Annotated in this window: 45 protein-coding genes and 1 tRNA gene; 22 read left to right on the top strand and 24 right to left on the bottom strand. The window is 59.7% G+C overall.

Annotated elements, in window-relative coordinates; genetic code table 11:
- The first annotated feature begins 225 nt into the window (after positions 1-225).
- Positions 226-1,569, top strand: coding sequence for a magnesium transporter (mgtE, locus tag BSP75_RS15855; RefSeq protein WP_058053728.1), 1,344 nt, complete (start codon positions 226-228; stop codon positions 1,567-1,569).
- A gap of 60 nt (positions 1,570-1,629) precedes the next feature.
- Here mgtE and ppx read toward each other — a convergent pair whose 3' ends face one another.
- The 3 genes from ppx to BSP75_RS15840 form a co-directional block, all read right to left on the bottom strand.
- Positions 1,630-3,120 (bottom strand): exopolyphosphatase, encoded by a 1,491-nt coding sequence (ppx, locus tag BSP75_RS15850; protein WP_075113832.1) that lies wholly within the window; start codon positions 3,118-3,120, stop codon positions 1,630-1,632.
- Positions 3,110-5,179 (bottom strand): polyphosphate kinase 1, encoded by a 2,070-nt coding sequence (gene ppk1 / locus BSP75_RS15845; RefSeq protein ID WP_075113831.1) that lies wholly within the window; start codon positions 5,177-5,179, stop codon positions 3,110-3,112. Before ppk1 ends, ppx begins: the two co-directional genes overlap by 11 nt.
- Before the next feature lie 74 nt (positions 5,180-5,253).
- Positions 5,254-5,769 carry an ACT domain-containing protein gene (locus tag BSP75_RS15840; RefSeq protein ID WP_033138700.1) on the bottom strand — a complete coding sequence of 172 codons (516 nt, stop codon included), beginning with the start codon at positions 5,767-5,769 and terminating at the stop codon, positions 5,254-5,256.
- Positions 5,770-5,966: 197 nt separating this feature from the next.
- On the opposite strand from BSP75_RS15840, the gene BSP75_RS15835 reads away from it, so the two are divergent.
- From BSP75_RS15835 to BSP75_RS15815, 5 genes are all read left to right on the top strand, one after another.
- Complete coding sequence (locus BSP75_RS15835; protein WP_075113830.1) at positions 5,967-6,845, top strand: DUF2726 domain-containing protein; 879 nt, start codon at positions 5,967-5,969, stop codon at positions 6,843-6,845.
- A gap of 267 nt (positions 6,846-7,112) precedes the next feature.
- Entirely contained in the window at positions 7,113-8,534 is a 1,422-nt protein-coding gene (locus tag BSP75_RS15830; RefSeq protein ID WP_042057396.1) for a sigma-54 dependent transcriptional regulator, read from the top strand.
- 106 nt (positions 8,535-8,640) lie between these two features.
- Positions 8,641-9,675, top strand: coding sequence for an ATP-binding protein (locus BSP75_RS15825; protein WP_075113829.1), 1,035 nt, complete (start codon positions 8,641-8,643; stop codon positions 9,673-9,675).
- Positions 9,672-11,015 carry a sigma-54 dependent transcriptional regulator gene (locus BSP75_RS15820; protein WP_058053733.1) on the top strand — a complete coding sequence of 448 codons (1,344 nt, stop codon included), beginning with the start codon at positions 9,672-9,674 and terminating at the stop codon, positions 11,013-11,015. The genes BSP75_RS15825 and BSP75_RS15820 overlap by 4 nt, the downstream gene beginning before the upstream one ends.
- 141 nt (positions 11,016-11,156) lie before the next feature.
- Positions 11,157-11,918, top strand: a complete 762-nt coding sequence (locus tag BSP75_RS15815; protein WP_075113828.1) for a Nif3-like dinuclear metal center hexameric protein — start codon at positions 11,157-11,159, stop codon at positions 11,916-11,918.
- Positions 11,919-12,033: 115 nt separating this feature from the next.
- Here the strand turns inward: BSP75_RS15815 and purN are convergent, their stop codons facing one another.
- A complete protein-coding gene (gene purN / locus BSP75_RS15810) occupies positions 12,034-12,672 on the bottom strand; it encodes a phosphoribosylglycinamide formyltransferase (RefSeq protein WP_058053735.1) in 639 nt (212 codons plus the stop codon).
- On the bottom strand, positions 12,669-13,706 hold the full coding sequence (gene purM / locus BSP75_RS15805) for a phosphoribosylformylglycinamidine cyclo-ligase (RefSeq protein WP_042057390.1): 1,038 nt from the start codon (positions 13,704-13,706) through the stop codon (positions 12,669-12,671). The genes purN and purM overlap by 4 nt, the downstream gene beginning before the upstream one ends.
- Before the next feature lie 176 nt (positions 13,707-13,882).
- Between purM and upp the strand changes: the two genes are divergently transcribed.
- The 3 genes from upp (at position 13,883) to hda (ending at position 16,483) form a co-directional block, all read left to right on the top strand.
- Positions 13,883-14,509 carry a uracil phosphoribosyltransferase gene (upp, locus tag BSP75_RS15800; RefSeq protein WP_005320172.1) on the top strand — a complete coding sequence of 209 codons (627 nt, stop codon included), beginning with the start codon at positions 13,883-13,885 and terminating at the stop codon, positions 14,507-14,509.
- Positions 14,510-14,659: 150 nt separating this feature from the next.
- Positions 14,660-15,679 (top strand): DUF2066 domain-containing protein, encoded by a 1,020-nt coding sequence (locus BSP75_RS15795; RefSeq protein WP_075113827.1) that lies wholly within the window; start codon positions 14,660-14,662, stop codon positions 15,677-15,679.
- A gap of 102 nt (positions 15,680-15,781) precedes the next feature.
- Positions 15,782-16,483 (top strand): DnaA inactivator Hda, encoded by a 702-nt coding sequence (hda, locus tag BSP75_RS15790; protein WP_021231044.1) that lies wholly within the window; start codon positions 15,782-15,784, stop codon positions 16,481-16,483.
- A gap of 262 nt (positions 16,484-16,745) precedes the next feature.
- Here hda and aceA read toward each other — a convergent pair whose 3' ends face one another.
- The 4 genes from aceA to BSP75_RS15775 all read right to left on the bottom strand — a co-directional run bounded on the left by aceA (position 16,746) and on the right by BSP75_RS15775 (position 20,871).
- Entirely contained in the window at positions 16,746-18,059 is a 1,314-nt protein-coding gene (gene aceA / locus BSP75_RS15785) for an isocitrate lyase (RefSeq protein ID WP_019446693.1), read from the bottom strand.
- A 75-nt stretch (positions 18,060-18,134) separates the two neighbouring features.
- Positions 18,135-19,742 (bottom strand): malate synthase A, encoded by a 1,608-nt coding sequence (aceB, locus tag BSP75_RS15780; RefSeq protein WP_075113826.1) that lies wholly within the window; start codon positions 19,740-19,742, stop codon positions 18,135-18,137.
- A 688-nt stretch (positions 19,743-20,430) separates the two neighbouring features.
- Positions 20,431-20,571 carry a hypothetical protein gene (locus BSP75_RS21835; RefSeq protein WP_162851501.1) on the bottom strand — a complete coding sequence of 47 codons (141 nt, stop codon included), beginning with the start codon at positions 20,569-20,571 and terminating at the stop codon, positions 20,431-20,433.
- Between the two features lie 223 nt (positions 20,572-20,794).
- Positions 20,795-20,871 (bottom strand) — tRNA-Pro (locus BSP75_RS15775).
- A 256-nt stretch (positions 20,872-21,127) separates the two neighbouring features.
- Here BSP75_RS15775 and tadA point away from each other — a divergent pair.
- From tadA to BSP75_RS15725, 9 genes are all read left to right on the top strand, one after another.
- Positions 21,128-21,679, top strand: coding sequence for a tRNA adenosine(34) deaminase TadA (gene tadA / locus BSP75_RS15765; protein WP_075113834.1), 552 nt, complete (start codon positions 21,128-21,130; stop codon positions 21,677-21,679).
- A gap of 204 nt (positions 21,680-21,883) precedes the next feature.
- Positions 21,884-24,121: an ABC transporter permease subunit gene (locus BSP75_RS15760; protein WP_075113824.1), complete on the top strand. Its 2,238-nt coding sequence runs from the start codon at positions 21,884-21,886 to the stop codon at positions 24,119-24,121.
- 32 nt (positions 24,122-24,153) lie between these two features.
- Positions 24,154-25,803, top strand: a complete 1,650-nt coding sequence (pstA, locus tag BSP75_RS15755) for a phosphate ABC transporter permease PstA (protein ID WP_075113823.1) — start codon at positions 24,154-24,156, stop codon at positions 25,801-25,803.
- A gap of 127 nt (positions 25,804-25,930) precedes the next feature.
- Positions 25,931-26,749, top strand: coding sequence for a phosphate ABC transporter ATP-binding protein PstB (gene pstB / locus BSP75_RS15750; protein WP_033138278.1), 819 nt, complete (start codon positions 25,931-25,933; stop codon positions 26,747-26,749).
- 84 nt (positions 26,750-26,833) lie between these two features.
- Positions 26,834-27,544, top strand: coding sequence for a phosphate signaling complex protein PhoU (phoU, locus tag BSP75_RS15745; protein WP_042060395.1), 711 nt, complete (start codon positions 26,834-26,836; stop codon positions 27,542-27,544).
- Between the two features lie 190 nt (positions 27,545-27,734).
- Positions 27,735-29,054 carry a hemolysin family protein gene (locus BSP75_RS15740; RefSeq protein WP_042060394.1) on the top strand — a complete coding sequence of 440 codons (1,320 nt, stop codon included), beginning with the start codon at positions 27,735-27,737 and terminating at the stop codon, positions 29,052-29,054.
- Between the two features lie 18 nt (positions 29,055-29,072).
- Positions 29,073-29,615 (top strand): hypothetical protein, encoded by a 543-nt coding sequence (locus BSP75_RS15735; protein WP_075113822.1) that lies wholly within the window; start codon positions 29,073-29,075, stop codon positions 29,613-29,615.
- Positions 29,616-29,908: 293 nt separating this feature from the next.
- Positions 29,909-30,811 carry a homocysteine S-methyltransferase family protein gene (locus tag BSP75_RS15730; RefSeq protein WP_075113821.1) on the top strand — a complete coding sequence of 301 codons (903 nt, stop codon included), beginning with the start codon at positions 29,909-29,911 and terminating at the stop codon, positions 30,809-30,811.
- Between the two features lie 9 nt (positions 30,812-30,820).
- Positions 30,821-32,236 (top strand): basic amino acid/polyamine antiporter, encoded by a 1,416-nt coding sequence (locus BSP75_RS15725; RefSeq protein WP_075113820.1) that lies wholly within the window; start codon positions 30,821-30,823, stop codon positions 32,234-32,236.
- A gap of 111 nt (positions 32,237-32,347) precedes the next feature.
- On the opposite strand, the gene BSP75_RS15720 is transcribed toward BSP75_RS15725, so the two are convergent.
- Positions 32,348-33,187 (bottom strand): sterol desaturase family protein, encoded by an 840-nt coding sequence (locus BSP75_RS15720; protein ID WP_075113819.1) that lies wholly within the window; start codon positions 33,185-33,187, stop codon positions 32,348-32,350.
- 169 nt (positions 33,188-33,356) lie between these two features.
- Between BSP75_RS15720 and BSP75_RS15715 the strand changes: the two genes are divergently transcribed.
- The gene (locus BSP75_RS15715; RefSeq protein WP_075113818.1) at positions 33,357-34,148 is read left to right on the top strand and encodes an ABC transporter substrate-binding protein; all 792 of its coding nucleotides are present in this window, start codon (positions 33,357-33,359) and stop codon (positions 34,146-34,148) included.
- A gap of 120 nt (positions 34,149-34,268) precedes the next feature.
- Here BSP75_RS15715 and BSP75_RS15710 read toward each other — a convergent pair whose 3' ends face one another.
- From BSP75_RS15710 to BSP75_RS15700, 3 genes are all read right to left on the bottom strand, one after another.
- Positions 34,269-35,012, bottom strand: a complete 744-nt coding sequence (locus BSP75_RS15710) for an amino acid ABC transporter ATP-binding protein (RefSeq protein ID WP_075113817.1) — start codon at positions 35,010-35,012, stop codon at positions 34,269-34,271.
- A gap of 83 nt (positions 35,013-35,095) precedes the next feature.
- Positions 35,096-36,055, bottom strand: coding sequence for an amino acid ABC transporter permease (locus tag BSP75_RS15705; protein WP_075113816.1), 960 nt, complete (start codon positions 36,053-36,055; stop codon positions 35,096-35,098).
- A 99-nt stretch (positions 36,056-36,154) separates the two neighbouring features.
- Positions 36,155-36,955 (bottom strand): transporter substrate-binding domain-containing protein, encoded by an 801-nt coding sequence (locus BSP75_RS15700; RefSeq protein ID WP_075113815.1) that lies wholly within the window; start codon positions 36,953-36,955, stop codon positions 36,155-36,157.
- Positions 36,956-37,467: 512 nt separating this feature from the next.
- Between BSP75_RS15700 and BSP75_RS15695 the strand changes: the two genes are divergently transcribed.
- The gene (locus BSP75_RS15695) at positions 37,468-38,601 is read left to right on the top strand and encodes a GGDEF domain-containing protein (RefSeq protein ID WP_075113814.1); all 1,134 of its coding nucleotides are present in this window, start codon (positions 37,468-37,470) and stop codon (positions 38,599-38,601) included.
- 92 nt (positions 38,602-38,693) lie between these two features.
- Here BSP75_RS15695 and BSP75_RS15690 read toward each other — a convergent pair whose 3' ends face one another.
- The 8 genes from BSP75_RS15690 to BSP75_RS15655 all read right to left on the bottom strand — a co-directional run bounded on the left by BSP75_RS15690 (position 38,694) and on the right by BSP75_RS15655 (position 47,344).
- Complete coding sequence (locus BSP75_RS15690) at positions 38,694-40,028, bottom strand: MFS transporter (protein WP_075113813.1); 1,335 nt, start codon at positions 40,026-40,028, stop codon at positions 38,694-38,696.
- Positions 40,029-40,049: 21 nt separating this feature from the next.
- A complete protein-coding gene (gene uhpB / locus BSP75_RS15685) occupies positions 40,050-41,570 on the bottom strand; it encodes a signal transduction histidine-protein kinase/phosphatase UhpB (RefSeq protein ID WP_075113812.1) in 1,521 nt (506 codons plus the stop codon).
- Complete coding sequence (gene uhpA, locus BSP75_RS15680) at positions 41,567-42,157, bottom strand: transcriptional regulator UhpA (protein WP_005334071.1); 591 nt, start codon at positions 42,155-42,157, stop codon at positions 41,567-41,569. Before uhpA ends, uhpB begins: the two co-directional genes overlap by 4 nt.
- Positions 42,158-42,325: 168 nt before the next feature.
- Positions 42,326-42,721, bottom strand: coding sequence for a nucleoside diphosphate kinase regulator (gene rnk, locus BSP75_RS15675; protein ID WP_075113811.1), 396 nt, complete (start codon positions 42,719-42,721; stop codon positions 42,326-42,328).
- Positions 42,722-42,964: 243 nt separating this feature from the next.
- Positions 42,965-43,702: a transporter substrate-binding domain-containing protein gene (locus BSP75_RS15670; RefSeq protein WP_075113810.1), complete on the bottom strand. Its 738-nt coding sequence runs from the start codon at positions 43,700-43,702 to the stop codon at positions 42,965-42,967.
- An 82-nt stretch (positions 43,703-43,784) separates the two neighbouring features.
- On the bottom strand, positions 43,785-44,471 hold the full coding sequence (locus tag BSP75_RS15665) for a hypothetical protein (protein ID WP_075113833.1): 687 nt from the start codon (positions 44,469-44,471) through the stop codon (positions 43,785-43,787).
- A 72-nt stretch (positions 44,472-44,543) separates the two neighbouring features.
- Positions 44,544-45,935: an alkaline phosphatase gene (locus BSP75_RS15660; protein ID WP_075113809.1), complete on the bottom strand. Its 1,392-nt coding sequence runs from the start codon at positions 45,933-45,935 to the stop codon at positions 44,544-44,546.
- 11 nt (positions 45,936-45,946) lie between these two features.
- Positions 45,947-47,344 carry an alkaline phosphatase gene (locus BSP75_RS15655; protein ID WP_075113808.1) on the bottom strand — a complete coding sequence of 466 codons (1,398 nt, stop codon included), beginning with the start codon at positions 47,342-47,344 and terminating at the stop codon, positions 45,947-45,949.
- A gap of 323 nt (positions 47,345-47,667) precedes the next feature.
- On the opposite strand from BSP75_RS15655, the gene ylqF reads away from it, so the two are divergent.
- Positions 47,668-48,618 (top strand): ribosome biogenesis GTPase YlqF, encoded by a 951-nt coding sequence (gene ylqF, locus BSP75_RS15650; protein ID WP_075113807.1) that lies wholly within the window; start codon positions 47,668-47,670, stop codon positions 48,616-48,618.
- Positions 48,619-48,775: 157 nt separating this feature from the next.
- Here the strand turns inward: ylqF and BSP75_RS15645 are convergent, their stop codons facing one another.
- The 3 genes from BSP75_RS15645 to dinG all read right to left on the bottom strand — a co-directional run bounded on the left by BSP75_RS15645 (position 48,776) and on the right by dinG (position 52,638).
- Complete coding sequence (locus tag BSP75_RS15645; RefSeq protein ID WP_075113806.1) at positions 48,776-49,672, bottom strand: histone deacetylase; 897 nt, start codon at positions 49,670-49,672, stop codon at positions 48,776-48,778.
- Positions 49,673-49,763: 91 nt separating this feature from the next.
- Positions 49,764-50,423, bottom strand: a complete 660-nt coding sequence (locus BSP75_RS15640) for a DUF2057 domain-containing protein (protein WP_075113805.1) — start codon at positions 50,421-50,423, stop codon at positions 49,764-49,766.
- Positions 50,424-50,565: 142 nt separating this feature from the next.
- Complete coding sequence (gene dinG / locus BSP75_RS15635; protein ID WP_075113804.1) at positions 50,566-52,638, bottom strand: ATP-dependent DNA helicase DinG; 2,073 nt, start codon at positions 52,636-52,638, stop codon at positions 50,566-50,568.
- A 396-nt stretch (positions 52,639-53,034) separates the two neighbouring features.
- Here dinG and BSP75_RS15630 point away from each other — a divergent pair, with 396 nt between their 5' ends.
- Positions 53,035-54,108: a porin gene (locus BSP75_RS15630; RefSeq protein ID WP_058053849.1), complete on the top strand. Its 1,074-nt coding sequence runs from the start codon at positions 53,035-53,037 to the stop codon at positions 54,106-54,108.
- Positions 54,109-54,373: the final 265 nt, after the last annotated feature.

Below are 54,373 nucleotides of genomic sequence, written 5' to 3'. Positions count from 1 at the left end.
GGTGACTCATGCTGAACCTTATCCCTGATGCCAAGTGGGACTCATGATCTCACATCAGGGACTTGTTCGCACCTTCCCTAAAGCTGGTACGTGGGGATGATGACACGCCGAACGGCGTCATTTCCTGCCTATTACTCGTCAATCAAATTGCTGTTTTCTTATCGTTGCATCCGGCCATTTCCGGAGGCGTTCAGGCTTGCCTGAAATCACATGAGGATATCTGTGATGAAGAAAACACATACCATTCTTAACCGTCACCAACTGCTCGATCTGGCTGCCCTGCAGGGCTGGCTGGAGTCCAATCTGGATCCGGTTCAGCGCGCCGATCAACTGCTGACCCTGCGGCCAGAAGAGCTCAACTGTGTCTTTGATACGCTACCTGCCCCGCAAGGTGCAGAGCTGCTTGGCTCACTCTCTGCCGAGAGTGCCGGTCGCCTGTTGCAGCGGCTGCATGGCAGCATTGTCAGCGTGTTGCAGGAGGCCATTCCCCGTCGCGAGATGGTGGCCATCCTGCGCAAATTGAGCCGTCAGGATCGCACCATGTTGCTGGCCCGTTTCCCGACCCAGGCTCAGGCCATGTACTACTCTCTGCTGGATTGGCCCACCGAATCGGTGGGGGCCAACATGCGCCACGAATATCTGGCGGTGCGGGAGGAGGACACGGTCGGTCACGCCAAACAGCTGATCCACGATGCCTGGGACAATGCCCAGCTGTTTCGCCACATCTATGTGGTCAACGGGGATGGCCGTCTGCAAGGGAGCCTCTCTCTCAAGACCCTGCTGATCGCCGACCCGCTGGCTAGCGTGGCAAGCCTGATGGATCGGGAGACAGTGCGGATCAACGCCCGGGCGGATCAGGAGCTGGCAGCGCGCCTGCTGATTGACCGCGACTTGTCGGTATTGCCGGTCGAGGATCAGGGACGACTGGTCGGTATTTTCCATGTCGACGATGCGGCTGATATCTTGGAGCTCGAATCCACCGAGGATGCCGAGATGCAGGGTGGCTCATCGCCGCTCGATACCCCTTACCTGCAGGCGACGCCCTGGCAGCTATGGCGCAAGCGGGTGGGCTGGCTGCTGATCCTGTTTGTGGCGGAAGCCTATACCGGCACCGTGCTGCGGGCCTTTGAGGAGCAGCTGGAGGCGGCCATCGCGCTGGCGTTCTTTATCCCCTTGCTGATCGGTACCGGTGGTAACAGTGGCACCCAGATCACCACCACCATAGTACGAGCCATGGCGGTCGGAGAGGTGAGTCTGCGCAATCTCGGCACCGTGCTGAAAAAGGAGCTCTCCACCGGTCTGCTTATCTCTGCGGCCATTGCGGTTGCGGCCTGGATCCGGGCATGGAGTCTCGGCGTCGGCCCCCAGATCGGTATGGTGGTGACCTTTACCATCATCGCCATCGTGCTCTGGAGTGCCACGGTCGCGTCCATTATTCCCATGGTGCTGCGCCGTTTCCGCATCGATCCGGCGGTGGTCTCTGCGCCGTTCATCGCGACGCTGGTAGATGGTACCGGCCTTATCATCTACTTCGAGATGGCCAAGTGGTTGTTGCCCGAGTTGCAGTAACGGGCAGATTGATATGCAAAAGGCAGCCAGTGGGCTGCCTTTTGCATTTATCTTTCCGGTTTAGCCGAGCTGGAACAACAGTGGCCAGCCCTGCTCCTGGCAATAACGATGCTCCTTCTCCAGATTCTGCATCAAGAGACGGTTATCCTCGCACCAGTCGATCGGCAGGGTCACGACCAGCTGATCGCCTTGCACTGCGACTTTCCACTCTGGCAGCAGGTTATCCTGGCGCTTGTGGTGAGCGGCCACCGCGAGGCGCAGAATACGGATGCAGCGCAGCACCGTTTGCAGGTCGTGGTTGGGCAGGGGCGGCAGCTCGGAGAGCTTGAGCCCCTTGCGCTGAAAGCGTACCAGCGCGGCCAGCAGGGCCTGATCGTCCTGATTGAAGCCGGGCAGGTCGGTGTGTTGCAGGATGTAGGCGGAGTGGCGATGGATGCCGCTGTAGTTGATGGCAAGGCCAATTTCGTGCAGCCGCGCCGCCCAGCCGAGGATGGCGCGATAGGGCTCTATTTCCATCTGCCACGGCTCTTGCAAGGCATCGAACAGGGTCAATACGGTCTGCTCTACCCGGGCAGCTTGTTTGCGGTCCATCCGGTAGTGGGTGCCGAGCGCCTGTGCGGTACGCTCGCGGATATCGTGGTGCTGCAAGCGCTCCTCGAACTCGTAGAGCAGCCCTTCACGCAGGGCGCCGTCAGAGTAGTCCAGTCGCTCGATAGGCAGCGAGGTAAAAAGTCCGAGCAGGATGGCGACCGCGGCGGCAAACACCTCCAGGCGCTCTTCGGTGAGCCCCGCCAGCTTGAGGTTATCGACCCGCTTGCGTTCGATCATGACGGCCTTGAGATGTTCCAAGCCCTCGAGGGTGATGCAGCCATCGGTCCAGCCCTCGCCCTGCAATACGTCGCGCACGGTACGAATGGATCCGGAGCTGCCAAGGCAGCTCTGCCAGCCCAGCTTGCGATACTGGTTGATGATGGGGGCGAGCTGGTGCTGCGCCTCCAGCACCGCATTGCTGAAGTTTTTCTCGCTCAGCTTGCCGCTGGCAAAGAAGCTCTGGGTAAAGCTGACACACCCCATCTTGCGGCTGGTGAGGGCCTTGTGATCAAACCCCTCGCCGATGATGAGTTCTGTGCTGCCGCCGCCGATATCCACTACCAGCACCTGACCCTCGATATGCTGGGTATGGGCGACCCCCTGATAGATGAGGCGCGCCTCCTCCTGCCCGCTGATGATCTCGATGGGGTGGTTGAGCACCTTGGCCGCTTCGCTGACGAATTCGCGGGCATTGCTGGCGCGGCGCAATGTGTAGGTGCCAGCGATGCGGATCTGATCCGGCTTGATATTGGTGAGCCGCTCGGCAAACAGCGACAGACAGGCGAGGCCGCGTTCCATCGCCTCCGGGCTCATGCGTTTCTGCTCATCCATCCCCTCGGCCAGACGCACGCGCTCCTTGATGCGATCGACGATGCGAAAACGTCCTTCGCTCAGGTGGGCGATCACCATGTGAAAACTGTTGGAGCCGAGATCCACGGCGGCATAGAGACTATTGTCCATTGTTTGACTCGATACGTTTGAGATAGTCGTAAATCGCCACCTGAGAGCGGATCTTGCGGCGGTTGCCCCGCTTCACATATTCGTTCTGCTGGTCGGCATCAATGACCCGCGCCTTGCAGGTATCACTCAGTTGTAGTTCGAGAATGTCCATGATGCGCTGCTTGAGCCGCTCGTCATAAATGGGGGTGCCCACCTCGATCCGGCCGTCGATATTGCGGCTCATCCAGTCGGCGCTGGAGATATAGAGCTGGGGGTTGCCCTTGTTGTGGAACACCATCACCCGCGGATGTTCAAGGAAGCGGTCGATGATGCTGATCACCTTGATGTTGTCACTGAGGCCTGGTACGCCCGGACGCAGGGCGCACATGCCACGGATGATCATCTGGATTGGCACCCCCGCCTGACCGGCGGCATAGAGGCGGTTGATGAGATCCTTGTCCACCAGATTGTTGATCTTGAGGATGATGCCGCTCGGCTGGCCCGCCTTGGCGTTGGATAGCTCGTTATCGATGAGACGATAGAGCTGACGGCGGCTGTTGATGGGGGAGACCAGCAGGTGGTTGAACTTGTAGCGCCGATACGGATATTCGATGTATTCGAACACCCCCTCTACTTCGGCGGTGATATCCGGATTGCGGGTCAGCAGCGAGAAGTCGGTGTAGATCTTGGCGGTCTTCTCGTTGAAGTTGCCGGTGCCGATGTGGGCGTAGCGCACCGCCTCACCCTGCTCGTGGCGGGTGATGAGGCAGAGCTTGGAGTGGATCTTGAGGCTCGGCACCCCGAACACCACCTTGACGCCGGCATCGGTCAGGATGTTGGCCCAGTCGATGTTGGCCGCCTCGTCGAAGCGGGCGCGCAGCTCCACCACCACGGTCACCTTCTTGCCGTTGTTGGCGGCGTCGATGAGGGAGTGGATGATGCGCGACTTCTTGGCCACCCGATAGATGTTGATGCGAATGGCGCTGACCGCCGGATCGAACGCCGCCTGGCGCACCAGCTCGGTGAAGTGGTGGAACTTGTGGTACGGGTAATAGAGCAGAATATCCTGCTTGGTGATGGCGTCGAAGGCGTTGACGAAGCCGTCAAAATCGCGGCAATCCAGCGCCGGCAGCTTGGGGTTTTCCAGATAGTCACGGCCCACGTTGGGGAAGCCGATGAAATCCTTGAAGTTGTGGTAGCGCCCGCCCGGCATGATGGCGTCGTAGCTGCTGATCTGCAGCTTGAGTTTGAGGAAGCTTATCATGGCGGCGGGCATCTCCCGCTCGTAGACGAAGCGCACCGGCATGGCGGTGAGACGCTGCTTCAAGCCGTCACTCATCTTGTCCAGCAGACTCAAGTCCAGCTGGTCGGAGAGCCCGTATTCGGCATCCCGGGTCAGCTTAACCGCATAGGCGGCAATCTCGTCGTAGTCGAAGAAGCCCTTGAAGATCTCGTCGAGACAGAAGCGGATGACGTTATCCAGAATGATGATCTGCTTCTTGCGGCGGGTTCCTTCCGGCGGCAGCTGGAAGAAGCGGGGCAGGTCATCGGTCGGCACTTCCACCAGGGCATACTGGATCACCTGACCGTTCTTCTTCATCTCGACGGCCAGATAGGTGTACTCATCCTTGAGGAACTTGACCGGATTGACCTCCTTGTTGAGCAGGATCGGGATGATGTGGCGCAGCACCTTCTCCTTGAAGAAGACCCGCAGCCACTTCTGGATCGCCTCGGAAAGCTGGTTCTCGTTGACCAGGAAAATGTTGTGGCGGGCCAGCGCAATCAACAACTCCTTGTAGGTGTTGTCGAACGCCTCACCGAGCGCCATCACTTTCTGCTGGATGGCGCGCAGCAGCACCTTGGCTTCATCATCGCCGCCATGTACTTCGTTGATCAGAATGCGGCGCTTGACGTCCGACACCCGCACCTTGAAAAACTCATCCTGGTTGGAAGAGAAGATCCCCAGAAAACGGACCCGCTCGATGAGGGGCACCGTCTTGTCCATTGCCTCTTGCAACACCCGTTCATTGAATGAGAGCCAGCTCAGCTCTTTCTCTTCATACAGCTTGTCGGTGCTCATGTTGTGCCTCTGTTTCAGGTCGCGTCTGCGCGGCAGTTATGGCGTTAATATATGACAAATAAATGACAAGATGGTTACTGCTCGCTGAACGCCTCGTCGATGTCGACCACCAGATCGTCGGAGAGGGATTCCAGCGCGGTGATCAGGTCATCCATGGCGAGCCCGTCGGGCAGGGCTACCAGCGCGTGAGCATAGAAGAGCGGGGCGCCGGAGTGGGGGGCCGGTTCACAGCCGGTGGTGAGATCGGCCACGTTGATCTCGAGTTGGCGCAGGATGCTGGCCACTTCGTGTACGATGCCGGGGCGGTCGTTGCCGGTCACCGTCATCATCACCTGATGAGCCGGTTCGGCGGTGGGTGTCCCTTCGGCAAAGCTGATGGTCAGACCCGGCAGCAGGGCCAGCGCTTCGCACAGGCTGCGATAGTGCTCATCGGGCACTGAGACATGGAGGATACCGGCAAACTGGCCCGCCAGTTCGCTCATGGCACTGCCCAGCCAGTTGCCCTGCTCGCGGCTGATGACGGCCGCCAGACTCTCGACGATCCCGGGTTTGTCTGCACCGATCACGGTGACCACCAATTGCTTTTGCATCCTGCTCTCCTTGAAATTGGAACTCTGGCTCGATCCCCATTGTGCCTGCTGTGGCTGGTCATATGAACCCCCGCCTGCGGGCAAATAGATAAAAAGACGGGACTTTTACACTTTCCATACGCTTGTCTGCTGCCTTGCGCCGTGGCGGCTGTGGTAAAGTGGTTCCCCTTTCGTGTTGTGAACTGGATCGTGCTCTCATGAATACCCTTGTCGTATCGGGATTGCTGTTGCTGGCGCTGCTTGTGCTGGCGATCTTCTGGAGCAGAGGCAGACAGCAAAAGCGCCTGCCCTATGACGTGCAGGAGACCCTGTTCAGCCCCGCCGAGCGATCGTTTCTCGGAGTGCTGGATCTGGCGGTGGGTGACAAGGCCCGGGTCTTTGCCAAGGTGCGGGTGGCCGATGTGCTGACGCCGCAGGCCGGGATCGGCAAAAGCAAATGGCAGCAGCACTTCAACAAGATCAGTGCCAAGCATTTCGACTATCTGCTTTGCCACCCCGCGGACCTCTCCTTTATCTGTGCCATCGAGCTTGATGACAGCTCTCACCGTCACCAGAAGCGCAAGGCGCGGGATCTCTTTCTGAAAACCGCCTGCGACAGCGCCGGTCTGCCGTTGCTGCAGATCCCGGCAAGTGCCAGCTATCTGGTGGAAGAGCTGCGCGAACAGATCCTGCCGCTGCTGGTCAAAACCAGCGAACCGCTGGTAGAGGATCTGCCGCACGGGGCGCGTCGCGAGCCGACGTTCAACCCTCTGCTGCTGGACGGCGTGGATGTCGGTGCCGGGATGCGTGGCCGTACTGCCCATGCCGAGGCCATCTCGCCCGCGTCGTTCCACGAGCCCGCCATCCACTCCAGGGGGATGGTGGAGATGCCACAGAGTGAGGGTGAGCTGGTCGATGGCCTGTTCGCCGACGTGGAGGATGACGAGGAGCATGAGGTACACCACTGCCCCCGCTGCGATGCGCCGCTAGTGGAGCGGGAGGCGAAAAAAGGCCCCCACGCCGGTCGCCTCTTCCTGGCCTGCAGCCGTTTTCCCGAGTGTCGTTACGCGGCGCCGCACCACCATAATCACCACTGAGTGCTACTCACCGTGTCGCATGCTGCCCTCTGACGAGGGCAGTTTTCTTTGTGCGATGGGCGGTGTTTATGGGCGGCGCAGCATGCAGAAAATTCCTCGGCAAAATTTATCTAATCTCCCGTTTCTGTCGATACACTTAGCCTGAATACGACAATTTTTGACAATGTGTCGGAATTTTGGCACTTTGTGCCGGTCATGACATCGCCCTGCCGCGTTTTATGACCCAATAAAACAATAAGTTAGATCAGGACATCGCGAGGAATGGATATGGTGGAGATGGGCGTGTTGATTGTTGATGCCGATGCGCAGCGGCGCCAGCAGTTGGGAACCGTGCTCTCGTTTATGGGGATCCCGTGGCAAGAGGTAGCGCAAAGCGATCTGGATGTGGCCATCGAATCCTCCGGTCCGCTGCAAGGGGTGCTGGTGGGTGAACTGACCGACCGTCCCTTGTCAGAGCTGCTTGCCGCCTTCCCCCGCACGCCATTCCTCTCGCTGGTTGAGGCCGATCTGCCCAACAGCAACTTCATCGGGGTCGCGCTCTCGCCCTTTACCTATGAATCCCTCACCCGTCATTTGCACTTCTGTCAGGCGTTTGTCTCCTTGCATCCCCGTCAGCAGACCCATGACAAGGGCCAGGCGTTGCTGCGCTTGCTGGTGGGCAAGGGGAAGGGGATCCAGGAGGTGCGTCGGCTCATCAGCCAGGTGGCCGAGACCGATGCCAACGTGCTGATCCTCGGCGAGTCCGGCACCGGTAAAGAGGTGGTGGCTCGCGCTATCCACGAACTCTCTTCCCGCAGCAGTGGCCCCTTCGTGCCCATCAACTGTGGCGCTATTCCCGCCGAGCTGCTGGAGAGCGAACTGTTCGGTCACGAGAAGGGGGCGTTTACCGGCGCCATCGCGGCTCGTCGCGGTCGCTTCGAGCTGGCGCAGGGGGGCACCCTGTTCCTCGACGAGATCGGCGACATGCCAATGCCGATGCAGGTCAAACTGCTGCGGGTGCTGCAGGAGCGGCTGTTCGACCGGGTCGGTGGCGGCAAACCCATTCAGGCCGATGTGCGCATCATCGCGGCTACTCACCGGGATCTGGAGGCGATGATCCGCACCCAGGGTTTCCGTGAAGATCTCTACTACCGCCTCAACGTATTCCCGATTGAGACGCCGCCGCTGCGAGATCGCATCGACGACATTCCGTTGCTGCTGCAGGAGCTGCTCAACCGCCATGCCGAGCAGCACCACGGCTTTATCCGGTTGACCCAGCGGGCGCTGGAGTCGCTGATGCAGTACCCCTGGCCCGGCAACGTGCGCGAGCTCTCCAACCTGCTGGAGCGGCTGTTGATCCTCTACCCGCACCAGATCGTCGATGTGGCCGATCTGCCGAGCCGTTATCGCCTGTTGCCGAGCGAGCCGCGTGATGAGCGGCTGACCGAGATGGATGAGCGGGATGCGCTGGCTGCGGTGTTTCAGGAGCCGCCCGAGCTGGATCACTCCCTCGCCTCGGCCCGCACCATGCAGTTGCCGGAGGAGGGGGTCAACCTCAAAGAGATGCTGGCCGACCTCGAAGTGGAGTTGATCCGTCAGGCACTGGAGTCGCAGGACGGGGTGGTGGCCCGCGCCGCCGATCTGCTCGGCATGCGCCGTACCACTTTGGTGGAGAAGATGAAAAAGTACGGGATGAGCAAGGACGTCTAAGGGTCAAAGCCTTGACGCCAACATGCAATCTATTGTTTTAATTAATATATTTTAGTGGCATGGAAATTGAATAACCTGACCCAATAGCCAGTTTGAGGTCAGGTTTATGACAATCCAGCAGCAGGACATGCCACTCCAGTCCCACGAAGTGAGCCAGCTCTATGCCATCTTCAAGGCGCTCCCCACCGGGGTGTTGCTGCTTGACGGGGCAGGGGTGGTCACCCGCGCGAATCCGGCGGCTATCTCCCTGCTGGGGGAGCCACTGGAAGGGGAGCTCTGGCGCTACATCATTGCCCGCTGCTTTGAGCCGCGCGAGGATGATGGCCACGAAATCTCCCTGCGCGACGGGCGCCGGGTCCAGCTCTCGACCCAGCCGCTGCCGGATCAACCCGGCCAGCTGGTCTTTATCAACGACCTGACCGAAACCCGTAAACTGCAAGACCGCATCAACCATATGAAGCGGCTGTCGGCGCTCGGCAATATGGCGGCCTCGCTCGCCCACCAGATCCGCACTCCGCTCTCCGCCGCCATGCTCTATGCCGCCAATCTGGCCAACCGTACCCTCAAACCGGAATCCCGCACTCAGTTTCAGCAAAAGCTGATGGCCCGTTTGCAGGATCTGGAGAAGCAGATCAACGACATCCTGCTGTTTGCCCGCAACGGTGACAATCAGGTGGTCACCCCCATCTCGGTACAAGGGCTGCTGGCCGAAGTGCAGGCTGGTGCCGAGGCCTTCTGCCAGCAGCAGGGCTGCGAGCTGCACATGGAGGCGCCGGAGCCCGATCTCTGTCTGCTGGCTAACAGCAGTGCGCTGGCGGGTGCCATCAACAACCTGATTGCCAATGCCCAGCAGGCCGGAGCCACCTCGCTGCTGGTCAGCGCGGTGCGCAGTGGTGCCCGGGTGGAGATGCGGGTCATCGATAATGGCAAGGGGATCCCTTCCCATCAGCTTGGTCAGGTATTCGAACCCTTCTTTACCACTCGCGCCCAGGGCACTGGCCTGGGGCTAGCGGTGGTGCAATCTGTAGTGCGTGCCCATCAGGGGGAGGTCGGTGTGGCCTCGGTTCCCGGTGAGGGCACCTGCTTTACTCTGTCGTTCCCCCTGCATCAGCAACCGGTGCAGCTTGGAGGTGTAGCATGACACAGGCCAGAATACTGGTAGTTGAAGATGACAACGGCCTGCGCGAAGCGCTGGTGGATACCCTTTTGCTCGGCGGTTATGAGTGCCGTGAAGCGGACAGCGGCGAGCGGGCTCTGCTGGCCCTCTCCCGTCAGCCGTTTGACATGGTGATCTCCGATATCCAGATGGGGGGGATGGACGGTCTCACCCTGCTGGCCACCATCCGCCAGCAATATCCGCAGATACCAGTGCTGCTGATGACCGCCTACGCCAACATCGACGGCGCGGTGCGCGCCATGCGCGAAGGGGCCATCGACTATCTGGCCAAGCCGTTCTCGCCGGAGGTGCTGCTCAATCAGGTTAGCCGCTACGTGCCCGCCCAGAAGGTGGAGAAGCGCGCCGTGGTCTACGGGGATCCCAAAACCGCCGAGCTGTTCCAGCTGGCGACCCGGGTGGCCAGAAGCGAAGCGACCGTGATGGTGACCGGCCCGAGCGGGACCGGTAAAGAGGTGCTGGCCCGTTACATTCACGACAACTCCAGCCGCGCCGAGCAGCCTTTCGTCGCCATCAACTGTGCCGCCATTCCGGAAAACATGCTGGAGGCGACCCTGTTTGGCTACGAGAAGGGGGCTTTCACCGGTGCGGTGCAGGGGTGCCCGGGCAAGTTCGAGCAGGCGCAGGGGGGCACCCTGCTGCTTGACGAGATCACCGAGATGGATCAGGGGTTGCAAGCCAAATTGCTGCGGGTGTTGCAGGAGAAAGAGGTGGAGCGGCTCGGCAGTCGCAAGATGATCCCGCTGGATGTGCGGGTGATCGCCACCAGCAACCGGGATTTGAAAAAAGCGGTGCAGGATGGCCTGTTCCGCGAAGATCTCTACTATCGCCTCAATGTATTCCCGCTGCGCTGGTCAGCCCTGTGCGAGCGGCCTGGCGACATTCTGCCGCTGGCGGAACACTTGCTGGCGCTTCATGCCAGTCAGCAAGGGTTGCCGACACCACAGTTGACGGACGCCTCGCGGGAGCGGCTGCTGGCTCATCCCTGGCCCGGCAACGTGCGGGAGCTGGACAACGTGGTACAGCGCGCCCTGATCCTAAGCCCCGACGGGGTCATTGACTGTGATCACCTCATTCTGGAGGAGCTGGACGAGCAGGAGATGGAGTTTGTCAGCGTGGATCGCAGCTATGGCGGCGACCGGCTCGGCAGTGAGCTCAAGCAGCAGGAGCATCAGATTATCCTCGATACCCTGCAAGATTGTAACGGCAGCCGCAAGGCGGTGGCCGACCGGCTCGGCATCAGTCCGCGTACCCTGCGCTACAAGCTGGCTCAGATGCGGGAGGCGGGGATCGACCTGCCAGCCTGAGGCCGGGAGGGAAACCGCACTGTGTGGGGGCTGTCATGGTCTTGACGGCCCGGCTCGATTATCATGGGGCCCTTGGCGCTTTGAGCCTGGGCCCTGTTTTTATTGGTAAAGCAGGGGACCGAGCCTTAATAAGGGACCCCTATGATCTCTCATCGAAAACTCGAAACCGTACTGAACCATCTGCTCGAACCGCATGCCATCAAGGATTACTGCCCCAACGGCTTGCAAGTGGAGGGGCGCGAGCGTATTCGCAAGGTTGTGACCGGTGTCACCGCCAGTCAGGCGCTGATCGACGCGGCGGTGGCTGCCGAAGCCGATGCCATCCTGGTCCATCACGGCTACTTCTGGAGCGGTGAACCGGCCCAGATCACCGGCATGAAGCAGCGTCGTCTCAAGACCCTGCTGACTCACGATATCAACCTGTTTGCCTATCATTTGCCGCTGGATGTTCACCCCGAGGTGGGCAACAACGCCCAGCTTGCCAAGCTGCTGGATATCAAGGTTCGCCGTGGTCTGGAGCCGTGGAACAGCAAGAGTGTCGCCATGGTGGGCAAGCTGGAGCAGCCGATGAGCGGAGCCGACTTTGCCAAGCTGATTGCCGAGCGCCTTGGCCGCGAGCCGCTGCACTGCGGCGATACCGGCCCCGAGCTTATCCGTTCCGTGGCCTGGTGCACCGGCGGCGGTCAGAGCTACATCAATCTGGCGGCGGAGCAGGGCATCGATGCCTTTATCTCCGGTGAAGCCTCCGAGCAGACCATTCACACCGCCCGCGAGATGGGGATGCACTTCTACGCCGCCGGCCACCACGCCACCGAGCGTTATGGCATCAAGGCGCTGGGAGAGTGGCTGGCGACAGTGCACGGGCTGGAGGTGACCTTTATCGATATCGACAATCCGGTCTAGGGTCGCTTGGCCGCGTAACGTAATCGGATCTGACCGCTGCCATCGTGCAGATAGGTAGAAATGACAAGGGAGGCCTAAGCCTCCCTTGTTGTATCTGACATGCAGTCGTTAGCGGTTACTCGCAGGCGTAACCGGCGGGGCCCAGCAGGGCTCCATCGAGTTGCACGGCACCATCAACCATCTGCAGCCGGCCTTCGCAGAACCAGCGTACCACCAGCGGATAGATGCTGTGCTCCTGCGCCTGTACCCGTGCCGCTACCTCATCAGCATCATCCCCTTCGAAGATGGGCACGCGAGCCTGCAAGATCACCGGGCCACCGTCCAGCTCTTCGGTGACGAAGTGGACGCTGGCACCGTGCTCACGCTCCCCATCATCGATAGCACGCTGGTGAGTGTGCAAGCCCTGATACTTGGGCAGCAAGGAGGGGTGGATATTGATCATCCGCCCGGCGAAGTGGCGCACCAGATCGCCGCTCAATATCCGCATAAATCCGGCCAGCACCACCAGATCCGGCTGATAGTCTGCCATCAGCGCCAGCAGGGCTGCGTCATACTCCTCCCGGCTGGCAAACTGCTGCTGGGCCAGAATGGAGGTCGCCACCCCCGCCTCTTTGGCGCGAACCAGACCATAGGCATCGGCCTTGTTGCTGATGACGCCGACCACTTCACCGGCAATCTTGCCGCTGGCGCAGTGGTCGAGGATCGCCTGCAGGTTACTGCCGCTGCCGGAGATTAGGACGAGGATCCGCATCATTTGATGACGACCTGCTCCTCACCGTCGGCTGCCTTGGCGATATGACCGATGTGCCATGCGTTCTCGCCTTGTGCCTTGAGCAGGGTCAGCGCCTTCTCCAGCTGGTTGGCGGGCAGGGCGATGATCATGCCGACACCGCAGTTGAAGGTGCGATACATCTCGTGACGGGTGACGTTGCCAGCCTGCTGCAGCCAGCTGAACACTGCCGGCCACTGCCAGCTCTGCTCATCGATCACTGCTTGGGTGTTGGCGGGCAGGACGCGGGGGATGTTCTCCCAGAAGCCGCCGCCGGTGATGTGGGAGAGGGCGTGGATCTCGCACTCTTTGATCAGCTTGAGTACCGGCTTGACGTAGATGCGGGTCGGCTCCAGCAGGGCGTTGGCCAGAGTGGTGTCACCCAGCGGCTGATGTACGTCGGCCTTGGAGACTTCCAGGATCTTGCGCACCAGCGAGAAGCCGTTGGAGTGGGGGCCGCTGGCGGCCAGCGCGATCAATGCATCCCCTTCACCGACCTTGCTGCCGTCGATAATTTCGCTCTTCTCTACCACACCGACGCAGAAACCGGCGATGTCGTAGTCTTCCCCTTCATACATACCCGGCATCTCGGCGGTCTCGCCGCCGACCAGGGCACAGCCTGACTGCTCGCAACCGGCACCGATCCCGGTGACCACGGCGGCCGCGGTATCGACGTCCAGCTTGCCAGTGGCATAGTAGTCGAGGAAGAACAGCGGCTCGGCGCCCTGTACGATCAGATCGTTGACACACATGGCCACCAGATCGATACCCACGGTGTCGTGCTTCTTCAGGTCGATGGCCAGCCGCAGCTTGGTGCCCACACCATCGGTACCGGAGACCAGTACCGGCTCCTTGTAGCCCGCAGGGATTTGACACAAGGCCCCAAAGCCGCCAAGACCACCAAGGACTTCAGGACGACGAGTGCGCTTTGACACGCCCTTGATACGTTCAACCAGTGCATTGCCGGCATCGATATCTACGCCAGCATCCTTGTAGCTCAGTGAGGTTTTGTCAGTCACGCGTATTCCCCGTCATGTAAAGAAGTGGAGGGTAAAATTCGGGGCGTATTCTAACAGTGGCGGTGAAAAACCAGAAAGGAAATCGTTTGCGCGTTTTTGCGCGGAAATGCTCTACAAGCGGCGGCTTTTGTTGTATGATTCCGCGATTTTTTTGCGGCAGGTTAGAGGAGATAATAATGAAAGTCGTTGAAGTCAAACACCCCCTGGTCAAACACAAGATCGGTCTGATGCGTGAAGGCGATATCAGCACCAAGCGTTTCCGTGAACTGGCCAAAGAAGTGGGCAGTTTGTTGACCTATGAAGCGACCTCTGACTTCGAAACCGAGAAGGTTACCATCGATGGCTGGAATGGGCCAGTAGAAGTTGACCAGATCAAGGGCAAGAAGGTAACCGTCGTACCTATCCTGCGTGCCGGCCTTGGCATGATGGATGGCGTGCTGGAGCACATGCCGAGCGCCCGCGTCAGCGTGGTCGGTATCTACCGCGATGAAGAGACCCTGCAACCGGTTCCCTATTTCGAGAAGATCGTCAGCAACATCGAAGAGCGTCTGGCGCTGGTCATCGATCCGATGCTGGCCACCGGCGGCTCCATGATCGCCACCATCGATCTGCTGAAGAAGAAAGGCTGCCAATCCATCAAGGTGCTGGTACTGGTTGCCGCGCCGGAAGGGATCAAGGCGCTGGAAGCCGCTCACCCTGACGTAGAGCTCTACTGCGCTTCTGTCGACCAGGGGCTGAACGAGAAAGGCTACATCGTGCCGGGTCTGGGCGATGCAGGTGACAAGATCTTCGGTACCAAGTAACTTAATGCTTTAACCTGCTTCCCATGTGGAAGGGGTGATCGGAGCCGGCGCATCGCCGGCTCTGCTGTTTGTGGCCGCTTGTGCCAGCCTTGCCGCAGGATGCGCCTTGCCGCTACCATAAGCACACTCTCCCATTTCGAGACTCTGTTCATGTTCAAACGTGTTGTGACCGCCCTCTGCTGCGGCTTGTCATTCATGGCTTCGGCCGCTCAGGTGGCCGACCTTTATCAGGGCAAGGCACCGACCAGTGGTGACATGGTGGCCGCTCAAGGGCAGGCACTCGGTCAGGTGCTGATCAAGGTGACCGGCAAGCGCGACATCCTCACCCAGCCGGTGGTAGTCAAGGCGCTGGCGGCCCCGGCCGACTATGTCAAAAGCTATGGCTATCAGGATCAGGACTCGGTCAAGTATCTGAAAGCCGAGTTCAAGAGTGACAAGGTCAACAGCCTGGTCTCCGAGAGCCAGTTTGCCCTGCTTGGCCCGGCTCGTCCCCAGATGGCCATCTGGCTGGTGATGGATCAAGGTGAGCGTCGCCTGCTGGCGGATCAATCCAGCGATGGCTGGGCGCAAGCCTTGCGCGATCAGGCCCAGACGCTGGGGCTGCCCATCAGCATCCCGCTGATGGATCTCGACGACAACATGGCGGTCAGTGCTACCGATGTCTGGGGCCGGTTTGCCGATCCGATTTTGCAGGCGAGCCAGCGCTATGGCGCCGAGATGGTGGTGCTGGGCAAGCTGACGCCGGAAGGTGACAAGTGGAGCATCGACTGGGGACTCTACGGCCCCAAGGCGGCCGGTGAAGTGACCGAGCTGACCCGTGGCAACAGCAGTGGCACTCAGGCTGAAGTGGCGCAAGGGTTTGCCGATACCCTGGCAGCCTGGCTGGTGAAAAACTACGGTGCCCGCATCTCGGGTCCGGCAACCAGCCAGACCCTAGTGGTGGATGGCCTCTCCGAAGTGGACAGCATGATCGCCGTGCAGAAGATGCTGCAGGGGATGGCCAACGTCAGCAAGGTGGCGATCGGCAAGCTGGAGGGGGATCAGGTCACCTTCAACTTTACCCTGCAAGGGGAGCAGGCCGAGCTGGTGCGGGCGTTGCAGCTCGAGAGTCGTCTGCACAAGGTTGACGATAATGGCAGCGGTTTGCGTTACCAATGGTCGCAGCCCTGATTTTATAAGGCTTTTGTAGACCGCCCGGCTGGTCCGGGCGGTTCTCTATCTGCCTTTGCGATGATACACTTAGCCACAAATGTCACAGTCAAAGCCCAACGAGTGAAGCAACCGGCCCAACTGTCTTTAGCCGTACAACTACCGGATGATGAAACCTTCGTCAGTTTTTATCCCGGCACCAATGCTCATCTGATCACCGCCCTCAAGAACGCGGCCATCGGTCAGGGATCGCCTTTCCTCTATTTCTGGGGAGCCAAGGGATCCGGACGCTCTCATCTGCTCCACGCCACCTGTGCCGAGGTCAACGCCCGCGATGCGGCGGCGGCCTATCTCTCCCTCGATCAGTTTGAACAGCTCGATCCCAGCATGCTCGATGCCCTAGAAAGCCTGCCGCTGGTCTGTCTCGACAGCCTCGAGGCGATCGCCGGCAATGCCGTGTGGGAACGGGCACTGTTCGACTTCTACAACCGCTGGCAGGAGAAGGGCGAGGGGACGCTGGTGGTCACCGGCTGCAGCGCACCGCGCAAACTGGGGCTGCAACTGCCGGATCTCGCTTCGCGCCTCGACTGGGGTGTCAGTTTCCATCTCGAAGAGCTGGATGATGAAGGCAAGCTCAGTGCCCTGCAGCTGCGTGCCGAGCTGCGGGGCTTCAAATTGCCCATCGATGTGGGCCGCTTCCTGCTCAACCGACTCTCCCGCGATATGCGCACCCTGCTCACCACCCTCAATCAGCTCGACAACGCCTCATTTCGCGCCAAGCGCAAGTTGACCATTCCCTTTGTCAAAGAGATCCTCGAGCTCTGAGAACCTGGCCACATTCTTACTGCGAGGCCGTGAGCAAGGCTCATGTGCTGCTCGCTTATGTGAAAGCAAGGGGCTCATGTATCCATATACACTCCGGTTCCTGCGCTGCTCTTCACCTCGCTGACGACCTCTCGTCACAGACCGTGAACCGGTTCTATAGCTTTGTTCCTTCTCCCTTCGGGAGAAGGGCCTTTCAAAAAGAAACCCCGGCATCAAGCCGGGGTTTTGCTATCTCAAGGACTCTCTCAAAGAGTTCTGCCTATCAGTGGAACTGATCTTCTTCGGTGGAGCCGGTCAGCGCGGTGACCGAGGATTGGCCACCCTGAATGACGGTAGTCACCTTGTCGAAGTAGCCGGTACCGACCTCCTGCTGGTGTGCCACGAAGGTATAGCCACGGCTGGCGGCGGCAAATTCCGGCTCCTGCACCATCTCGACGTAGTGCTTCATCCCTTCGCCACGGGCGTACTGGTAGGCCAGTTCGTACATGTGGAACCACATGTTGTGGATACCCGCTAGGGTAATGAACTGGTACTTGTAACCCATGTCGGAGAGCGCTTGCTGGAAGCGGGCGATGGTGGCATCGTCCAGATTCTTCTTCCAGTTGAAGCTCGGGGAGCAGTTGTAGGCCAGGATGCGATCCGGGAACTTGGCCTTGATCGCTTCGGCAAATTTACGCGCTTCGTCCAGATCCGGTTTGGCGGTTTCGCACCACACCATGTCGGCGTAGGGGGCGTAAGCCAGACCGCGAGCGATGGCCTGATCGATACCGGCACGTACCTTGTAGAACCCTTCGGCAGTACGCTCGCCAGTCAGGAAGTCTGAATCGTACGGGTCGGCGTCGGTGGTCAACAGGTCAGCGGCGTTGGCGTCGGTACGGGCGATCACCAGCGTGGTGGTGCCGCACACATCGGCCGCCAGACGGGCTGCAACCAGCTTCTGCACCGCTTCCTGAGTTGGTACCAGCACCTTGCCACCCATATGGCCGCACTTCTTGACGGAAGCGAGCTGATCTTCGAAGTGCACGCCAGCAGCACCCGCTTCAATCATCCCCTTCATCAGTTCAAAGGCGTTCAGCACGCCACCGAAACCGGCTTCCGCATCGGCCACGATCGGCAGGAAGTAGTCGATAAAGCCTTCGTCCTGCGGCCCAACCTTGTTGGCCCACTGGATTTGGTCGGCACGGGCGAAGGAGTTGTTGATGCGCTCCACCACGGACGGCACCGAGTTGGCCGGGTAGAGGGACTGATCCGGATACATGGTGGAGGACAAGTTGTTGTCCGCCGCCACTTGCCAGCCGGAGAGATAAATCGCTTCGATCCCCGCCTTGGCTTGTTGCACTGCCTGACCACCTGTCAGGGCGCCGAGGCAGTTGACGTAGCCTTTTTTGGCGTCGCCGTGGATCAGTTCCCACAGCTTGTCGGCGCCGCGTTGGGCCAGGGTGTGCACCGGCTGCAAGCTGCCGCGCAGGTTCACCACATCTTCGGCGCTGTAGCCGCGCTTGATCCCTTTCCAGCGGGGGTTTTCCGCCCAGTCTTTCTCGATAGCCTGGATCTGTTGCTCACGGGTCAGTGCCATATCAGTTCCCTCTTTCATTGATTTCACGTTTCCATTGACTTGTTATTGGCGGGCTCCGCTGGGGAGGCCCGGAGTTCAGAGCCGCTCGTAACCGGGCAGCGTCAGAAAATCGATCAGAGTATCGGCGCAGGTGATCTCTTCCATCAGTTCGCTCGCCTCGGCAAAGCGTCCAGCCTGCCAGCGTTCGGTACCTACCTCGGCTTTGACCACGTCCTGCTCTTCGGCCAGCATCTGGCGGAACAGCTCCTTGGTCACCACTTTGCCGTTCGACAGGCTCTTGCCGTGGCGGATCCACTGCCAGATCGAGGTGCGGGAGATCTCGGCGGTGGCGGCATCTTCCATCAGACCGTAGATGGGCACGCAGCCGTTACCGTTGATCCAGGCCTCGAGATATTGCAGGGCGACCCGGATATTGGTGCGCATCCCCGCCTCGGTGCGCTCGCCCTCACAGGGGGCCAGCAGGTCAGCGGCGGTGATGGGGGCATCCTGCTCGCGCAGCACGCCGATCTGGTTCTTGGCGCCAGCCGCTATGGTGGCGTTGAACACCGCCATGGCGGTATCGGCGAGGCCGGGGTGGGCGACCCAGGTACCATCGTGGCCGTTGTTGGCTTCGCGCTCCTTGTCGGCTTTGACCTTGGCAAACACCTGCTCGTTGATGGCGGCATCCTTGGCCGGAATAAAGGCGGCCATGCCCCCCATCGCCAGCGCGCCGCGCTTGTGACAGGTCTTGATCAGCAGCCGCGAGTAGGCGGAGAGGAATGGTTTGTCCATGGTCACCACCTGACGATCAGGCAGTACCCGATCCGGATGGTTCTTCAAGGTCTTGATGTAGCTGAAGATGTAGTCCCAGCGGCCGCAGTTGAGGGCGACGATGTGATCCTTCATCTGATAGAGCAGCTCATCCATCTCGAACACTGCTGGCAGGGTTTCGATCAACACGGTGGCCTTGATGGTGCCGCGGGGCAGGCCGAACTTGTCCTCGGTCCAGGCGAATACCTCGCTCCACCAGCGCCCTTCCAGATTGCTCTGCAATTTAGGCACGTAGAAGTAGGGGCCCGAGCCTTTGGCCAGCAGCGCCTGATAGTTGTGCAGGAAATAGAGGGCAAAATCGAACAGACCACCGGGGATCGGCTCGCCATCGAAGGTGACATGTTTTTCCGGCAGGTGCAGACCACGGACCCGGCAGATGAGGACGGCCGGATTGGGGTTCAGGGTATAAGCCTTGCCTTCCGGACTGGTGTAAGAGACGGTGCCGTTGACCGCATCGCGCAGGTTGATTTGACCCTCGATCACTTTATTCCAGGCGGGGGCCAGTGAGTCCTCGAAGTCCGCCATGAACACTTTGACATTGGCGTTGAGGGCGTTGATCACCATCTTGCGCTCGACCGGGCCGGTGATCTCCACACGGCGGTCTTGCAGGTCGGCGGGAATGCCGCGAATGGTCCAGTCACCTTCACGGATGTGGGCGGTTTCCGGCAGGAAGTCCGGCAGCTCGCCGCCATCGATACGAGCCTGACGTGCCACACGTTGTTTCAGCAATTCCCCTCTTTGGGGAGCAAAACGTTCCACCAGTTCGGAGACCAGAGCCACCGCGTCCGGCGTCAGAATTTGCGCGTATTCGGGCAGCATCTCGCCCTGGATGCGAAGGCGGGCGCTGCAGTGGGTCTGAGCCGGTGCCGACATAAGGTTCACTCCTTTGAGAATTACATTTTGAACTAACTAACTACGACTAAAGTCGAATCCCTGTTCTTGCAAACTTCCCGTAACAGCGGGATAACACGATTGATAAGGTGCGAAATATTGTTGATTACGTCAACAGTTTTTTTTAAACAGCTGTTTCCACTACATAGTTAAGTTTATGTTTTTTATTGTTTTATTGGATTGGTATAAAAGCTCTACGCAGATGGTTATGCTCCTGCTTTTTCCCATCGGACAACGGCTAATTTGGGCTGTTACCTGGCCTCTCGTTTCGTAACTTATTACGTAATAAAATTACAAATGCAAAAACAAATCCCGACCTAACTCCAGGCTTTGCCAAAACAGCCGTATAAAGTGCGTTTGAATAAGGCAATGAAGGTTTTGCTATTGCTAGGGCTGTTTGGTGAACGCACGTTTTAAACTCGAGGTGGTGATGTGGGTTCTGTTGGCACCAGCGGCTGCAGCGATGGAAAGTGAAGCGCAATAACGTAGGTTTGTATCAGTTGCCGGGGGAAATGCCGGGGAGGGAGGGGGGAGAAGCTTCAGTCAATAATACTGCCATCCTCGATGGAATTAGCAGTTTGTCGTTTTTTGCTGATTTCTCGCCAAGGGCGGGAAACGGAGGGCGTTGAACAGGCGATGCGCCGGGGATTGAGCGGCCATCTGGCCGGGCTCAATAGTCATCATCCGGTTCGGCAAGATCGATCACATCGAGCTGGACGACCTGTTCATCTTCGTTTTCGGTATGGCAAGGGGTGTCGTGAGGAACGGAATAAAGCGCATTGGCGGGTGTGAGATCTGTGGTCTGGTGCATGCCTGGTCCTGTGTTGAACGCAAGCCGGACAGTGATCCCTTCACTGGTGTTTCCACCTCCCTGTTTTGTCTACCGGCGGAAAGTTGCGCATCTTAAAGAGTTCGGAAGAAAGATTCAAGTGGTTCTGAGTGTTTTTTGCGCTTGATGGGCAGGCCGCGTCAGGAGGATAAATCGGAGGCAAAAAAATAGCCCAGTCGTTTGACTGGGCTATTCTCGGGGAAAATGGTCGGTGTGAGAGGATTCGAACCTCCGACCCTCTACACCCCATGCAGATGCGCTACCTGGCTGCGCTACACACCGACGGAGTCAGAACTCGGCTGACGGGGATGAAGTCTAATAGCATGGCCAAACGGGTGCAACTCCTTTTTTATCATAGAGATGCTGATTGCTTCTTTATTGCTCAGCCAGGATGCGGCTTGGGTCTGACGTGCAGATTTGGCATAATCGCCGCCCTGTCACCGCGAGCTATCATGCCTGCTATCTATGGAATTATCTGACAGGTGTGGATAGCGGGAATGCAAACAGCACAATTGAACAATATAAAGAGGGGATGGGCGTGAAACCATCAGAGGTCCCAGAGACACAGAGTCGGGCTCCGAGTCAAACCGAGCAGGACGAACAGTGGATGCGCCATGCTATGGCATTGGCCGCCCGGGCCGAAGGGATTGGCGAGATCCCGGTCGGTGCCGTACTGGTGCTGGATGGTCAGGTGGTGGGCGAGGGGTGGAACCGCTCCATCAGCGAACACGATGCCTGTGCCCATGCCGAGGTGATGGCAATCCGGGCGGCGGGCAAGCAGCTGGCGAATTACCGCCTGCTCGACACCACTCTTTATGTGACGCTGGAGCCCTGCTGCATGTGTGCCGGAGCGCTGATCCATAGCCGGGTCAAGCGGGTGGTTTATGGCGCACGGGATCTCAAGACCGGTGCCGCGGGGTCGGTGTTCGAGATCTTGCAGGACCCGCGCCACAATCACAGGGTTGAGCTGACCGGCGGCGTGCTGGCTGATGCCTGCTCGGCCCAGTTGTCAGCCTTCTTCAAGCGCCGCCGTGCCGAGAAAAAGGTAGCCAAACAGGCGCTGCAACAATCAAACGATACCCTTTCCTGAATCAATCGGGGGCAGCGCAGACTGCCCTTGCTGATTGCCTTCATAAATATCTCTTTATAAACAATCTATTGCGATCGCTTTCCTTCGACATAATCCCCGCGTTTTTTTCCGCTAACAACCGCTGTTAAAGCGGTTCCGATGTAACAAAACTGTCATGCAACCGCCATATAATGCCGCGAAGCCTAGCTTACATTGAGGTCTTGCATGTCATCGGAATCGTTAAACCTGGTCATGGCGGGCAGTAGAAAACGCCGGATCAAGGATAAATTGGCCAAATATGGCGTCACCACAGGCGGAGCCCTGGTACTGGTGGCACTGTTGCTTATCTTCTTTTATCTGCTCTATGTGGTGAAACCCATCTTCAATGGCGCCTCCATGGAGCCGACCGCATCGTTTACCCTGCCCGCCGCAGGGAAGACCGCCTGGCTCGGCGTGGAAGAGCAGAACGAGATCGGCTATCGCTTCAGCGATAAAGGGCAGGTCAACTTCTTTGCGGTGCAGGGAGATGACAAGATCAAGGTCGGCCAGTCACTGGGTCAGGCCCAGGTTGCCGGTGACATCACCACAGTGGCGACCCCGGCACCGGGCCAGCGGCTGATCGCCTACGGCTTTGCCGATGGCAAGGCGCAGGTGGTCCAGCCAGCGTTCAAGGTCTCCTATCCCAACGATGTGCGGGTGATTGAACCCAGCCTGCAATATCCCTTCGGCGAAGAGCCGGTGGTGATCGACCCGCAAGGGAAGGCGCTGCAGCTGATGGTGTTCGAAGCCACCAAGGACAAGATGGCGACGGCCGCCGTGACCGAAGATGGTCGTGGCGTGATGACGGTGATGAGCGGTGAGGAGAACTTCCTCTCCGGCGAGATTGAGTGGAGCAGTGAAAACTACACTATTCCCTCTCTGCCGCGCCATGTGGATCAGATGTTGCTGACCCCCAATCTGCGGATCCTGTTCGTGCGCGAGGGCAATCGCCTCTCCGTCTATGACATTCACAACCTGAGCGACATCTCCCTGCGCAACGTGCTGGAGATCAATGCCTCCAACGCCAACGTGACCCGGGTTCAGCTGCTCTCCGGCGCCTCTTCGCTGCTGGTCGGCAATGACAACGGCGTGATTTCCCAGTGGTTCGAAGTGGCAAAAGATGGCAAACGCCAGTTCACCCAGATCCGTGACTTCAAGGGCGATGGCGCGGTGGATCTGCTGACTCCCGAGCACTTTCGCAAAGGCTTCATCAGTGCCGACAAGCACGGCATCATCAGCTTCTTCCACGCCACCGGCGAGACCAAGCTGCTGACCGAGACGGTGGAAGGGGGCGAACTCTCTGCCCTGGCCATCTCCCCCCGTCACAACCTGTTGCTGATGCAGCAAGGGAACACCTTCAAGCTCTTCTCGGTGGAGAACGAACACCCCGAAGTGACCTGGTCTGCCCTGTGGCAACAGGTGTGGTACGAAGGGTATCCGGAGCCTCAGTATGTCTGGCAATCCACCTCCGCCAGCAACGACTTTGAAGCCAAGCTGAGTCTGGTGCCGCTGGTATTCGGTACGCTGAAAGCCTCCTTCTACGCCATGGTGTTTGCGGTGCCGCTCGGCGTGGCCGGTGCCATCTATACCGCCTACTTCATGTCGGCGGGGCTGCGCAAATACGTCAAGCCGACGGTCGAGATCATGGCGGCGCTGCCGACCGTTATCCTCGGTTTCCTGGCGGGTCTGTGGCTGGCACCCATCATCGAGGGTGCGCTGCCCGGGGTGATCCTGCTGCTGGTGCTGCTGCCGATGGGGATGCTGCTGACTGCGCTGATCTGGAACTATCTGCCGGAGCGCGGCAAGTCCTGGCTGCCGGAGGGGTGGCACGCCATCCTGCTGATCCCGGTGCTGCTGCTGATTGGCTGGGGTGCCTTCGCCCTGAGCCCGCTCATCGAGAATGCCTTTATGCACGGCGATTCGCGCATCTGGCTGACTCACGAAATGGGCATCAAGTTTGACCAGCGCAACTCGCTGGTGGTCGGTATCGCCATGGGCTTTGCGGTCATCCCCACCATCTTCTCCATCGCCGAAGATGCGGTCTTCTCGGTGCCCAAGCACCTGACCCAGGGCTCGCTGGCGCTGGGGGCCACCCCGTGGCAGACCCTGAGCCGGGTGGTGATCCTCACCGCCAGCCCGGGCATCTTCTCGGCGGTGATGATGGGCCTTGGCCGCGCCGTGGGTGAGACCATGATAGTACTGATGGCCACCGGCAACACCCCCATCATGGACTTCTCCATGTTCCAGGGGCTGCGTACCCTCGCCGCCAACATCGCGGTGGAGATGCCGGAATCGGAAGTGGGCAGTTCCCACTATCGGGTACTGTTCCTCGCGGCCTTCGTCCTGTTTGTGTTCACCTTTTTGTTCAACACCCTGGCCGAGTTTGTCCGTCAGCGGTTGCGTGAAAAATACAGCTCGATGTAAGGGGCGACTCTGTAATGGACAAGGAATCGACAATGGGTAAGTGGTTTAAATCAGGGGCCCCCTGGATCTGGATGACCGGCGGTGCCGTCAGCCTGAGTCTGGTGGCGGTACTGGGTCTGCTGCTGCTGATCGGCTGGCGTGGTCTGGTCTACTTCTGGCCGCACCCCATCTATGAGTGGCAGCTGGAAGACGCCAGCGGCAACAAGAGCGTGCTGATCGGCGAGATCAACGATCGCGAGCTGGTGCCGGTGGAGCGACTGCGCGCCGCAGGTCTGCTGCTGGAAGGGGAAGAGCGTGAGCTGCTGACCCGCTATCTGGTCAAGACCGGCAACCGCGAGTTCGTTGACCTCGATTTTCGCTGGGTGCTGGAGACGGACATCAAGTCCCAGAGCCAGCCAGCCGAGCTGGCCATGGTTGAGCGTGCCACCAACGGCAACTTCTACGGCTATATCGTCGGGGTTAAAGAGGATGGCCGCGAGCTCACCTCGGATCTGCATCCTGCCCTGCAGCGGGTGCTGGCGCGAGCCAATGCCCTTTCAGAACAGGCCAACGATCTGCAAAAAGGGGACATCGGCAGCATCAACTATCAACTGGAGCGGCTCCGCCTGAAAGAGCGCAAGGCCGAGCTGGATGACAAGCTGACCGATCAGCTCAAAGCCGAACTGGCCAGCGAGCGTCAGGCCCTCAACGATCGTTATCAGGTGCTGGAAAAAGAGCTGTTCTCCCTGCGTGCCCAGGCGGACAGAGACAGCATCACGGTCAAGGACATGCGCGGCGAGCTGGTGACCATGCCGATGTCCAAGGTGCTGGATGTGGTATGGCCCAACGACATGAGCCTGCCAGCCAAGCTGGGCCACTGGTTCCACCAGATCGGCAAGTTCGTCTCTGACGATCCCCGTGAAGCCAACACCGAGGGCGGGGTGTTCCCGGCAATCTTCGGCACCGTCTTCATGGTGTTCCTGATGGCGATCATCGTGACCCCGCTGGGGGTGGTGGCGGCAGTCTACCTGCACGAATACGCGGGCAAGAACAGCCTGACCAAGATCATCCGCATCGCGGTGATCAACCTGGCGGGTGTGCCCTCTATCGTTTACGGCGTGTTTGGTCTGGGCTTCTTCGTCTACACGCTCGGTGGTTCGCTGGATCAGCTGTTCTACCCCGAAGCGCTGCCGAGCCCGACCTTTGGCTCACCCGGCGTGATCTGGTCGGCGCTGACCCTGGCCATCCTGACCCTGCCGGTGGTGATCGTCTCCACCGAAGAGGGTCTGGCGCGGATCCCGAGCACCATCCGTCAGGGCTCGTTGGCACTGGGCGCCACCCAGGCCGAGACCCTGTGGCGCATCGTGCTGCCGATGGCGAGCCCGGCCATCATGACCGGCCTTATTCTGGCGATTGCCCGTGCCGCCGGTGAAGTGGCGCCGCTGATGCTGGTGGGGGTGGTGAAGCTTGCTCCAACGTTGCCGATGGATGGCAACTTCCCGTACCTGCATGTGGAGCGCAAGTTCATGCACCTGGGCTTCCACATCTATGACGTCGGCTTCCAGAGCCCCAACGTCGAGGCGGCCCGCCCGCTGGTCTACGCCACCTCCTTCCTGCTGGTGACGGTGATCGTGGGCCTAAACCTGACAGCTATCGGCATTCGTAACCACTTGCGCGAGAAATTCCGGTCGCTGGAACATTAATCCGGCGTCCTTGAGACAAGTTCGAGAGAACAGATGCGCGGACCAAAGAGTGCCGCCATCTGTCAGCAGCAATCATGGCGGTCGCTGGCAAGAGTCCGGCTACTCCAGACTGATTTTGAGGTAACAGATGATCAACGTAACGACCACGTCTACCCAGCACACCGCGCTGGACCTGCTCAACCTGAGCCCGGAGCAGACAGCGCTGGAGGTGAAGGATCTCAACCTGTACTACGGCAGCAAGCAGGCGCTGTTCAACGTCAACATGAAGATCCCCAAAGGGCAGGTGACCGCCTTTATCGGCCCGTCAGGCTGTGGTAAATCGACCCTGCTGCGCTGCATCAACCGGATGAACGATCTGGTGGAGATCTGCCGCATCGAGGGGGAAATCCAGCTGCACGGCCACAACATCTATGACAAGAGCGTCGATGTTTCCGCCCTGCGCCGTCAGGTGGGCATGGTGTTCCAGCGCCCGAACCCCTTCCCCAAGTCCATCTACGAGAACGTGGTCTATGGTCTGCGCCTGCAGGGGATCAACGATCGCCGCACTCTGGATGAAGCGGCCGAGCGCTCCCTGCGTGGCGCGGCTCTGTGGGATGAGGTGAAGGATCGTCTGCACGATAACGCCTTTGGTCTCTCCGGTGGTCAGCAGCAGCGTCTGGTGATTGCCCGCGCCATCGCCATCGAGCCGGAAGTGTTGCTGCTCGATGAACCGACCTCGGCGCTCGACCCCATCTCCACCCTCACCATCGAGGAGCTGATCAACGAGCTCAAGAGCCAGTTCACCGTGGTGATCGTCACCCACAACATGCAGCAGGCTGCGCGGGTCTCGGATCAGACCGCCTTCATGTACATGGGCGAGCTTATCGAGTACTCGGATACCAACACCATCTTCACCACCCCGGCCAAGAAGAAGACCGAAGATTACATTACCGGCCGTTACGGCTAAGGAGAGGAGAGGATGAACCTCAGCAAACAGATTGGCAGTCGGTTCCACGACTAGGGCATAATCGGAGCATCAAGGATTATTTGTATGGACAATATGAACCTCAATAAACACATCTCCGGTCAGTTCAATGCCGAGCTAGAGAGCGTGCGCAATCAGGTGCTGGTGATGGGCGGTCTGGTGGAGCAGCAGCTCACCGATGCCATCGCGGCGATCCACGATCAGGATCTCGACGCGGCGCGCAAGATCGTGGCCAACGACCACAAGGTCAACGCCATGGAAGTGGCGATCGACGAGGAGTGCACCCGCATCATCGCCAAGCGTCAGCCGACCGCCTCCGACCTGCGACTGGTGATGGCCATCATCAAGACCATCACCGATCTGGAGCGCATAGGCGACGTGGCCGACAAGATCGCCCGCATGCTGACCGACAACGCCAACAAGCCACAGCCGCCGCTGGTGTCGCTGGAGAACATGGGCCGTCGCACCATCAAGATGCTGCACGATGTGCTCGATGCCTTCGCCCGCATGGATCTGGATGCAGCGCTGGCGGTCTACAAGGAAGATGACAAGGTAGACCGTGAGTACGAGTCCATCATTCGCGAGCTGATGACCTACATGATGGAAGATCCCCGCACCATCCCCCAGGTCCTCAACGTGTTGTGGGCGGCGCGTGCCATCGAGCGGGTCGGCGATCGCTGCCAGCACATCTGCGAGTACATCGTCTACTACGTGAAAGGCAAGGATGTGCGCCACACCAAGGCGGACGATCTGGGCTCCCTGCTGGGCAAGGGCTGACCGGAAGTGAATAAAAAGGCGCGTGAAGCGCCTTTTTTGTTGCATAACTGGTCTGAGTAAGATAAAGCCCCCAACTGGCTGTTTTCTGATAGAATACGTCCCCTGTGTGAGTCCCGGATGGACTCACGGTCCGGTCTCCCGGGCCCAGTTTGCCGTCTTGTGCTAAGGCGGGTGTAGCAATAGGTTAATCATGAGTTTTGCCGATAGTTTGTTCTTTTTAATGCTGCTGGTAGGCGGCAGTGTGTTTTTCTCCCTCTCCGAGATCTCTCTCGCCGCGTCTCGCAAAATCAAGTTGCAGGTGATGGCGGATGAAGGCAATCGCCAGGCCGAAAAGGTGCTGGCCCTGCAGGCCCAGCCGGGTAACTTTTTCACCGTGGTGCAGATTGGCCTCAATACGGTCGCCATTCTGGGCGGTATCCTGGGTGAGTCTGCCCTCAACCCCGCCATCAAGGAGATTGTCTCCCAGTTCTACCAGGGCCCCTGGCTTGGCGAGATCAGCTCCGGTGCGTCCTTCGTGTTCGTCACCGGCATGTTTATCCTGATCGCCGACCTGATGCCCAAGCGTCTGGCCATGACCATGCCCGAGCAGATTGCCGTGGTGGTGGTGCGCCCCATGCTCTTCTTCGTCACCGTGCTGATGCCGCTGGTGTGGGTCTTCAACGGGTTGGCCAACTCCCTGTTCCGCCTGCTGCGCGTCTCCACGGTGCGTAACGACGAGATCACCTCCGACGATATCTATGCGGTGATGGATGCCGGTGCCGAAGCGGGGGTTATCCAGCGCGAGGAGCATCAGCTCATCGAGAACGTGTTCGAGCTGCAGTCCCTTGGCGTCACCTCCGCCATGACGGCCCGCGAGAGCCTGATCTACTTCACCCTGCAAGAGAGTGAAGAGAGCATCAAGGCGAAGATCGCCGAGCACCCTCACAACAAGTTTCTGGTCTGTGACCACAACCTCGACAGCATCAAGGGCTTCGTCGATGCCAAAGAGCTGCTGATCCGCGTCATCAGCGGCCAGAGTATCGATCTCATCGGTGGCAATCTGGTACAGAACGTCATCATCATCCCCGACACCCTCAACCTCTATGAGGCGATGGAGTACTTCAAGAATCATCGTGGCGACTTTGCCGTGGTGATGAACGAGTACGCGCTGGTGGTGGGGATTGTCACCATGAACGACCTGATGAGTACCGTAATGGGCGAGTGGGCGACTCACGTAGTGGAAGAGCAGATCGTCCAGCGCGACGAGAACTCCTGGCTGGTGGACGGGGTGACCCCTATCTCCGACGTGATGCGCGCCTTCGATATCGAAGAGTTCCCCGAGAACCAGAACTACGAGACCATTGCCGGCTTCATCATGTATATGCTGCGCAAGATCCCCAAGCGCACCGACTCGGTCAAATACGCCGGTTACAAGTTCGAAGTGGTGGATATCGACAGTTACAAGATCGATCAGCTGCTGGTTACCCGGGTCGAACCGGTGGTGGCCGAAAAGCCAGTTCAGGAATCGTAAAAGGAGCGACATAGAGTCATGAAGATGCAGTCTCATTCCCGTGCGCTGGCCTGTGTCGCGCTCGCCCTGGCACTGGGTGCCTGTAGCCAGAGCGCGCCGCGCAAAGTCCCCGTGGCTGCCAAGCCGGCAGCCCCCAAGCCCGCCGTGGTCGTGCCGCAGCCGGACCCCGATGCGGTGGTGCAAAGCGGCATGGCCGAGCCGAGCCCGGTCTTTGACGAGCAGTACCATGGCCCGGAACAGGGCTCGCTGGAATCGGTGACCGCCCTGTTTGCCCGTGGCTACATCGAGTCCGCCATGCGCGAGACCATGCTGGCGGCGGTGCACAACGACTATCCGCTGCTCGGCATGCGGGATGTGCGGTTGACCGATCCGATCTCCAAATTCCTCACCTCCAGCCATGCGGCCACCACGGCCCATGACTACCTCTATGCGGGGGTGCAGCGTCGCCTCGGTCGTCCGCTCAGCCCTGCCCAGTGGGAACAGATCTGGCGTGGCTTGCCGCAGCAGGGTCGGGTCTCCGACTGGGTCAAACAGATCAAGCGAGTGCTGGCCGGGCGTTAAGCCACCAGCGGATCAAGAGAGTGATGAGGCCACCTTCGGGTGGCCTCTTGCATTTCTGCATTTGCCTTGCCGGTCGCATGCTGATTTCTGCTGATACTGATTGCCGCCCGTGGTGCTTTGTTTTATCTTGTTTTGGCCGTCTAAACATCTATATGTTTTTATGGCTGTATAATGAAAGGGCTTCCCAGGATGAAGCTGGACGATCTGCAGCGATTCGACGCGAAACCGCAGATCAACAAAACAAACAGATAAATACGCAAATAAACAACGCACATAACAAAGAGACACGACAGATGGAAACCAGGGAATTGTGGGTGCTGGATGGGGGCATGGGGCGCGAGCTGGCACGGCGGGGGGCGCCGTTTCGTCAGCCCGAGTGGTCGGCGCTGGCCTTGATGGAGGCGCCCGAGACGGTGCGCGAGGTGCATCAGGCCTATGTGGCGAGCGGAGCCAGGGTTATCACCACCAACAGCTATGCGCTGGTGCCGTTTCATATCGGCGATGAGCGCTTCTTTGCCGACGGGGAGGGGCTGGCTGCGCTGGCTGGTCAACTGGCCCGCGAGGTGGCTGACGATCAGCATGGCACCGTGCAGGTGGCGGGTTCTCTGCCGCCGCTCTTCGGTTCTTACCGTGCCGATCTGTTCAAGGCGGACAGGGTGAGCGAGCTGGCCACGCCGCTTATCCGGGCGCTGTCACCTCATGTGGATATCTGGCTGGCCGAGACCATGAGCCTGATTGCCGAGCCACTGGCCCTGAAAGCGCTGCTGCCGGAAGATGGCAAGCCGTTCTGGGTCTCTTTCACGCTGGAAGATGAGGCGCCGGGCAACGAGCCGACACTGCGTTCCGGCGAGCGGGTGGCCGATGCGGTGACCGCGCTGGTGGCGGCCGGAGTCGATGCCATCCTGTTCAACTGCTGTCAGCCCGAGGTGATTGAGGCCGCGTTGACGGTGGCCGTTGACAGGTTGCAGGCAGTGGGCCGTGCTGACATTCGCCTCGGTGCCTATGCCAACGCCTTCCCACCGCAACCCAAAGAGGCGACCGCCAACGACGGGCTGGACGAGATCCGCGCCGATCTGGGGCCGCTGGATTATCTCGGCTGGGCCGAACGTTGGCGTGCTGCTGGCGCGAACTTGATCGGCGGTTGCTGCGGCATCGGCCCCGAGCATATTCAGGCGCTGAGCAGCCGGTTGCGCTAAGGAGCACCCATGAAAGAGAGCAAGATTGGGCTCTGGTCCCTCACCGCGCTGGTGTTCAGTTCCATGGTGGGGGCGGGGATTTTCAGCCTGCCCCAGAACATGGCCGAGGTGGCGGGGGCGCGTGCCGTGCTGATCGGCTGGGGCGTAACGGGGGTGGGTATCCTGGCGCTCGCCATGAGTTTTCTCTATCTGTCACGACTCAGGCCCGACCTTGACGGCGGCATCTACAGCTACGCCCGCGCCGGTTTTGGCGATCTGGTGGGCTTCTTCTCCGCCTGGGGATACTGGCTCTGCGCCACCATCGGCGTGGTGGGCTATCTGGTGATCGCCTTTGCGGCGCTGGGCAGCTTTGTCGATACCCCCGAGCAGATCTGGTTTGGTGACGGCAACACCCTGGCGGCGTTTGTCGGCGAGTCCTGCAGCCTCTGGGCGGTGCATCTGCTGGTGGCGCGCGGTGTGCAGCAGGCGGCGCTGTTCAATCTGGTGGCGACCCTGGCCAAGAGCCTGCCACTGCTGCTGTTTATCCTGTTCGCCTGTTACTGGTTTGACCCGGTCACCTTCGCGGCGGATCAGCAGGGCAGCACCCTGGCGGTGCCGGTCTCCGAGCAGGTGCGCAATACCATGCTGATCACCCTCTGGGTCTTCACCGGCATCGAGGGGGCGGCGGTGCTGTCGGCCCGCGCCAGAAACCGGCGGGATGTGGGCACGGCCACTGTGCTTGGGGTCGTGTTGGCGCTGCTGCTCTATGTGCTTATCTCGGTGCTGGCGCTAGGGATCCTGAGTCGGCCCGAACTGGCGGCGCTACCCAACCCCTCGATGGCGGGGCTGATGGCCCAGATGACCGGATCCTGGGGCAAACTGCTGATAAGCATCGGCCTCATCGTCTCGGTGCTAGCCTCCTACGTGAGCTGGACACTGTTCTCGGCCGAGGTGCCGTTCAGCGCGGCTCGACACGGTGCGTTTCCCGCCATCTTCCGGCGCCAGAACCGCAACGGGACGCCCATCGCCTCGCTCTGGCTCACCAGCCTGACGGTGCAGACATGCCTGCTGCTGGTATGGTTGCTCGGCAAGGGCTACACCAGCCTGCTGCTTATCTCCACCTCGATGATCCTGGTGCCCTACCTGCTGATCGGCCTGTTTCTGCTCAAGCTCTCGTTCAGCAGGAAGGGGGAGAACGGGCAGGGCCGAAGCCTGATGCGGGCGGTGGCGCTGGTGTCGAGCGGTTACGGCTTCTGGCTGCTCTATGCCGCCGGGGTGGAGTATCTGCTGCTCTCCTTGCTGCTTTACGGGCCGGGTCTGCTGCTGTTTCTCTATAGCCGCCGTCAGCTGGGGGCGGATCTGCGCCTGAGCGGCCGCGAGCGATGGCTGGCCGGAGTGACCTTGCTGAGCCTGATCCCCGCCGTCTGGTCGTTCGCCCATCTCTGATATCGAAGATGTGATTGACCATAAAAGAGAGCGCCACTGTGGCGCTCTCTTGTTATCAGGAATTGGTTATCAGAGGCTTGCTATTCGGGAGTTGCTATTCGATACGAAGGCTCAACGGCTGGCAGGCCCGGCCGGTTTGCCAAACAGCACCGCGAGCTTTTGTCGCCATGGCAGGCCACGAGCATCGCGCAGCATGTCGCGCCACTCATGGAAGGTGAGAGTGAGGGGGTTGAAGCTGTGGATCGGCTTGGTGATGCCAAAGCGACACGGCTCGGCCGGGTCCTCCTCGACAAAGGTGCCAAACAGCCGATCCCAGATAATCAGCACCCCGGCGAAGTTACGGTCTATGTACTTGGCGTTGCTGGCGTGGTGCACCCTGTGGTGGGAGGGGGTGTTGAAGATCCACTCAAGCCAGCCGAGTTTGCCCACCACCTGGGTGTGGACGAAGAACTGGAAGCCCAGGCTGAGCAGCACGGTGGCGACCACCGCCTCGGGCGGGAAGCCGATAACGATCATCGGGATCCAGAACAGCCACATGCCGGAGATGGGATACATCAGGCTCTGGCGAAAGGCGGTGGAGAGATTTAGCCGCTCCGAGCTGTGATGCACCACATGGGAGGCCCACAGCCAGCGCACATGGTGGCTGGTGAAGTGGAACAGCCAGTAGCAGAGATCCTGCAGCAGGAACAGCAGCAGCACGCTCCCGAAGGTGAGCTCGATATCGAACAGCCGCCAGCCCCAGAGGGTGTCATACAGATAAGCGATGGCGATGGCCGCCAGCGCATCGCCTCCCTGATGCATCAGGGCCAGCGCGGCGTTGGCGAACAGATCCCGCCACTGGTAGGTGGCAGTGGGAAAGGCGGCGCCATGTTTGCGCAGGTAGAGCATCTCCCAGCCGACAAAGGCCAGAAAAACCGGGGAGAGGTAGAGCAGAAGCAGTTGCACATCCATAGCGGCCATCCATTCAGAGCAATTGCTCTCCAGCATAAAGGATGGCTTTAATAATTCATTAACATTTTTCGTCGGCGTAGAGATAGCGGAAAAGAGGGTGCTGCAACCGCAGAGGAAGGGGCGGCGGATGGCTATGCTTGATGCAGGCTTGTTCAGGAGGATCTGGCTTATGCGTGTCTGGTGTTGCTTGTTGCTGGGGTTGTGCATGATGGCGCACGCCAAGACCCGGGTCGAGATCCTAGCTGATGCCGCCTATCCCCCCTACTCCTGGCAGGAGGGGGAGGAGGTCAGGGGGATCTATGCCGATATCATTCGTGAAGTGACCGCCGCCATGAGTGACTATGAGGTGGTGCTCAAGCCCATGCCCTGGCGCCGCGGCCTGAGCCTGGTGGAGCGGGGCAGTGCGTTTGCCATTTTCCCTCCCTACTATCTGCCCGATGCTCGCCCTTATATCTGGCCCTACTCCCAGCCGATACTCGATGAAGAGCTGGTAGTGATGTGCGGCGCCAGTGTGGCAGCCAATACCCCACAGGCACGGTTTCCTGATGACTACAGCGGTCTTCGCTTCGGTATCAATGCCGGTTTCACCGTGGGAGGCGATCTCTTCTGGCAGGCAGTGAAAGAGAAGCAGATCGATGTGGAGGAGGTGAAAAGCAATCGGGAAAATCTGCTCAAGATAGTGCGTGGCCGTATCGACTGCACCGTCAATGACCGTATCTCGCTGCTCTATGAACTGTTCAAAATGATACAGGGATCGCAACTTGCGGTGACCGATATGTCCCTGCTCAAGCAGGGCCCCGTGCTCAGCAAGGAGCAGGGTTTTCTCGGCTATAGCCGCAAGGGGGAGTTCCCCTACAAGCAGGCCTTTATCGAGCAGTTTGACAAGGAGCTTTACCTGCTCAAGAAACGTGACGGGGTGAGGGTCATCGTGGAGCGCTATCTGGGAAAGTCCCCGCGCTGAGCCGATGAGAGGGGGACTCGGGTTCAGCGGATGGGGGGCTCCTGCATGAAGAACAACCTGTATGAAGAACAAGAAGAGGGACCCTGGGTCCCTCTTCGTCTATCCACTGTGTTGTGGTCGCTACAGCACCTGACTGAGGAACTGGCGCAGACGCGGAGAGGGGGGATTGTCGAAGAAGTCGGCAGGCTTCTCATCCACCAGCAGTTCGCCACTCTCCATAAAGAGCACCCGATCCGACACCTCGCGGGCAAAGCCCATCTCGTGGGTCACCACCACCATGGTCATCCCCTCGCGGGCCAGCCCCTTCATCACATCCAGCACTTCGCCCACCATCTCCGGGTCGAGCGCACTGGTGGGCTCGTCAAACAGCATGATGCGCGGCTGCATGGCGAGCGCTCGGGCGATCGCCACCCGCTGCTGCTGACCGCCGGAGAGCTGGGACGGGTAGCTGGCCGCTTTCACCGACAAGCCCACTTTCAGCAGTAGCGCCTTGGCCCTATCTTCGGCATCACGGCGCGACAGGCCGCGCACCTTCTGCGGGGCGAGGGTGATGTTGTCCAGCACCGTCAGGTGGGGGAAGAGGTTGAAGGACTGGAACACCATGCCCACCTCTTCCCGCAGCTTGTTGACATCGCCCGGCTCGGTCAGGCAGATGCCATCGACTACTATGTTGCCGTCGTTGATGGTCTCCAGCTGGTTGAGGGTGCGCAGGAAGGTCGATTTGCCGGAACCGCTGGGGCCGACGATCACCACCACTTCCCCTTCGGCCACCTGGGTGCTGACGTTTTTCAGGGCGTGCACCTCGGTGCCGTAGAATTTCTCCACGCCGGTCGCTTTGATAATCGGATCAGTTGCTGTACGCATATTTCGCCTCCAGAAGAGGAATCGGGAAGGCGAAGGGGGTGCCGGCAGCACTTCTCGATGCCTGTTGCACCTTGATAATGGGATCAGTTGCTGCGCGCATATTTCACCTCCAGACGGCGTACCAGAAAAGAGAGGGTGCCGGTCAGCACCAGATAGAGCAGGGCGACGGTAAACCATACCTCGAACGGGCTGAAGGTGGAGCTGACTACTTCGCGCCCCGCCTTGGTGAGATCGGTGATGGAGATGACCGAGACCAGCGAGGAGTCCTTGATCAGGTTGATGAACTGGCCCGCCAGCGGCGGCAGCACCCGCTTGAACGCCTGCGGCAGAATGACATAGCGCATGGTCTGGGCCGAGGTCATACCCAGGCTGCGACCCGCCTCCATCTGCCCCTTGTGGATGGAGCTGATACCGGCGCGGACGATCTCCGCCACATAGGCGCCGGTAAAGACCGCCAGCGCGGCGACCCCGGCGGTGAAGCGATCGAGGTTCAGCACGGTGCCGATAAAGAAGTAGACGATAAAGATCTGCACCAGCAGCGGCGTGCCGCGGATGAGCTCGACGTAGGTGACCGCCAGATTGCGCAGGGCGGGATTGGGGGAGAGACGTGCCAGCCCGGCCAGCGTACCGAGCAGGATGGCGAAGATGCCCGCCACCAGCGAGAGCTTGACGGTAACCCAGACGCCCCAGGCGATGGGGCCAGCGGTCCAGCTCAGTTGGGTGTCGAGGGTATCGCCACGAAAAATGGTATCCCCTTCGGCGACTTGTACGCCGGTGCTGGCGATGGCTTGCCGCACATTGGGGTCGAGATCGTCTTGCAGGAACAGCTTGCCCTTCTCGGCCTCGCTGGTGCTTGCAATCACGGTGCCGTCAAATTCGGCCAGATTCTTCTGTTCCGCCTGATAGGCGATGTATTGGGGAATGCGTTCCCAGCGCCAGGTGTAATCCACGGACTGGACAGCCTTGTAGATGCCGAATACCGCAACCAGCAGCATCAGCAGGAAGACGCCCTGCCAGAGTAGCTGATTGGGCTGTTTTTCCATCTGTCTTGTCGGTTTGGGTGTGTGCACAGTCACAACCTCTTCTCGTTATTGTGTGGGGAGCTGCGTGGTGCAGGGGCGGCATATGCCGCCCCCCGGAGGTTATTTGAGCTGGTTCAGCCAGTTATTGGATTCGAACCACTTCTTGTAGAGACGGTCGTAGCTGCCATCGCCCTTGATCTGGCGCAGGTAGTTGTTGAACCAGTTGAGGGTGTCCTGATCCCCTTTGCGGATGGCCCAGGCCAGCGGCTCGAAGGTGAACGGCTTGTCGAGGTGCACCACGGCGCCCTGATTCTGGGAGGCGAAGATGGCGTTGTAGGGCAGGTCATAGACGAAGGCATCAACCTTGCCGTTGATCACTTCCAGCTTGGCGTCATCCTGGGTTTCAAACTGCAGCAGGGTGGCTTTCGGGATCAGGCGCTTGACTGCCTGCTCGCCGGTGGTGCCGAGCTTGACCGCGATCTTGTATTTCGGGTCGTTGAGGTCGGTGAAGGATTTGATTTCGCCCGCCTTCTCTTTGCGCAGGACGATGGTCTGGCCGACCACGATGTAAGGATCGGCGAAGTTGACTCGCAGGTTGCGCTGGGGAGTGACGGTCATGCCGCCCATGATGACGTCGAACTTGTTGGTCAAGAGCGCCGGAATGATGCCATCCCAGGCGGTGTTGACGAACTCGACCTTCACGCCCATCTCTTTGGCGACCATCTTGGCGAGATCCACGTCAAAGCCGATGTATTGGCCCTGCTTGTTGGTCATCTCGAAGGGTTGATAGCCCGCATCGAAGCCGACCCGCAGCACGCCGCGTTCCAGCACGGCATCCAGGGTGGACGTGGGGGCAGGGGTCGGGGCCGCCGTGGCGATCCCGCAAAACAGCAGGGTAGAAAGAATCAGTTTTCTGATCATAAGTGACGTCTCTGTCGGTGGTGTGTTCGGCCTTGAACCTGATCCCGTGCGACTCCGTGGCACAAGAGACTGCTGCATCCGGCAACAGGCAAGACAGGATGAATGTCTTGAGCGGGACAAAAGCCCCATATGAGATGCTATGAATAGTGGTTGAGTGAAAAATGTACCAAAAACAGATTGTGTCAGAAGACTCAACAGGTTAGAGACATTTATTGCTCATGGCTTCATTCATAAAATCACACGAAAACAACATATCTATCTAATGGGGTGGGTTCAAGCCCAAATTGTGCCCAAGACATTTTGTTACACAGCGAGGGGCTCGCATGTGGCTTTTGTCGGGGGGATCTCATCAGCGGGTATGCATCGAGCCTGTGGTGACGGAATGGCGAGAGTGATCCAGCAGCGCGAAAAACCGGCGAACAGGATGTTTTTATTGTGAAAACAGTCAGGTCCCTCTGGGTCTAGGCAAACGCTTCTCATATACTCAGTTACCCTCTCTGTATGGCTTTGGTATGGACGCCTCACTACTGCTCAAGCTGGATATTTTTACCTTGATGATCATGGCCTTGTGTGGCTATTGTCTCGGTTTCCTCACGCTCACCATCATTCGCGTGACTCACCACGATATTCCCGGCGTCGGGGTCTGGTGGTGGTCCAGCCTGTTTGCCATGCTGGGTCAGGCGGGATTCGCCAGTCTGCTGCTGACCCCCACGCCTTATGGCTCCTGGGTTGGCAATGTCTTCCTGATTTTTCATGTGTTGTTGCTGCTGGTCGCCCAGCGCTGTTTCTTCCGTCAACCGCCCGGCTGGCGAGCTTGCTGGGGCTTCATCCTGCTGTTTGCCGCCATCATGACCTGGTCGGTCGCCATCGATGGCCGGATTGCGGTGCGGGTGATGATCAGCAGCGCCACCTTTCTTGTGCTCAGTACGCTGATCATCTGGCAGCTCTGGCGCCACGGCCGTCCCGATTATCAGGTGGCGGTCTGGGTGCTGATTGGCCTCAATCTGGTGCTGATTGCCATGACCCTGATGCGGATATGTGCCGTTTGGGGCGAGGTGATCGAAAGCCCGTTCCAGCGTCAGCTGTTCAACGTGTTGCCCTATGTCTCCATGCTGGTGGGCAGCTCCATGCTCACTTTCGGGGTACTGCTGCTCTGCAACCAGCACCGGGCGCTGGAGCTGCGTTATCAGGCCAGTCATGACCCGCTGACCGGGTTGTTCAATCGCCGCGGTTTTATGGAACGTCTGGCCCGGGGACGGCCGGCACAGCAGGGGGCGCTGGTGGTGCTCGATCTGGATGACTTCAAGCAGGTCAACGATCGGCATGGTCATGAGGTGGGGGATCGGGTGCTGGAGCGGGTCGGGCTGGCGCTGCGCGAGCTGGAGGGGGTGTTGGCCGGTCGCTTTGGGGGCGAGGAGTTTGTGCTGCTGTTTCGCCATGCCACCGCAGAGGAGGCGATCGCCCGTTGCCAGTCACTGCTGGTTCAGCTTGCGGCCAGCGAGGTGGAGGGGATCCATATTACCGTCAGCATGGGGGTCGCCCACTGGCAGGGGGCGTGGCATTTCGACCACCTGTTCCGGCGCGCCGATGACGCCCTCTATCGGGCCAAGCGGGAAGGGAAGAACCGGGTCTGTCAGGCTGCCTGAGGCAGGGATAGCTTCAGGGATAAAGGCAGGGCGCGATGATCCGCGCCCTGCCTGTTTCTGCTTGGCGGGTCTGGCTTGCCAGATGCCAGCCGCTACTCTGCATTCGCTTGAGCGGTTCTGGGGGCCTGCGCCTTGAGGAAGGGGAGCAGCAGCAGGGCCGAGACGCCGGCCGCCACCGAGATCACCACGAAGAAGCCGTTCCAGTGCCAGATCTCCATCACCTTGGCCAGCGGATAGCCCGACAGCGCCGCCCCCATGTAGGCGAACAGGCCGACAAAGCCGGTGGCGGCCCCCGCCGCGTTTTTGTGGGAGCACTCCGCCGCCGCCATGCCGATCAGCATCTGCGGGCCAAACACGAAGAAACCGATGGTAAAGAAGCAGGCCGCCTGCATCACATAGCTGAAGAAGGGCATCAGCCACAGCGATCCCACCGCCAGCAGGATCCCCACCGCAAAGATCAGGTTCATCGGGCCACGGTTGCCGTTGAACAGCTTGTCCGATCCCCAGCCCGCCACCAGCGCGCCGATAAAGCCCCCCACCTCGAACATCGAAATAGCCGAGTTGGCAATCATCAGATTGAAGCCGCGCTGCTCGGTCATGTAGAGATTGCCCCAGTCGTTGATGGCGGTGCGCACCACATAGACCAGCACATAGCAGCAGGCCAGCAGCCAGATATAGGGGTTGCCCAGCACATATTTGCGCAGGATCTGGCGGTGGGAGAGCCCCGCATCCTGGGTCTGCTGGGCCAGCTCCATGGCATCGTTGCGCCACTCGCCTACTGTCGGCAGCCCCATGGCGCTCGGGGTATCCCGCAGCCGCCAGCAGAGGAACAACCCCGCAACGATGGCGATAAGGCCGGGCACTATCATGCCGTAGCGCCAGCCATGTTGCAGGGCGATGGTGCTGACGATGAGGGGGATGAGCGCCCCGCCGACGTTGTGGGCGGTGTTCCAGGCCGACCACCAGACCCCGCGCTCGGTGCGCGAATACCAGCTGGTGAGCAGCTTGGAGCAGGGGGGCCAGCCCCAGCCCTGGAAGAAGGCGTTGGCGACCCAGAGGGCGGCAAACATCCAGAGTGCCGACGAGAGGCCGAACAGGATATTGATGACGCCGGTGGCCATCAAGCCAATCCCCATGAAGTAGCGCGGGTTGGCGCGGTCACTGATGATGCCGGAGAAGAACTTGGAGCAGCCGTAGGTGATGTAGAACAGGGTCCAGAGCATGCCAATATCGGACTTGTCCAGCATGCCGCTCGCCAGCATGTCCGGCATGGCGAAGTTGAAGCTCTTGCGGGTGAAGTAGAAGACCGCGTAGCCCAGATACATGGTCAGCAGCAGATGCAGTCGCCAGTGGCGATAGGTGGCATCGATCTCGGCCTGATCCCGGATAAGGGGTTGGGGCGGCGCGCTTCTCATAAAACTCAGCACAGGCTGGCCCTCCGGTGGTGATTAGCCATGACTCTCCTCCCGTTTGCGACTGGGCAGGTTGACCGTCAGCTGTGTGCCGTGGATGCAGGAGAGTTGCAGACTGCCCCCGAGCGCCTGTACCCGCTCGCGAATGCCGAGCAGGCCATAGCCCTGTTGCGGGCGACTCTGTGGCAGGCCGCGGCCATCATCTTCCAGCACCAGTTGCAGCTGCTCGCCGCTGGCCCGGGCGCGAATGGTGACCGAGTGGGCGTTGGCATGTTTGACCACGTTGTTGAGCCCCTCCTGACAGACCCGAAACAGGGTGACCCGCTGGGCATCGGAGAGATCCCCATCCGCCAGCTGCCACTCCAGTCGGGTGACGATGCCGTGACGTTCCAGCTCCAGCTCTCGCAGCAGACTGCGTACCGCCTGCTCCAGGGTCATGTCGTCGAGCTGGCGCGGGCGCAGGCGGCCGAGCAGACCACGCACCGCGTCGTAGATCCCGAGCGACAGGGTGTCGATCAGGGCGCTGCTCTGGCCCACCCCGGCATTATCGGGGGCGAGCCGGCGCACGATCCCGGCCTGGGTTCGAATGGCTGTGATGGTCTGGCCGATATCATCGTGCAGCTCGCGCGCTACCTCCTTGCGAATGCTCTCCTCGGTCTCCAGCAGCCGTTCGGTGAGCTGGCGATTGTGGGCGAGCTGGCGGGTCAGCGCCTGATTGAGTTCGCGCTGGCGCTGGATCCCGGCGCCCAGCAGCAGGCCGGTGAGGCTCTGGGCCAGCAGGGAGAGCAGCAGGTCGAGGGGGTGATCATGCCAGGCCTGACTGGCCAGCAGGGCGATGGTGTTCATCAGGGTGGCGAGCAGCGCCCCCTGCCAGCCGTAGCGCCACGCCATGGCGATGATGGGGATAGCCAGACAAAACGGGGTGAAGCGCACCAGCGAGTTGGGCAATCCCAGCTGTAGCCAGAGGCTCAGCACGAACAGCAGCAGATACCAGACCAGATGGCGAAAGCGCCAGTCCACCGGCTGATCCACCAGCGCAGGGCCGAGCGGCACCCAGGTGGCGCGGGTGAGGTAGTGCCAGATCAGCATGCAGGTGGAGGTCAGCGTCAGCCCGCCGGTCAGGCTGAGCAACAGGGCCGAGAGGCCATCTTCCCCCGCCAGATGCCAGAGCAGAGCTTGCAGCAGCGCCGCCGCCGTGACGGTGGCGAGCAGCAGCAACAGTTGCTGCCAGTCGTTGCGTACCTGCTGGCGACGGGCAACAAGCAGCGGCAACAGAGTCAGCAGACTGCCTGCGACCAGCCACGGCCAGTGGGGCAACCCCACCTCCTGATTGAGCCAGTAGAGCAGCAGCCCTTCGCACAATAATAGTGGCGGCCAGTAGTGGCCGGGGCTTTGCAGCAGCAACCCGAGGCGCAGGCCGAAGGGGAACAGCAGCACCGCCAGCGCCGGCCCCCCCGCCAGATGCAGGCCGATGCTCCAGAGGCAAAACCAGCCAGCGGCAAAGATGAAGCAGGCCGCCAGCGCGATGGCGACATAGCTGGCAAAACGGGAGATCACCAGCTATCCAGCATGCGGTGGGCCAGCTCGACGTTGTTGCTGACCTTGAGCTTGTCCATCAGGTTGGCGCGATGGACGTGAACCGTCTTGGGGGAGAGGCCAAGCTGCTCGGCGATGGCCTTCACCTCCAGCCCCTGAGCCAGCAACTGGGCAATCTCCCGCTCCCGATTGGTGAGGGGATCCCGGCTGCTGCTGGCCAGCTTCTGGGCGATGTCCGGCGTCAGATAACACCCCCCTTGGGCGGCGGTGCGCACGGCGGCGATCAGCTCGTCCGGGCTACAACGCTTGGAGAGAAATCCCTTGGCGCCGGTCTGCAGTGCCTGCTCGATAAGGGCCGGGCTATCGTGAACCGAGAGCATCACCACCGCCAGACCGGAGGGGAGCTGCTTGAGCAGATCCAGCCCCGATTGGTCGGGCATCGAGATGTCGCAGACGCAGACCCGCGCCCCGCTGCCGGGCAGACCGGCAAGGGCGTCGCTGGCGGAGCCGAATTCGGCGACCACCTGCAGATCGGGCTCCAGATTGAGCAGTTGGGCAAAACCGGATCGGACGATCTGGTGATCGTCGATGAGGGCAATTTTTATCATGATGTCAGCCTGAAATTCGGTGCGTCATGACCATGACGCGGCCAACAAGATACCTGCCCCCCGAGTCAGGCTCAAGGGGCGGGGGACGATAGGGGAAAAATCGGCCCGATAAGCAAGGGAAGCTTGATCGGGATCAGGCTGTGCGAGCTGGCCTGCCCGCAACCGGAGTCAGCGGTGCAGCTCGCCGGCGCGCTCCGGCTGATAGACCACTTCCAGAATTTCTACCTCGATGGTGCGACTGGCCGGGCCTGGCCAGGCGATGCTGTCGCCCACTTTCAGGCCGAGCAGGGCACTGCCCACCGGCGCCAGTACCGAGATGTTGCTCTCGTCACCTTTGGCATCGCGCGGGTAGACCAGGGTGAGGCAGAACTCGTTGCCGCTGCTCTGCATCTTGAAGCGCACCTTGCTGTTCATGGTGACCACGTCCGGCGGCATGTCGGCCGGTTCGCGGATCTCGGCGCGGTCCAGCTCCTCTTGCAGGGCCAGATGCTGCGGGTGGTTGCCGAGCAGTTGTTCGATACGGTCCAGATCAAGGCTGGAGATAACGAGATGAGGTTGTTTCATAGGATATTCCTTATCAATAGCAGAGAGGCCAAGCCGACAAGGGAAGGCTGGCCAGTACGCTGGATGTCACACAATGGTTTACACAGATTCAAAACAGTGAAAATGCCATGCCCCCAAACGACTCGCGGCCGAAGGAGCGAGGCGGGGGCTCAGCAGGGTGTGAGCAAATGCGAGGAAATAACGAGTATTTTCATGGGGCTACCATAACCATTCTGGCTGGCCTTGGCAACCGTGACTGAGTGACTACTCAGGAGCCTGATAGTTGTACTGACGGATGATCCGCGCCAGGGTGCCATCATGGCGCATCTCGTCGATCACGGCTTGCCAGCGACGACCTTCGGTGAAGGGGAAATCCTTGCTGGCCGCGATAAATAACGGGGTCCGCATCAAGGATTCGCCTTTTACTATCTCATCGATGGAAAATCCGCCTGTCTGCTGGTTGTAGAGAATGACGTTCCAGGCTGCGGCCCAAGCATCGATGCGTCCTCGTTGCAGTTTGAGGGCATTGAGGTCTTCGGTGGCAACGGTTTGGCTGGCGAGATTTAGCCGCTGCTTGAGCAGGTACTGGCCGAAGGAGTGACGCAAGGTACCCACCTTGAGCGAAGGAAGATCTTTTAATGTGAGCGGAGTGGGATGGGCGTTGCGATCACTGACGATGACGAACTCTTCATCGAGGATCGGTGTCACCCAGTAGTAGAGGTGTTCCCGTTGAGAGCTGCGCACTGGCGGGATCAGCAAGACATCCTTGCGATGAGCGGTTTGGGTGAGCGCCCGTGCCAGCGGCATCAACTCGATGGTGAGCGGTTCCTTGAGGCGTCGGGCGGCCTCTTCCATGATCTCGATGGCGACACCGCTTGGTTTGCCGTGAGAGGAGCGAATGACATAGGGGGGCAGCTCGGCCGCCACCAGCACAATAGCCTGGGCGCCGGTGTGTACCAGCAATAACAGCAGGGCAAAAAAGGGCAGGCAGAGAGCGCGCATCAAGATCGTGAGCCAGAGTCGAATGGTCAGAGTGTAACATTCCTGCCTGCATTGTCTTTGCACCCGCTGAAGGGTTGGGATCTCAGTCGAAGAAATCCCGCAGATCGCGCACTTCGTAATCGGCGAGTTGCAGCCAGGGGAGCTGAGCGGGCAGTTTGCGCAGAGTTACCTCCATCCGGTAGCTGCGATAGCCGTCGAGACTGGCCGACTCGACCACCAGCGGGATCTGCCACTGATGTGACCAGAGAATGCGGGTTCGTTGCTGCCCTTCGCGTTTTTCATACCAGCGGGCCTGCTCGGGGGGGGCCTCATCCAGCGGGGTCATCCCCTCGATCAGCGCCGGGTCGACGAGATGGCGGATCCGCCGCCAGTCGGGCTTGAAGGCCACCTGGCCATACTCTTCCACCGGTACTTCAACCAGCTGGTTGTGCCAACTGTCGGCATAACGCAGTTGCAGCTCACCCTCATCACTGCGACTGACCCAGCGGGCCGCCATCTGGTGGGTAAAGTGCTTGTGGCCGGGCGTGGCGTCGTGAGTGGCGTGATAGGCACGGGCAAGGGGCAGGGGAATGAGCCGCTGGCTCCACACCTGATTGCCCACACGCAGCCACTTCTCCTGCCAGACACTTTCTCTGGCGATGCCATCGCTGCCGGTGACCCGGTCGTGATAGCTGATCCGGGCGGCGAGATCCGGGGGCGTGTCGTCAGCATAAAGGGGGAAGGCGAGGGCGCAGCCAAGCAGCCACAACGAAAGCAGAAATCTCATCATCATCTGTCGCTCGAAAGAGCCGGGACCCGGGCCGCTGAACCGATTGCTCAGCTGCTCCCGGGCCCCCGCTGCTTACAGGCCGAGCGCCTCCCGCAGTTTGCCAAACACCTTGGTGTTATCCAGCGAGCCCTTGAAGCGGTTGCTGCCAGCGCCATCGGCAAACAGCATCACATCGCCGCCACCGTGGGTTTCCGATGCCAGCTTGACGCCGGTCTCCTGCAGATAGTCATTGGCCATCACCTGATCGCTGGTGAGGACGGGGCGTACATCGGGGCGGTTGGGGCCGTTACCGAACACCAGGGTGGTGAAGGGCTTGCCATCCACATCGTTCTGGGTCGAGCCGTCGCCATTTTTCACCAGATCCAGCACCGGATTGCCCTTGGCGGCGTAGCCGTTGATGGTCATGGTGTGGTCATGGTCGGCGGTGACCACGATCAGGGTATTGTTGAGGTCCACTTTACCGAGGGCCGTCTTGACCGCCTCGTCCAGCGCCACTGCATCGGTGAGGGCTCGCTTGGCATTGGTGCCATGCAGGGCGTGATCGATCCGGCCCCCCTCGACCATCAGGAAGTAACCCTGACTGTTCTGGCTCAAGAGATCGATCGCCTTGGCGATCATCTCGGAGAGGGATGGCTGGGTATTGGCTGCCCCCTTGGCGACCCGATCCAGCTCGTAGTCGAGGTGGGATTTGCTGCTGAACAGACCGAGCAGCTTGCCGCTGGTGACCTTGGCCAGTTCACTTTGGGTGGTGACATAGCTGTACCCCTGCGCGGTCATCTCGGCGGTCAGATCGCGGTTGTCATTGCGACCGCCTTTGTTGCTGGCGCTGTAGGGGGTCCAGTGGTTGGCACCACCGCCCATCAGCACATCGACCCCATCCTTGAGGGCACTGTTAAAGCCAGCGCCTCCCGGAACGGCCTGTGCGGCGATGTCATAGGCGGCATCCCGATGGCAGATGTGGGCGTAGGTGGCCGCCGGGGTGGCGTGGGTCAGCTCGGTGGTGGTGACGGCCCCGACCGATTTGCCTGCCGCCTTGGCCAGCTCCAGAATGGTGGGCACCGGTTTGCCGTTGTCGCTGCTGCATTTGTTGTCGGTTTTGTTGCCGTTGACATCTTTGCCGGGGGCGACAGCCCTGGTGTCGCTACTCATGGCGATCACCTCGTTGTTCATCTTGACCCCGGTGGTGTAGGCCGCCATGGAGGGGGCCGAGTCGGTGGTCTGGGCATCGTTGGAGAAGGTCTTGATGCGGGCACTGCGCGGCAGTTTCATCATCTCCAGATTGCCCTCTTCCCCCACCTTGAACAGGCGGGTGGCGGTGAGCACGGTGGGCCCCATGCCATCACCGATAAAGAGAATGACGTTTTTGGCATCACCGGCCTGTGCTTGGGAGGTTGCCCCCAACGCACTGAACAGGGCGGCGCAGACCAGCGTGTGCTTGATGGATGTGCTCATCTGTTTGCTCATGAAAGTGCTCCTTACAGCTTGGCCGCAGCCTTGATCTTGCCGAACACGGCGGTGTTATCGAGTGAGCCATGGAAGCTGTCAGCCCCCTTGCCGATGGCGCCGAGGAAGACATCGGTGCCGCCGTGGGTCTCGTTGCCGATCTCGCCCACCTTGACCACCACTTCCTGGTGGTAGTCATTGGCAGAAACGGTGGCATCGTCGAGCGGGGTGACGCTGCTGCGCGGGCCATCCACCCGGTTGTAGCCGTTGCCAAAACCGATGATGGTGTAGGGCATGCCGTCGCCATCCTTGCTCGGTTCACCCGTCTCGTAGTTCTTCACCAGCCCGAGTACGCCGGGGTTGCTGGCGGTGGTCTTACCGGTACGCTTGGCGTAACCGTTGAGCACCAGGGTATGGTCATGGTCGGCGGTGACCACGATCAGGGTGTTTTTCAGCTCGGGGTCGCTCTTTTTCACCTCGTCGATGGCTGCCTTGATGGCGTTGTCGAAGGCGAGGGTGTCTTGCAGCGCCCGCTTGGCGTTGGTGTCGTGCAGGGCGTGATCGATGCGGCCCCCTTCCACCATCAGGAAGTAACCCTTCTCCTTGCCCTTGAGCTGCTTGATGGCGGCTAGGGTCATCTGGGCCAGTGACGGCTCGCTGGCAGGGCGGTCCAGGTCATATTTCATGTGGCTGGAACCAAACAGACCCAGCAGCGGCTTGCCCGCATCGGCCTTGTTCAGCTCATCCAGGTTGCTAGCAAACTGATAGCCCTTGGCCTGCATTTCGCTGATGAGGTTGCGGCCATCCTCCCGCTTGCCCTTGTCGGCTTTGGGCAGAAAGAAGCTGCTGCCACCACCGAGCACCACATCCAGCCCCTCCTTGAGGGCGCTGTTGTAGCCTTTGCCACCCGGCACCAGCTGGACGGCGATGTCATTTTCCAGATCCCGGTTGCAGATATGGGCATAGGTGGCGGCGGGGGTGGCGTGGGTCACCCGGGTGCTGGTCACCACGCCGGTGCCGCGGCCATCGGCTTTGGCCAGCTCCAGCAGGGTGGTCACCGGCTTGCCGGCGCTCTTGCTGCAGTCGCTTTCATAGGTGGCGTCGCCGTCCATGCTGATGACGCCGTTGTTGCTCTTGACCCCGGTCATGTAGGCCGCCATGGAGGGGGCCGAGTCAGTAACCTGGGCATCGTGGGAGAAGGTCTTGATAAAGGCCGTCTCTGGCAGGGTATCGATGGTCAGATCACCCGCTTCGCCGACACCGTAGATACGGGCCGCCGTCAGGGTGTTGAGGCCCATGCCGTCACCGAGGAAGAAGATGACGTTGGTGGGCTGGGCGGCGGGCTTGGTCGCCACCGTGTCATTGTCTGATTTGCAGCCGGCGGCCAGGGCGGCGCCGATCATCACTGCAAGTCCTGCCATTTTTCTCATTGGGGTTCGCTCCTTGTAAAACCTGAGCGCAGCCTAGAGGGGGCAGATGACACTTTTACTGACTATCGGTGACGGTTGTGTGAAAAGAGGATGAAAATGTTACATTATATCAATGTGTTATCTGTCAATTGAGCGGGTTGGTCTGCTCGTTTTCGGCTGTATTGCTTCGTCTCGACGGTTTGCTGATTTGATGAGGTGATGGCTAGAATGACCTGTCAAAATGGGCCCGCAGCAGGTAAAATGCGCCCCCTTCGTTCGATGCCCGCGGCAGAGCGCCTGTTGTTCCATGCGCGCGCCCGCAGCCCCCACAGAGAGTAACGGATATGTCCATCAACTGGTTCCCCGGTCACATGCACAAGGCCCGCAAAGAGATTGCCGAGGTCATGCCCCAGGTCGATGTGATCATCGAGATGCTCGATGCCCGCATCCCCTTCTCCAGCGAAAACCCGCTGGTGCCCGAGCTGCGTGGTGATACCCCGGTGATCAAGGTGCTGAACAAGGCGGACCTCGCCGATCCGGCGATCACCGATCTGTGGGTGGCGCACATGGAAAAAGAGAAGGGGATCAAGGCGCTGCCGTTGACGCAACAAGAGCCGGAGAAGATCAAGCAACTGCTGACCCTCTGTCACGAGATGCTGCCGGAGCGCAATTTTGAGCTGCGCGGCGTGCGGGCGATGATCATGGGGATCCCCAACGTGGGTAAATCCACCCTGATCAATACCCTGGCGGGGCGCATCATCGCCCGCACCGGCAACGAGGCGGGGGTGACCAAGTCCCAGCAGCGGATCAAGCTGGAGAACAACGTCATCCTGACCGATACCCCGGGTTTTCTCTGGCCCAAGCTCAACCCGCCCTCCTGCGGTTATCGTCTGGCCATCACCGCGGCCATCAAGGATACGGTATTCGACTATGCCGATATCGCCATGTTTGCCGCCGATTACTTTATCAAGGCCTATCCGGAGCGGATCAAGGCGCGCTACCAGATAGCTGAACTGCCCGAGACCGAGATCGAGCTGCTGGAGATGATTGCCCGCCAACGCGCCTTCGTGCGCAAAGGGGGTCTGGCCGATCTGCACAAGGCGTCCGAGATCCTGATCAACGAGTTCCGCTCCGGCCTGCTTGGCCGCATCTCGCTGGAGACGCCGGAGATGGTGAGCCTCGAGATCGTCGAGGCTGCGGCAGACGCAGAGCAAAAAGCCAAAGAGAAGGCCGAGCGGGAAGAGGAGCGTCAGGCCCGCGCCCGTCGCAAGTACGCCCGCAAGCGGCAAAAATAGTTATCCTCAGGCGTCCCAAGCTTGCCTGACAACGAGCGAGCTTGTGTGACCGGGATGACGAAACACGAAGAGGCGACCCCAGGGTCGCCTCTTCTGTTGTATCTGGAGAAGTCTCCGCTCACTTCTGATGGCTTTTCCGCGCTATCAAGCCATGCCATCAGCCAAAACGTTGGCGAGCCATCTCGAACAGCGACATATGAAGCGGGATCAGCTGCTGCCAGTCGCGGCGATAGCCGCCACCGGGCACCGCCGCTATGGGCACACCGTGTTGTACTGCGCAGTCAAACACCATGGCATCGCGCAGGCGAACACCTTCATCGCTCAGGGAGAGATAGCCAAGCTCGTCGGCATGATGCACATCCACACCCGCCTGATAGAGGATGAGATCCGGCGAATAGAGGCGCAGTGCCAGTGAGAGCGCCTGTTGCAGTGTGGTGAGATAGGCATCGTCCGCCATGCCGCTTGGCAGCGGAAAGTCGAGGTGAGAGGTGGCTTTGTGGTGGGGGAAGTTGTGCTCACCATGAAGGGAGAGCGTAATGATATCGCGCCGCCCGGCGCACAAGGCCGCACTGCCATCTCCCTGATGCACATCGAGATCGACGATCAGTACTTGTTCACAGCGCCCCTCGTCGAGGCAAGTCTGCGCGGCAATCACCAGATCGTTGAACAGACAAAAACCGCTGCCATGATCCCGATGGGCGTGGTGGTAGCCGCCGGAGATCTGCAAGCCGCAGCCCTGCTCAAGTGCATAGCGGCTGGCGGCAATGGTGGCACCAACCGAGCGCAAGGTGCGCTCCATCAACATGGGTGACCAGGGAAAACCGAGCTTGCGGATGGCGCGCGCTTCAAGCTGGCCGCTCAGGGCCGCCGCGACATAATCGGCATTGTGAATTCGGCAGATTTGCTCCCGGGTAGCCGCGAGCGCTTCGCCAAGGGGGTAACCCTGCGCCTGCAGGCGCTCAAACAGCCCCTGATACTTGGCCAGCGGAAAGCGATGGCGTTCGGGCAGGGTCAGGGAGGAGTAGAGGGGGTGATAGTAAATATGCAGTGACATCAGGGCATGGTTCCATCGATGAACCTGGATACGAAAAAGGGGAGCCAGGCTCCCCTTGTCATTCCCGACGGGTCAGGATGAAGGTCCCGGATTACTGCTGCTGGATAACCCAGATCTGGAACGCTTTGCGGGTTTCCGCATCCGCCTTGTTGTACCAGTTTTGCAGCTGGGTAAGGGCTTCCGGATTGCTCTGTGCCTTGCTCGGCGCGGCCACGACAGGTGCGCTGGCGGCGGCCATGACGGCGGCAGAGGAGACGGCAACGGTTTTAGGCTGGTTGAAGGCTTTGCCCATTTTGATCAGCTCTTGCTGATAGTCACGGGTCAGTTGGAAGCCTTCTACTTTCGGCATCACGAACTGTTCGCTGCTGACCTGCTGGCCGCTGACCTTGTCTTTCAGCGCCACTTTCTGATCTTTGACAAACTGCTTGGCTTCGGCTTCGTTACGGGGCTTTTTGTAGTCCAGTACCAGCTTCTGGTTATCGGCGGCGGTAAAATTGAGTACCAGCGGCTCGGCGGTCACCAGTTTGATTTCGCTGCGGTTGGAGAAGTTGCCTTCAAAGGCGATGACCAACTGGTGCTTGCCGGCAGAGAGGGGGAAGGTGCTGGTTTTATCGAGCAGCTTGGGGTTGATGGACTGGCCATCGATCAGCTGGACGACATAAGGGTTGGACACTTCCAATTGGGCATCAGCCAGGGCGCTACCGGCCCACAACAGACCAGCCAGGGCCGGTACCAGAACAGTCAGTTTCATTTCATCTCCTTGAACAGTCAGGCGATTGCCCACTGAAAACAGGGGCTCATTTTTGCAGGTTTGGCCCACTGCGGCAATGGCTCTTTCTGGGGGCGAAAGTTCGTGCTGTTGCCACTCGGTTTGTCAATAAAGGCAGGCTTATTTACTCAATCCGCCGTGTGAACGGCGGGAGGGCATCGAGCAGCCCCTTGCCGTAACGTTTGGTCAGCAGCCGTCGGTCAAGAATGGTGACCCGTCCCCGATCGGCTTCTTTACGAATGAGACGACCACAGGCCTGGATCAGTTTGCGCGATGCCTCTGGCACCGTCAGTTGCAGGAATGGATTGCCGCCCCGCTGCTCGACCCACTCGGCGGTGGCCTCCTCGACCGGCGAGTTGGGCACCGCGAAAGGGAGCTTGGTGATCACCAGATTGGTGAGGTAGTGACCCGGCAGATCCAGCCCCTCCGAGAAGCTGCCGGTACCACATAGAATGCTGGGCTGACCGCCATCGCATTTTTGCTTGTGCAAGGTAAGCAACGCATTGCGGGATGCTTCCCCCTGCACCAGCAGGGAGAGTCCCTTGGCGCGCAGTCCCGCCACCACTTCATTCATCTGCCGGTAGGAGGAGAAAAGTACCAGGCTTGCCTCCTTGCCTGCCAGAATGCGCGGCAGCACGCTGACAAGCTCGCTGGTAAAAGCCGGCGAGTTGGGTTCGTGCGCCATTTTGGGCAGATAGAGCTCGGCCTTCTGATAGTCAAAGGGGGAGCGCAGGCGCAGATAGCGAGTGCCGTCGTGCTCTTTGAGCCCCACCTGATGGCGAAAATAGCTAAAGGAGGAGAGGGCGGTGAGGGTCGCGGAGACCAGCACGGCCCCCAGACACTTGGACCAGAGCCACTCTTCCAGCAGATACCCCACTTCTATCGGCGAGGCATGCAGCCAGATATCGCCATCGTCGCTCTTGGCCATCCAGCGGGCGAGCGGGGTCTTGCCCGTCGGAACATGGCGCCCCAGCATCTCCCACAGGGCGCAGAAACTCTCCAGCCGCTGCAGATGAAAACCGCTCTCGGCCAGCAAGGGTTCGGCCTCCTTGCGACGGATCTCGCCATCTTTCAGCGCTTCACCAATGGCCCCCTGCATCCGGTCCAGCGCCCGCAGTGCCTTCTTGCTCGACTCCTTGAGGTTTTCCGCCAGCATGGGCAGGGGGTCTGGCAACACCCCTTCGGCGAAGCGGTAGTGGGGTTCAGTGCCAAACAGCCGATCGTTGGCGCCGAGCCACTGCTCAACGGCCTTGAGATCCGGCTGGATAGAGGCCAGCGCATCCTGCAGTTTGAGCTGAGGGTCGAGCAGACTCTCTTTATTAAGCGTCCGCGCCAGCTTGCCAGCGCTTTGTACCAGCTTCTCCAGCCAGCGGCGCGAGCCTTTGATGCTGGCCGACGCGGCGCCGTGATCCCGGGCGATGGTGGGCAGGTGATGGGCCTCATCCAGAACATAGATGCACTCATCGGGGGGCGGCAGGATGATGCCCCCCCCCATGGTGAGATCGGAGAGCAGCAGGGCATGGTTCACGACCAGCACATCGGCACTGTCCATATCGTTGCGGGCGCGATGAAAGGGGCAGTGCTGATGATGGCTCAGCGCCTTGTTGCAGGTGTGGCGATCGGCAGCGATGCGATCCCAACAGAGGTCGGGGATCGGCTCCGGCCAGTTGTCCCGATCCCCGTCCCACTTGCCATTGGTATAGGCCTGCCACAGCGCCTGGTAACGATCCTTGTCGCTCTCCGATGGCTTGTGTTTGCTCAGGCTACCGAAGTCGAGCTCGAAGTTGGCCATCTCGGCACCACTGGCAGCCTGCTCCAGCAGATGCTCGCAGCAGTAACGCTGACGCCCCTTGACCAGCATAAAGCGAAACGGCAGCTCGCTGTGGCGGTGGTAAAAGGGGAGGTCTTTGTGGATCAGCTGCTCCTGCAGGGCCACGGTGGCGGTGGAGATAACCAGCTTCTTCTGGGTGAGCCGTGCCACCGGGATGGCGCCCTGAGCATAGGAGAGAGATTTGCCGATACCGGTTCCCGCTTCGGCCACCAGGATCCGGCGCTGTTTGTCGTACTCGCCGGTCAGGGTTTTGGCGATTTCGGCCACCAGAAAATTCTGCTCTTTGCGCGGCACAAAACCGGGTAATCCATCCGCAATCTGGCGATAGGTTTGACGAATGGTGGCTTTGAGGCGAGTGGAGAGCATAAAGATAAGGCCAGCTTGGGAGTTAATTGAAGGACAAGGATACCCGCAACCCCTTGGTGAGGTCGAGGCAACAGCCATTATCACGGCAGTTTTACGCTGATCAGACCACTTTGGTTGTTTATCAGGTAGTTAGCGTTATTTGCATGCAAAACAAACTATTTGGGTCCAAATAATCAGCAGGATTTATTGTAAACGTTTTCCTTTTGCCTCACCGCCAGGTGAGACTTGGCTCACATTTTTGTCTCCATGACTATGGTTTCCATAAAAAGTTCCAAGTTTTTTCATTGCGGTTCAAAAAATCCGGTGCTAGTCTCGGCGGCATAGTGATGCAAAGAACATCGCTAACACAGGGAATAACAACAACTTAGTGTTTAATTACAGTAGGCATTGGAAACTATGAAAAAGACAATTCTGGCTATTGCTATCCCGGCTCTGTTTGCATCCGCCGCTAACGCCGCAGTGATCTATGACAAAGACGGTACCACTTTTGACGTATACGGCCGTGTACAGGCTAACTACTACGGTGATCATGACTCTTCTGACGCTGAACTGGTTGGTGCTTCCCGTTTGGGTTGGTCCGGCAAGATCGCGCTGAACAACACCTGGTCTGGTATTGCCAAGACCGAGTGGCAAGTCGCTTCTGAAAACAGCGATAACATCAGCAAAGATGGTGTTGCCAAGGGTGAGAAAACCGGTGGTAAGTTCGAAGCTCGTCATATCTACGTAGGTTTCGATGGTACCCAATACGGTAAGATCATTTTCGGTCAAACCGATACCGCTTACTACGATGCCATTGCCGTGACCGATATCTTCAACGAGTGGGGTAGCGAAGGTAACCTGTACGATGGTCGCCAAGAAGGCCAGATCATCTACTCCAACAGCTTCGGTGGCTTCCACGGTAAACTGTCCTACCAAACCAATGATGATGCAGTCACTTCTGTTAAAGATGTTGGCTCCAGCACCATCAGCAAAACTATTCAAGATGTCAAACTGAACCAAGGCTACGGTGCTGCCGCTGGTTACAAGTTTGACTTCGGTCTGGGCTTTGATGCCGGTTACAACCGTTCTGACCTGGAAGCAACTGCTGACCGCGCTGGTGTGTTCACCAAGGGCGGCAAGTTTGAGAAGTCTGACTGGGCTATCTCTTCCAACTACGGTATCAATGGCTTCTACTTTGCAGCCATGTACAACGAAAGTGACCTGAAAAACAAGGCAACTGGCAACAAGCATGAAGGTAAAGGCTACGAACTGGCTGCTACCTATAACGTAGATGCTTGGACCTTCCTGGCTGGTTACAACAAAGAAGAGACCCGTGCTCCGGGCGCTTCTTACAAAGATTCGATTGATGCGACTCTGCTGGGTGTTCAGTATGATTTCACTTCCAAGCTGAAAGCCTATACCGAATACCGTATCGAAGGTATCGATAATGCTGACGACCAGTGGACTGTTGCTCTGCAGTACAACTTCTAATAAGTTGCACATGAGTAATATCCTAGCTTGAGTCTTTGACCAAGCTACGAATGGCCGGGATAATATCTCGGCCATTTTCTTTTGGTGGTCGCTGCGGCGTATTGGCGCCATGATGAATCGCCGGATTGTTGTATTAAGTAATATTTGGCAACCCGTCTGTCTCGGCTAATCTATCCTGCTTCCTGCTTCCTGCTTCCTGCTTCCTGCTTCCTGCTTCCTGCTTCCTGCTTCCTGCTTCCTGCTTCCTGCTTCCTGCTTCCTGCTT

The sequence above is a fragment of the Aeromonas sp. YN13HZO-058 genome, from assembly GCF_001921245.1.
GTDB lineage: Bacteria > Pseudomonadota > Gammaproteobacteria > Enterobacterales > Aeromonadaceae > Aeromonas > Aeromonas allosaccharophila.
The sequence above is the reverse complement of the archived record's forward strand: the minus strand, read 5'-3'. Positions and strand labels throughout refer to the sequence as shown.

What these genes read in the sequence shown, in the direction of transcription:
- ylqF (WP_075113807.1), top strand. Translation starts at nt 47,668, where the DNA reads ATGTCCATCAACTGGTTCCCCGGTCACATGCACAAGGCCCGCAAAGAG.
- BSP75_RS15795 (WP_075113827.1), top strand. Translation starts at nt 14,660, where the DNA reads ATGTTCAAACGTGTTGTGACCGCCCTCTGCTGCGGCTTGTCATTCATG.
- BSP75_RS15705 (WP_075113816.1), bottom strand. Translation starts at nt 36,055, where the DNA reads ATGGAAAAACAGCCCAATCAGCTACTCTGGCAGGGCGTCTTCCTGCTG.
- purN (WP_058053735.1), bottom strand. Translation starts at nt 12,672, where the DNA reads ATGATGCGGATCCTCGTCCTAATCTCCGGCAGCGGCAGTAACCTGCAG.
- BSP75_RS15825 (WP_075113829.1), top strand. Translation starts at nt 8,641, where the DNA reads ATGACAATCCAGCAGCAGGACATGCCACTCCAGTCCCACGAAGTGAGC.
- BSP75_RS15640 (WP_075113805.1), bottom strand. Translation starts at nt 50,423, where the DNA reads ATGAAACTGACTGTTCTGGTACCGGCCCTGGCTGGTCTGTTGTGGGCC.
- aceA (WP_019446693.1), bottom strand. Translation starts at nt 18,059, where the DNA reads ATGGCACTGACCCGTGAGCAACAGATCCAGGCTATCGAGAAAGACTGG.
- ppx (WP_075113832.1), bottom strand. Translation starts at nt 3,120, where the DNA reads ATGGACAATAGTCTCTATGCCGCCGTGGATCTCGGCTCCAACAGTTTT.
- BSP75_RS15715 (WP_075113818.1), top strand. Translation starts at nt 33,357, where the DNA reads ATGCGTGTCTGGTGTTGCTTGTTGCTGGGGTTGTGCATGATGGCGCAC.
- rnk (WP_075113811.1), bottom strand. Translation starts at nt 42,721, where the DNA reads ATGAAACAACCTCATCTCGTTATCTCCAGCCTTGATCTGGACCGTATC.
- dinG (WP_075113804.1), bottom strand. Translation starts at nt 52,638, where the DNA reads ATGCTCTCCACTCGCCTCAAAGCCACCATTCGTCAAACCTATCGCCAG.
- BSP75_RS15760 (WP_075113824.1), top strand. Translation starts at nt 21,884, where the DNA reads ATGTCATCGGAATCGTTAAACCTGGTCATGGCGGGCAGTAGAAAACGC.
- mgtE (WP_058053728.1), top strand. Translation starts at nt 226, where the DNA reads ATGAAGAAAACACATACCATTCTTAACCGTCACCAACTGCTCGATCTG.
- BSP75_RS15695 (WP_075113814.1), top strand. Translation starts at nt 37,468, where the DNA reads ATGGACGCCTCACTACTGCTCAAGCTGGATATTTTTACCTTGATGATC.
- ppk1 (WP_075113831.1), bottom strand. Translation starts at nt 5,179, where the DNA reads ATGAGCACCGACAAGCTGTATGAAGAGAAAGAGCTGAGCTGGCTCTCA.
- BSP75_RS15735 (WP_075113822.1), top strand. Translation starts at nt 29,073, where the DNA reads ATGAAGATGCAGTCTCATTCCCGTGCGCTGGCCTGTGTCGCGCTCGCC.
- BSP75_RS21835 (WP_162851501.1), bottom strand. Translation starts at nt 20,571, where the DNA reads ATGCACCAGACCACAGATCTCACACCCGCCAATGCGCTTTATTCCGTT.
- aceB (WP_075113826.1), bottom strand. Translation starts at nt 19,742, where the DNA reads ATGTCGGCACCGGCTCAGACCCACTGCAGCGCCCGCCTTCGCATCCAG.
- BSP75_RS15630 (WP_058053849.1), top strand. Translation starts at nt 53,035, where the DNA reads ATGAAAAAGACAATTCTGGCTATTGCTATCCCGGCTCTGTTTGCATCC.
- BSP75_RS15720 (WP_075113819.1), bottom strand. Translation starts at nt 33,187, where the DNA reads ATGGATGTGCAACTGCTTCTGCTCTACCTCTCCCCGGTTTTTCTGGCC.
- BSP75_RS15815 (WP_075113828.1), top strand. Translation starts at nt 11,157, where the DNA reads ATGATCTCTCATCGAAAACTCGAAACCGTACTGAACCATCTGCTCGAA.
- BSP75_RS15820 (WP_058053733.1), top strand. Translation starts at nt 9,672, where the DNA reads ATGACACAGGCCAGAATACTGGTAGTTGAAGATGACAACGGCCTGCGC.
- BSP75_RS15710 (WP_075113817.1), bottom strand. Translation starts at nt 35,012, where the DNA reads ATGCGTACAGCAACTGATCCGATTATCAAAGCGACCGGCGTGGAGAAA.
- pstB (WP_033138278.1), top strand. Translation starts at nt 25,931, where the DNA reads ATGATCAACGTAACGACCACGTCTACCCAGCACACCGCGCTGGACCTG.
- BSP75_RS15645 (WP_075113806.1), bottom strand. Translation starts at nt 49,672, where the DNA reads ATGTCACTGCATATTTACTATCACCCCCTCTACTCCTCCCTGACCCTG.
- BSP75_RS15660 (WP_075113809.1), bottom strand. Translation starts at nt 45,935, where the DNA reads ATGAGCAAACAGATGAGCACATCCATCAAGCACACGCTGGTCTGCGCC.
- phoU (WP_042060395.1), top strand. Translation starts at nt 26,834, where the DNA reads ATGGACAATATGAACCTCAATAAACACATCTCCGGTCAGTTCAATGCC.
- BSP75_RS15730 (WP_075113821.1), top strand. Translation starts at nt 29,909, where the DNA reads ATGGAAACCAGGGAATTGTGGGTGCTGGATGGGGGCATGGGGCGCGAG.
- BSP75_RS15725 (WP_075113820.1), top strand. Translation starts at nt 30,821, where the DNA reads ATGAAAGAGAGCAAGATTGGGCTCTGGTCCCTCACCGCGCTGGTGTTC.
- BSP75_RS15655 (WP_075113808.1), bottom strand. Translation starts at nt 47,344, where the DNA reads ATGAGAAAAATGGCAGGACTTGCAGTGATGATCGGCGCCGCCCTGGCC.
- upp (WP_005320172.1), top strand. Translation starts at nt 13,883, where the DNA reads ATGAAAGTCGTTGAAGTCAAACACCCCCTGGTCAAACACAAGATCGGT.
- pstA (WP_075113823.1), top strand. Translation starts at nt 24,154, where the DNA reads ATGGGTAAGTGGTTTAAATCAGGGGCCCCCTGGATCTGGATGACCGGC.
- uhpA (WP_005334071.1), bottom strand. Translation starts at nt 42,157, where the DNA reads ATGATAAAAATTGCCCTCATCGACGATCACCAGATCGTCCGATCCGGT.
- BSP75_RS15670 (WP_075113810.1), bottom strand. Translation starts at nt 43,702, where the DNA reads ATGCGCGCTCTCTGCCTGCCCTTTTTTGCCCTGCTGTTATTGCTGGTA.
- BSP75_RS15740 (WP_042060394.1), top strand. Translation starts at nt 27,735, where the DNA reads ATGAGTTTTGCCGATAGTTTGTTCTTTTTAATGCTGCTGGTAGGCGGC.
- BSP75_RS15830 (WP_042057396.1), top strand. Translation starts at nt 7,113, where the DNA reads ATGGTGGAGATGGGCGTGTTGATTGTTGATGCCGATGCGCAGCGGCGC.
- BSP75_RS15700 (WP_075113815.1), bottom strand. Translation starts at nt 36,955, where the DNA reads ATGATCAGAAAACTGATTCTTTCTACCCTGCTGTTTTGCGGGATCGCC.
- BSP75_RS15665 (WP_075113833.1), bottom strand. Translation starts at nt 44,471, where the DNA reads ATGATGAGATTTCTGCTTTCGTTGTGGCTGCTTGGCTGCGCCCTCGCC.
- BSP75_RS15835 (WP_075113830.1), top strand. Translation starts at nt 5,967, where the DNA reads ATGAATACCCTTGTCGTATCGGGATTGCTGTTGCTGGCGCTGCTTGTG.
- BSP75_RS15840 (WP_033138700.1), bottom strand. Translation starts at nt 5,769, where the DNA reads ATGCAAAAGCAATTGGTGGTCACCGTGATCGGTGCAGACAAACCCGGG.